General features: G+C 63.4%; 49 protein-coding genes, 1 tRNA gene and 1 pseudogene (2 of these 51 cut by a window edge). 22 read left to right on the top strand and 29 right to left on the bottom strand.

The annotated features are described in order from the left end of the window. Nucleotides 1-403: the start of a LysR family transcriptional regulator gene (locus KHO53_RS05190; RefSeq protein ID WP_010220900.1), read on the bottom strand. It extends 524 nt beyond the left edge of the window; the window shows 403 of its 927 coding nt (coding positions 1-403); it begins with the start codon at nt 401-403; its stop codon lies beyond the left edge, outside the window. A 182-nt stretch (nt 404-585) separates the two neighbouring features. On the opposite strand from KHO53_RS05190, the gene KHO53_RS05185 reads away from it, so the two are divergent. Then, complete coding sequence (locus tag KHO53_RS05185; RefSeq protein WP_213570062.1) at nt 586-1,491, top strand: TauD/TfdA dioxygenase family protein; 906 nt, start codon at nt 586-588, stop codon at nt 1,489-1,491. 110 nt (nt 1,492-1,601) lie between these two features. Here KHO53_RS05185 and KHO53_RS05180 read toward each other — a convergent pair whose 3' ends face one another. From KHO53_RS05180 to KHO53_RS05165, 4 genes are all read right to left on the bottom strand, one after another. Continuing rightward, entirely contained in the window at nt 1,602-2,807 is a 1,206-nt protein-coding gene (locus KHO53_RS05180) for an OprD family porin (protein WP_374045285.1), read from the bottom strand. A 319-nt stretch (nt 2,808-3,126) separates the two neighbouring features. After that, nucleotides 3,127-4,581: an AdeC/AdeK/OprM family multidrug efflux complex outer membrane factor gene (locus tag KHO53_RS05175; RefSeq protein ID WP_010220906.1), complete on the bottom strand. Its 1,455-nt coding sequence runs from the start codon at nt 4,579-4,581 to the stop codon at nt 3,127-3,129. Next, on the bottom strand, nt 4,578-7,730 hold the full coding sequence (locus tag KHO53_RS05170) for an efflux RND transporter permease subunit (protein WP_010220908.1): 3,153 nt from the start codon (nt 7,728-7,730) through the stop codon (nt 4,578-4,580). Before KHO53_RS05170 ends, KHO53_RS05175 begins: the two co-directional genes overlap by 4 nt. A 3-nt stretch (nt 7,731-7,733) precedes the next feature. After that, nucleotides 7,734-8,885, bottom strand: a complete 1,152-nt coding sequence (locus tag KHO53_RS05165) for an efflux RND transporter periplasmic adaptor subunit (protein ID WP_010220909.1) — start codon at nt 8,883-8,885, stop codon at nt 7,734-7,736. A gap of 259 nt (nt 8,886-9,144) precedes the next feature. Between KHO53_RS05165 and KHO53_RS05160 the strand changes: the two genes are divergently transcribed. Then, nucleotides 9,145-9,777 (top strand): TetR family transcriptional regulator, encoded by a 633-nt coding sequence (locus KHO53_RS05160; RefSeq protein WP_010220910.1) that lies wholly within the window; start codon nt 9,145-9,147, stop codon nt 9,775-9,777. 50 nt (nt 9,778-9,827) lie between these two features. Here KHO53_RS05160 and KHO53_RS05155 read toward each other — a convergent pair whose 3' ends face one another. Further along, a complete protein-coding gene (locus tag KHO53_RS05155) occupies nt 9,828-11,285 on the bottom strand; it encodes an MDR family MFS transporter (protein WP_036996724.1) in 1,458 nt (485 codons plus the stop codon). A 77-nt stretch (nt 11,286-11,362) separates the two neighbouring features. Next, nucleotides 11,363-12,556 (bottom strand): 4-hydroxybenzoate 3-monooxygenase, encoded by a 1,194-nt coding sequence (pobA, locus tag KHO53_RS05150; RefSeq protein ID WP_213570061.1) that lies wholly within the window; start codon nt 12,554-12,556, stop codon nt 11,363-11,365. A gap of 168 nt (nt 12,557-12,724) precedes the next feature. Between pobA and KHO53_RS05145 the strand changes: the two genes are divergently transcribed. Further along, nucleotides 12,725-13,603 (top strand): helix-turn-helix domain-containing protein, encoded by an 879-nt coding sequence (locus KHO53_RS05145; RefSeq protein WP_010220913.1) that lies wholly within the window; start codon nt 12,725-12,727, stop codon nt 13,601-13,603. Here the strand turns inward: KHO53_RS05145 and KHO53_RS05140 are convergent. Beyond that, nucleotides 13,596-13,769 (bottom strand): hypothetical protein, encoded by a 174-nt coding sequence (locus tag KHO53_RS05140; protein WP_010220914.1) that lies wholly within the window; start codon nt 13,767-13,769, stop codon nt 13,596-13,598. The two genes, KHO53_RS05145 and KHO53_RS05140, sit on opposite strands and share 8 nt — an antisense overlap. 72 nt (nt 13,770-13,841) lie before the next feature. Further along, nucleotides 13,842-14,750, bottom strand: a complete 909-nt coding sequence (locus KHO53_RS05135; RefSeq protein ID WP_010220915.1) for a LysR family transcriptional regulator — start codon at nt 14,748-14,750, stop codon at nt 13,842-13,844. A gap of 105 nt (nt 14,751-14,855) precedes the next feature. On the opposite strand from KHO53_RS05135, the gene KHO53_RS05130 reads away from it, so the two are divergent. Then, the gene (locus tag KHO53_RS05130; protein ID WP_010220916.1) at nt 14,856-15,737 is read left to right on the top strand and encodes an MBL fold metallo-hydrolase; all 882 of its coding nucleotides are present in this window, start codon (nt 14,856-14,858) and stop codon (nt 15,735-15,737) included. A gap of 30 nt (nt 15,738-15,767) precedes the next feature. Further along, complete coding sequence (locus KHO53_RS05125) at nt 15,768-16,382, top strand: NAD(P)-dependent oxidoreductase (RefSeq protein ID WP_100783456.1); 615 nt, start codon at nt 15,768-15,770, stop codon at nt 16,380-16,382. Here KHO53_RS05125 and KHO53_RS05120 read toward each other — a convergent pair. After that, nucleotides 16,376-17,257 carry a LysR substrate-binding domain-containing protein gene (locus KHO53_RS05120; RefSeq protein ID WP_010220918.1) on the bottom strand — a complete coding sequence of 294 codons (882 nt, stop codon included), beginning with the start codon at nt 17,255-17,257 and terminating at the stop codon, nt 16,376-16,378. The two genes, KHO53_RS05125 and KHO53_RS05120, sit on opposite strands and share 7 nt — an antisense overlap. Nucleotides 17,258-17,370: 113 nt before the next feature. On the opposite strand from KHO53_RS05120, the gene KHO53_RS05115 reads away from it, so the two are divergent. After that, nucleotides 17,371-19,008, top strand: coding sequence for a 5-guanidino-2-oxopentanoate decarboxylase (locus KHO53_RS05115; protein ID WP_213570060.1), 1,638 nt, complete (start codon nt 17,371-17,373; stop codon nt 19,006-19,008). Next, nucleotides 19,005-20,438, top strand: a complete 1,434-nt coding sequence (locus KHO53_RS05110; protein WP_213570059.1) for an aldehyde dehydrogenase family protein — start codon at nt 19,005-19,007, stop codon at nt 20,436-20,438. The genes KHO53_RS05115 and KHO53_RS05110 overlap by 4 nt, the downstream gene beginning before the upstream one ends. Nucleotides 20,439-20,486: 48 nt before the next feature. Here KHO53_RS05110 and KHO53_RS05105 read toward each other — a convergent pair whose 3' ends face one another. Next, nucleotides 20,487-21,416, bottom strand: a complete 930-nt coding sequence (locus tag KHO53_RS05105; protein WP_010220921.1) for an AraC family transcriptional regulator — start codon at nt 21,414-21,416, stop codon at nt 20,487-20,489. A 203-nt stretch (nt 21,417-21,619) separates the two neighbouring features. Between KHO53_RS05105 and KHO53_RS05100 the strand changes: the two genes are divergently transcribed. Both KHO53_RS05100 and KHO53_RS05095 read left to right on the top strand, forming a co-directional pair. Next, nucleotides 21,620-21,928: an antibiotic biosynthesis monooxygenase family protein gene (locus KHO53_RS05100; protein ID WP_100783455.1), complete on the top strand. Its 309-nt coding sequence runs from the start codon at nt 21,620-21,622 to the stop codon at nt 21,926-21,928. A 38-nt stretch (nt 21,929-21,966) separates the two neighbouring features. Next, nucleotides 21,967-22,197, top strand: coding sequence for a hypothetical protein (locus tag KHO53_RS05095; protein WP_010220923.1), 231 nt, complete (start codon nt 21,967-21,969; stop codon nt 22,195-22,197). 1 nt (nt 22,198) lies between these two features. Here the strand turns inward: KHO53_RS05095 and KHO53_RS05090 are convergent, their stop codons facing one another. From KHO53_RS05090 to bglX, 6 genes and pseudogenes are all read right to left on the bottom strand, one after another. Then, nucleotides 22,199-22,810, bottom strand: coding sequence for a flavin reductase family protein (locus KHO53_RS05090; protein ID WP_010220924.1), 612 nt, complete (start codon nt 22,808-22,810; stop codon nt 22,199-22,201). Between the two features lie 116 nt (nt 22,811-22,926). Continuing rightward, nucleotides 22,927-23,172 (bottom strand): annotated as a pseudogene (locus tag KHO53_RS05085) (hypothetical protein); the annotation flags it as partial. Between the two features lie 315 nt (nt 23,173-23,487). Beyond that, entirely contained in the window at nt 23,488-24,807 is a 1,320-nt protein-coding gene (locus tag KHO53_RS05080; RefSeq protein ID WP_010220926.1) for an MFS transporter, read from the bottom strand. Nucleotides 24,808-24,992: 185 nt separating this feature from the next. Further along, the gene (gene mifR, locus KHO53_RS05075; RefSeq protein ID WP_213570057.1) at nt 24,993-26,327 is read right to left on the bottom strand and encodes a two-component system response regulator MifR; all 1,335 of its coding nucleotides are present in this window, start codon (nt 26,325-26,327) and stop codon (nt 24,993-24,995) included. Then, a complete protein-coding gene (locus KHO53_RS05070; protein WP_010220928.1) occupies nt 26,321-28,078 on the bottom strand; it encodes a sensor histidine kinase in 1,758 nt (585 codons plus the stop codon). Before KHO53_RS05070 ends, mifR begins: the two co-directional genes overlap by 7 nt. 60 nt (nt 28,079-28,138) lie before the next feature. After that, nucleotides 28,139-30,430 carry a beta-glucosidase BglX gene (gene bglX / locus KHO53_RS05065; protein ID WP_036996711.1) on the bottom strand — a complete coding sequence of 764 codons (2,292 nt, stop codon included), beginning with the start codon at nt 30,428-30,430 and terminating at the stop codon, nt 28,139-28,141. A 182-nt stretch (nt 30,431-30,612) separates the two neighbouring features. Here bglX and KHO53_RS05060 point away from each other — a divergent pair, with 182 nt between their 5' ends. From KHO53_RS05060 to KHO53_RS05045, 4 genes are all read left to right on the top strand, one after another. After that, nucleotides 30,613-31,215 carry a LemA family protein gene (locus KHO53_RS05060; RefSeq protein WP_010220930.1) on the top strand — a complete coding sequence of 201 codons (603 nt, stop codon included), beginning with the start codon at nt 30,613-30,615 and terminating at the stop codon, nt 31,213-31,215. Then, a complete protein-coding gene (locus tag KHO53_RS05055; protein ID WP_213570056.1) occupies nt 31,215-31,940 on the top strand; it encodes a TPM domain-containing protein in 726 nt (241 codons plus the stop codon). Before KHO53_RS05060 ends, KHO53_RS05055 begins: the two co-directional genes overlap by 1 nt. Nucleotides 31,941-31,966: 26 nt before the next feature. Further along, nucleotides 31,967-32,584: a TPM domain-containing protein gene (locus KHO53_RS05050; RefSeq protein ID WP_010220932.1), complete on the top strand. Its 618-nt coding sequence runs from the start codon at nt 31,967-31,969 to the stop codon at nt 32,582-32,584. 106 nt (nt 32,585-32,690) lie between these two features. Next, the gene (locus KHO53_RS05045; RefSeq protein ID WP_010220933.1) at nt 32,691-33,908 is read left to right on the top strand and encodes a class I SAM-dependent methyltransferase; all 1,218 of its coding nucleotides are present in this window, start codon (nt 32,691-32,693) and stop codon (nt 33,906-33,908) included. A gap of 60 nt (nt 33,909-33,968) precedes the next feature. On the opposite strand, the gene KHO53_RS05040 is transcribed toward KHO53_RS05045, so the two are convergent. From KHO53_RS05040 to KHO53_RS05020, 5 genes are all read right to left on the bottom strand, one after another. Further along, nucleotides 33,969-34,862, bottom strand: coding sequence for a DMT family transporter (locus KHO53_RS05040; protein ID WP_213570055.1), 894 nt, complete (start codon nt 34,860-34,862; stop codon nt 33,969-33,971). Nucleotides 34,863-34,957: 95 nt separating this feature from the next. Further along, nucleotides 34,958-37,510 carry a TonB-dependent receptor gene (locus KHO53_RS05035; protein WP_502937688.1) on the bottom strand — a complete coding sequence of 851 codons (2,553 nt, stop codon included), beginning with the start codon at nt 37,508-37,510 and terminating at the stop codon, nt 34,958-34,960. A gap of 114 nt (nt 37,511-37,624) precedes the next feature. Beyond that, entirely contained in the window at nt 37,625-38,578 is a 954-nt protein-coding gene (locus tag KHO53_RS05030; protein WP_213570053.1) for a FecR family protein, read from the bottom strand. After that, nucleotides 38,575-39,114: an RNA polymerase sigma factor gene (locus KHO53_RS05025; RefSeq protein ID WP_159389099.1), complete on the bottom strand. Its 540-nt coding sequence runs from the start codon at nt 39,112-39,114 to the stop codon at nt 38,575-38,577. Before KHO53_RS05025 ends, KHO53_RS05030 begins: the two co-directional genes overlap by 4 nt. A gap of 86 nt (nt 39,115-39,200) precedes the next feature. Next, nucleotides 39,201-40,223, bottom strand: coding sequence for a DUF4917 family protein (locus tag KHO53_RS05020; protein WP_010220939.1), 1,023 nt, complete (start codon nt 40,221-40,223; stop codon nt 39,201-39,203). Nucleotides 40,224-40,302: 79 nt separating this feature from the next. On the opposite strand from KHO53_RS05020, the gene KHO53_RS05015 reads away from it, so the two are divergent. The 7 genes from KHO53_RS05015 to KHO53_RS04985 all read left to right on the top strand — a co-directional run bounded on the left by KHO53_RS05015 (nt 40,303) and on the right by KHO53_RS04985 (nt 48,935). Beyond that, nucleotides 40,303-41,385: a glycerophosphodiester phosphodiesterase gene (locus KHO53_RS05015; RefSeq protein WP_502937687.1), complete on the top strand. Its 1,083-nt coding sequence runs from the start codon at nt 40,303-40,305 to the stop codon at nt 41,383-41,385. 69 nt (nt 41,386-41,454) lie between these two features. Then, entirely contained in the window at nt 41,455-42,093 is a 639-nt protein-coding gene (locus KHO53_RS05010) for a LysE family translocator (RefSeq protein WP_010220941.1), read from the top strand. Nucleotides 42,094-42,170: 77 nt separating this feature from the next. Next, nucleotides 42,171-42,710, top strand: a complete 540-nt coding sequence (locus tag KHO53_RS05005) for an RNA polymerase sigma factor (protein ID WP_010220942.1) — start codon at nt 42,171-42,173, stop codon at nt 42,708-42,710. Continuing rightward, a complete protein-coding gene (locus KHO53_RS05000; RefSeq protein WP_036996700.1) occupies nt 42,703-43,671 on the top strand; it encodes a FecR family protein in 969 nt (322 codons plus the stop codon). Before KHO53_RS05005 ends, KHO53_RS05000 begins: the two co-directional genes overlap by 8 nt. A 69-nt stretch (nt 43,672-43,740) precedes the next feature. After that, entirely contained in the window at nt 43,741-46,155 is a 2,415-nt protein-coding gene (locus KHO53_RS04995) for a TonB-dependent receptor (RefSeq protein WP_100782810.1), read from the top strand. A gap of 7 nt (nt 46,156-46,162) precedes the next feature. Next, nucleotides 46,163-47,758 carry an enterochelin esterase gene (gene fes, locus KHO53_RS04990; RefSeq protein ID WP_249684268.1) on the top strand — a complete coding sequence of 532 codons (1,596 nt, stop codon included), beginning with the start codon at nt 46,163-46,165 and terminating at the stop codon, nt 47,756-47,758. Nucleotides 47,759-48,005: 247 nt separating this feature from the next. Beyond that, nucleotides 48,006-48,935, top strand: coding sequence for an IS110 family transposase (locus KHO53_RS04985; protein WP_213570051.1), 930 nt, complete (start codon nt 48,006-48,008; stop codon nt 48,933-48,935). Nucleotides 48,936-49,000: 65 nt separating this feature from the next. Here KHO53_RS04985 and KHO53_RS04980 read toward each other — a convergent pair whose 3' ends face one another. Next, nucleotides 49,001-50,698, bottom strand: a complete 1,698-nt coding sequence (locus KHO53_RS04980; protein WP_010220946.1) for a SulP family inorganic anion transporter — start codon at nt 50,696-50,698, stop codon at nt 49,001-49,003. A 149-nt stretch (nt 50,699-50,847) separates the two neighbouring features. On the opposite strand from KHO53_RS04980, the gene KHO53_RS04975 reads away from it, so the two are divergent. After that, a complete protein-coding gene (locus KHO53_RS04975) occupies nt 50,848-51,255 on the top strand; it encodes a DUF2388 domain-containing protein (protein WP_232531767.1) in 408 nt (135 codons plus the stop codon). Between the two features lie 58 nt (nt 51,256-51,313). Here KHO53_RS04975 and KHO53_RS04970 read toward each other — a convergent pair. The 5 genes from KHO53_RS04970 to KHO53_RS04950 form a co-directional block, all read right to left on the bottom strand. Continuing rightward, nucleotides 51,314-51,387: transfer RNA gene (locus KHO53_RS04970), tRNA-Gly, on the bottom strand. 157 nt (nt 51,388-51,544) lie between these two features. After that, nucleotides 51,545-52,429, bottom strand: coding sequence for an alpha/beta fold hydrolase (locus KHO53_RS04965; RefSeq protein WP_010220948.1), 885 nt, complete (start codon nt 52,427-52,429; stop codon nt 51,545-51,547). 321 nt (nt 52,430-52,750) lie between these two features. Next, the gene (locus KHO53_RS04960) at nt 52,751-53,443 is read right to left on the bottom strand and encodes a pseudouridine synthase (protein ID WP_010220949.1); all 693 of its coding nucleotides are present in this window, start codon (nt 53,441-53,443) and stop codon (nt 52,751-52,753) included. Between the two features lie 27 nt (nt 53,444-53,470). Beyond that, nucleotides 53,471-53,692, bottom strand: a complete 222-nt coding sequence (locus KHO53_RS04955; protein ID WP_213570050.1) for a cysteine-rich CWC family protein — start codon at nt 53,690-53,692, stop codon at nt 53,471-53,473. A gap of 2 nt (nt 53,693-53,694) precedes the next feature. Beyond that, the gene (locus KHO53_RS04950) at nt 53,695-55,191 is read right to left on the bottom strand and encodes a sensor domain-containing diguanylate cyclase (RefSeq protein WP_026001186.1); all 1,497 of its coding nucleotides are present in this window, start codon (nt 55,189-55,191) and stop codon (nt 53,695-53,697) included. A 213-nt stretch (nt 55,192-55,404) separates the two neighbouring features. Here KHO53_RS04950 and KHO53_RS04945 point away from each other — a divergent pair, with 213 nt between their 5' ends. Next, entirely contained in the window at nt 55,405-55,782 is a 378-nt protein-coding gene (locus KHO53_RS04945) for a hypothetical protein (protein ID WP_010220952.1), read from the top strand. 8 nt (nt 55,783-55,790) lie between these two features. Here the strand turns inward: KHO53_RS04945 and dspII are convergent, their stop codons facing one another. Beyond that, nucleotides 55,791-56,266 carry the 3' end of an enoyl-CoA hydratase/isomerase DspII gene (gene dspII, locus KHO53_RS04940; RefSeq protein WP_213570049.1) on the bottom strand. Its footprint extends 634 nt past the window's final position, so only the last 476 of its 1,110 coding nucleotides appear in the window; its start codon lies beyond the right edge, outside the window — the gene reads right to left on this strand; it ends in the stop codon at nt 55,791-55,793.

Genomic DNA, 56,266 nt, shown 5'->3' with positions numbered 1-56,266 from the left:
CGCGGCTGAGTTTTTCCCAGTTATCCACGTCGAAGCAGGTGCGCACCTTGGGGTGGGCGCCGAGAAAGCGTGCCACCGCCTGCGGCACCAGGTGCACCGCAGGCGCCGGGCCGCAGCCGAAGCGCAGCTCGCCGGCATCGAGCTTGGTCATCTGCTGCACTTCGCTGTTCAGCTGTGCTGCGCCTTGCACCAGGCGCAGGGCGTGCTGCAGCACCACCTGGCCTTCGGGCGTGGGGCGCAGGTCCTTGTTGGCGCGATCGATCAGCACGCAGCCGAACTCCTGTTCCAGGCCCTGGATGCTGCGGCTGAAAGCCGGCTGGGTGATGCCCATGGCATCGGCGGCGCGGACAAAACTGCGGTGTTCAGTGAGGGCGATGAAGTAACGCAGTTGGCGAAGATCCATATGCTTTCCCGGCATTCCAAAAATACGGCGAAGGTATTTGCCGCCGTGCAGGCTCAGGTTTTAAATGCAAGCTCTTATTCCGTCAATGAAGCATCTGTTTATTTGTTAGAGCTTATTTGCATATCAATAGAGCAGAGCTTTCATCGGCACTTCGCGCAACCTAGCCAGATGAGGGGCAAACCATGAGCAATGCCGCACGCGTCGTAGCACCTGTCACCCACGCGCTGGACATCCACCCGGTGGCCGGTCGCATCGGTGCCGAAATTCGCGGGGTCCAGTTGAGCGCCGACCTTGAGCCCGCCGTGATCGAAGCCATCCAGGCCGCCCTGGTGCAACACAAGGTGGTGTTCTTCCGCGCCCAGACCCACCTCGATGACCAGGGCCAGGAAGCCTTCGCCCACCTGCTCGGTGAGCCGATCGCCCACCCGACCGTGCCAGTGCGCGAAGGCACGCGTTACCTGCTCGAACTCGATGGCGGCGAAGGGCGCCGGGCCAATTCCTGGCACACCGACGTGACCTTCGTCGATGCCTACCCCAAGGCGTCGATCCTGCGCTCGGTGGTGGCGCCCGCATCGGGTGGCGACACGGTGTGGGCCAATACCGCCACGGCTTATCAGGACCTCTCTGCAGAACTGCGGGCCCTGGCTGACCAGCTCTGGGCGGTGCACAGCAACGAGTACGACTACGCCGCAGCCAAGCCCGATGTGAGCCTGGAACAACTGGAAAACTACCGGAAGATCTTCACATCGACGGTGTACGAAACCGAGCATCCGGTAGTGCGTGTGCACCCGGTCAGCGGTGAGAAGAACCTTTTGCTCGGGCATTTCGTCAAACGCATCAAGGGCTACTCGCAGAGCGACTCGGCGCACCTGTTCAACCTGCTGCAAAGCCATGTCACGCGCCTGGAGAACACCGTGCGCTGGCGCTGGCAGGCCGGTGACGTGGCGATCTGGGACAACCACGCGACCCAGCACTATGCGGTCGATGACTACGGCACCCAGGGCCGCGTGGTGCGCCGGGTGACCTTGCAGGGCGATGTACCGGTGGGGGTGGCCGGGCAGCGGAGCCGCACCACACGCGGGGCTTGAAGTAATCGTGGGGCAAGCCCGCTCCTACAGTCCAGGTGTTGTGCACAGCGGACATTGTGGGAGCCGGCGTTGCCGGCGATGGGCTGCGTAGCAGCCCCAAGGCAGAGGTTTCAGAGAATACTGATCGGGTAACTGATGATCAGCCGGTTCTCATCAAAGGTATTGGTGCTGTAGTCCCGGCGCATGGTCGAGTTACGCCATTTGACCGACAGGCTCTTCAACGTCCCGGACTGGATCACATAGGCCAGCTCCGATTCCCGCGCCCATTCCTTGCCATCGGTAATGGCGCCGGTGTGCACGTTGTCGCCGCTGATGTAGCGGTTCATCAAGGTCAGCCCGGGCACGCCGAGGCCGGCGAAGTTGTAGTCGTGCCGCAACTGCCAGGAGCGTTCCTGGGCGTTGTCGAAGCTTGAGTTGTAGCTGTCGTTGGCCAGGGTGCCGCCACTGGTGCCGTTGACCCGCATCCAGGCATCGTCGCCGCTGACTTTCTGCAGGCCGAGGTAGAAGGTGTTGGCGCCGTATTTGGCCGAGAGCAGCGCCGAGGCGGTGCGGTTGTCCAGCTTGCCGGCGCGTTCGGCGCCGTCTTCCTTGCCGATGAAGTAGCCGAGGTTGGCGCCCAGGGTCCAGTCGCCCACAGGCTGGCTGTGCACCAGGTTGATGTACTGTTGGTTGTAGATGTCTTTGAGCTCGGCATTCCACAAACCGATCATCGTGCGCTTGTCGTTGAAGCTGTATTCGCCACCGGCAAAGTTGAAGCGGTCGGAGGTGAAGGCCGCCCGGCCGTTCATCGACATGTCTTCCATGCTCGCGTCATTGCGTGGGCTGTTACCGCGAAACTGCCCGGCATACAGGGTCAAGCCGGCGATCTCCTGTGAGGTGATCTGCCCGCCGCGGAAGGTCTGCGGCAGCGAGCGGCCGTCGTCCGAGCGCAGGATCGGCAGCACCGGCATCCATTCGCCAACTTTCAGTTCGGTGTTGGCGATCTTCGCTTTCAGCGCTACGCCCAGGCGCCCGAAGTCATCGGCTGGGCGCCCGTCATCGTGTACCGGCAACAAATGCGTACCCTTCGTGCCCTTGCCGCCATCGAGCTTGACCGAGTACAGGCCCAACACATCGACACCGAAGCCGACCAGGCCTTGGGTAAAGCCGGAGCGGGCGTCGAGGATGAAACTCTGGGTCCATTCCTCGGCCTTGCCCTGGGGGTTGGCCGGGTCGACGAAGTTGCGGTTGATGTAGAAGTTGCGCAGGTTGAGGCTGGCCTTGGCGTCCTCGACAAAGCCGCCTTCGGCCGCCAGGGCGGGCAGGGTGCAAGTCATGGCCAGCAAGCCGGGAAGCAGGTGTCGTGCGGGTGTGGTCATCGTTTGATGTCTCTTGTTTTTATGTAAGCCGAAGCCATCCGCTGCGACGGTTGGAGGTCACAGGCCGGGCTACGATCTTTTGGGGGTACGCTTTGGAAAAGCTGCGAAGCGATGGTGCGGCGGCGGGCGGGGGTGAATCAATTCGTTGCAGGCGGAATTGGGCGATAATCGAACGGTAACTGGTTGGTTAATTCATCATCGTGGGGCAAGCCCGCTCCTACAGGCGATTGCATAAAAAAGCCCACCGCAAGGGTGGGCTCTTTCACAACGCAAACACTCAGCCTTTCGGCGTCTGGGCCGCAGCCTGCTGCTGCGCCTGACCGGTCTGCTCGTACCAGCCGCCACCGAGGGCCTTGTACAGGTTGACCTCGCTGACCAACTGCGACAGGCGATCACTGATCAACGACTGCTGGGTGTTGAACAGCTGACGCTGGGCGTCGAGGAAGGTCAGGTTGCTGTCGATACCGATGCGGTAGCGACGCTCGGCCAGACGGTAGTAGTCCTGGTTGGCGGCAACCAGGTCACGTTGGGCCTGCAACTGCTGATTGAAGGTCTGGCGCGCGGCGAGGCCATCGGAGACTTCCTGGAAGGCGGTCTGGATGGTTTTCTCGTACTTGGCGACGTTGATGTCCTTCTGGATCTTCGAGTAGTCGAGGCTGGCACGCAGGGCACCGGCGTTGAAGATCGGCAGGTTGATCTGCGGCTGGAACAGCCAGGTGCCCGAGCCACCCTTGAACAGGCCGCCCATGTCCGGGCTCAGGGTCCCGGCGTTGGCGGTCAGGCTGATGCTCGGGAAGAACGCCGCGCGGGCCGCGCCAATGTTGGCATTGGCAGCCTTGAGCAGGTGTTCGGCTTCCTGGATGTCCGGCCGGCGTTGCAGCAGGTCGGACGGCAGGCCCGCCGGCACTTCGGCCAACAGGTCGCTGTCAAGATTCTGCGCCGCCGGCAGGTTGGCCGGTACGCCGGTGCCGAGCAGCACGGTCAGGCTGTTGAGGTCCTGGGCAACCTGGCGCTGGAACTGCGCCAGCTTGACCCGCGCACCTTCAACCGACGTGCGTGCCTGGCTCAGGTCCAGGGCCGAAGCGACCCCCACTTCATTGCTACGCAAGGTCAGCTGGTAGCTTTCCTCGTAGGTCTTGAGGGTCTCTTCGGTGAGCTTGAGCAGCGCCTGGTCGGCCTGCCAGGTGAAGTAGGCGTTGGCCACACTGGCCACCAGGCTGATCTGCGTCGAGCGCCGCGCTTCTTCGCTGGACAGGTAGATCTCCAGCTGTTGCTCGGTCAGGCTGCGCACCCGGCCGAACAGGTCGAGCTCGTAGGCGCTGACCCCAAGGGTCGCCGAGTACTGGCTGCTGATACTCGATTCGCCGGTTTGCGACATGTTCGCCGGCATCCGCTGACGGCTGCCGCTGCCATTGGCCGAGACCGCTGGAAACAGATCGGCCCGCTGAATGCGGTACTGCGCCCGGTAGGCATCGATGTTCAGCGCCGCGACCTTGAGGTCGCGGTTGTTGACCAGCGCGGTCTGGATCAACTGCTGCAGCGCCGGGTCATGGAAGAACTGACGCCAGCCCTGTTCGGCGGCGGCCACCTCGGCCGACTCGGTCGGCGAGTAGGCAGGGCCTTGCGGCCATTGCGCGGCCACCGGCGATTCCGGGGTCTGGTAGTCAGGGATCAGCGAGCAGCCGCCAAGAATGAAAGCGGTTACTGCCAGGGACAACAGGGACTTACTCATTGCCCGGCCTCATAGCGTGGAGTTTCAGGGGTGGCGTCCTCTTCGGGCTTCTTGCTACCGAACAGCGACGACACGCTTACAAAGAACAATGGCACCCAGAAGATTGCCAGTACGGTGGCGGTCAGCATGCCGCCGATTACCCCGGTACCGATGGCGTGCTGGCTGCCCGAGCCTGCGCCACTGGAGATGGCCAACGGCACCACGCCGAGGATGAACGCCAGCGAGGTCATGATGATTGGCCGCAGACGCATCCGGCAGGCTTCGATGGCCGCATCCATCAGGCTGCGGCCCTGCTCGTGCAGTTCCTTGGCGAATTCGACGATCAGGATCGCGTTTTTCGCCGCCAGGCCGATGGTGGTCAACAGCCCCACCTGGAAGTACACGTCGTTGGACAACCCGCGCAGGCTGGTGGCCAGCAGCGCACCGATGATCCCCAGCGGCACCACGAGCATGACCGCGATCGGAATCGACCAGCTTTCATACAGCGCCGCCAGACACAGGAACACCATCAGCAGCGACAGGGCGTACAGCGCTGGCGCCTGGGAGCCGGACAGCCGCTCCTCGTACGACAGGCCCGTCCAGGAGTAACCGATACCCGCCGGCAGTTGCGCGGCCAGGCGCTCGACCTCGAGCATGGCTTCACCGGTACTGTAGCCAGGGGCTGGCGCACCGAGGATTTCCATGGCTTCTACGCCGTTGTAACGCGACAGCTTCGGTGCCCCGTAGATCCACTCGCCCTTGGCGAAGGATGAGAACGGCACCATCTCGCCAGCGGCGTTGCGCACGTACCACTTCTGCAGGTCTTCCGGGCTCATCCGCGCACCGGCTTCACCCTGGATGTAAACCTTCTTGACCCGGCCGCGGTCGATGAAGTCGTTGACGTAGCTGGCACCCAGGGCAATCGACAGGGTGCTGTTGATGTCGGCGATGGTCACGCCCAGGGCACTGGCGCGCTCGTCGTCGACGGTCAGCTGGTACTGCGGCTCATCGTTCAGGCCGTTCGGGCGTACTGCCGAAAGGATCTTGCTCTGTGCGGCCATGCCGAGGAACTGGTTGCGCGCTTGCATCAGTTTTTCATGGCCGACACCGGCACGGTCTTGCAGGAACACGTCAAAACCGGTGGCGTTACCCAGCTCCAGTACCGCCGGTGGGGCGAAGGCGAACACCATCGCATCGCGGAAGCTGAAGAAGTGCTGCTGGGCACGGTTCGCCAGGTTGAACACGTTGTTCTCGGCAGAGCGCTCGCCCCATGGCTTGAGCATGATGAAGGCCATGCCCGAGCTCTGGCCACGACCGGCGAAGTTGAAGCCGTTGACGGTGAACACCGAGGCAACGGTATCGGCTTCCTTGTCGAGCAGGTAGCTGCGCATTTCGTCGATCACCACCTGGGTGCGCTCGGCACTGGAACCGGCCGGGGTCTGCACCTGGGCGAACAGTACGCCCTGGTCTTCTTCAGGCAGGAACGCCGTCGGAATGCGGGTGAACAGCCAGATCATGCCGACCACGATCAGCAGGTAGGCCAGCAGGTACGGGGCCTTGTGCCGCAGCATGTTGCCGACGCCGCGCTCGTAGCTACGCACGCTGCGGTCGAAGTTGCGGTTGAACCAGCCGAAGAAGCCGCGCTTGGCAACGTGGTGCTCGCCCTTGGCAATCGGCTTGAGCATGGTCGCACACAGCGCCGGGGTGAAGATCAGGGCTACCAGTACCGACAGGGCCATGGCCGAGACGATGGTGATCGAGAACTGTTTGTAGATCACGCCGGTGGAGCCGCCGAAGAAGGCCATGGGCAGCAGTACCGCCGACAGCACCAGGGCGATACCGACCAGGGCGCCCTGGATCTGGCCCATGGACTTCTTGGTCGCTTCTTTGGGCGATAGCCCCTCTTCGGCCATCACCCGCTCGACGTTCTCCACCACGACGATGGCGTCGTCCACCAGCAAGCCGATGGCCAGCACCATGCCGAACATGGTCAGGGTGTTGATGCTGAAGCCCGCCGCGGCAAGGATGCCGAAGGTACCCAGCAATACCACCGGTACGGTCATGGTGGTGATGATGGTGGCGCGGAAGTTCTGCAGGAACAGGTACATCACCAGGAACACCAGCACGATCGCTTCGATCAGGGTGTGGATTACCCCGCTGATCGACTCGGTCACGACCGGAGTGGTGTCATACGGGAACACCGCCTTCATGCCTTCCGGGAAGAACGGCTCCAGGTCGGTGATGGTCTGGCGCAGGGCCTTGGCGGTATCCAGGGCGTTGGCGCCAGTGGCCAGTTTTACCGCAAGGCCGGAGGCCGGCTTGCCGTTGAACTGGGCGCTGATCGCGTAGTTCTCACCACCCAGGCCGACCTTGGCGACATCGCCCAGGCGCACCTGGGAGCCGTCACGGTTGACCTTGAGCAGAATCTTTTCGAACTGCTCGGCGGTTTGCAGGCGGGTCTTGCCGATGATCGTGGCGTTGAGCTGGGTGCCTGGCAGGGCAGGCAGGCCGCCGAGCTGGCCGGAGGACACCTGGACGTTCTGCGCGGCCACGGCGGTACGCACGTCGACCGGGGTCAGCTGATACTTGTTCAGCTTGGCCGGGTCGAGCCAGATACGCATGGCGTACTGGGCACCGAACACCTGGAAGTCACCGACACCGGCAGTCCGCGAGATCGGGTCCTGCATGTTGGAGACGATGTAGTTGGCCAGGTCATCCTTGGACATGCTGCCGTCTTCGGATACCAGGCCGATCACCAGCAGGAAGTTCTTCACCGCCTTGGTCACGCGGATACCCTGCTGTTGCACTTCTTGCGGCAGCAGCGGGGTGGCCAGGTTCAGCTTGTTCTGCACCTGGACCTGCGCAGTGTCTGGGTTGGTGCCCTGCTCGAAGGTCGCGGTAATGGTCATGCTGCCGTCGGAGTTACTTTCCGACGACACATAACGCAGGTTGTCGATACCGTTGAGCTGCTGCTCGATCACCTGCACCACGGTGTCCTGCACGGTCTGCGCCGAAGCGCCCGGGTAGGTCACGGCGATGGCGATGGCCGGTGGCGCGATGCTCGGGTACTGGTTGATCGGCAATTTGAGGATCGACAAGGCGCCGACCAGCATGATCACCAAGGCGATCACCCAGGCAAAGATCGGGCGATCGATAAAAAATCTCGACATGGTTTATTCCCCTTTGGCCCCTGCAATCGCTGCATTGGCCTGGGTTGGCTGGGCAGGCTTGACGTTGGTGGCTGCGCTGGCCTTGACCTCGATGCCCGGCTTGACGAACTGCAGGCCTTCGGTGATCAGGCGGTCGCCCGGGTTCAGGCCTTCCTCGATCAGCCAGTCGCTACCGACGGTACGGCTGGCCTTGAGCTGGCGCAGCTCGACCTTGTTGTCCTGATTGACGACCAGCGCGGTCGGCTGGCCCTTGAGGTCGCGGGTCACGCCCTGTTGCGGGGCGAGGATGGCCGCGCTGTTGACCCCGGCAGCCAGGCGCGCATGAACGAACATGCCCGGCAGCAGGTTGTGCTCAGGGTTGGGGAACACCGCACGCAGGGTCACGGAGCCGGTGGTCTGGTCGACCGAGACTTCGGAGAACTCCAGTCGGCCTTCCTTGCTGTAGGTGCTGCCGTCTTCCAGGGTCAGGGTGACCTTGGCGGCGTTGTCGCCGACCTTCTGCAGTTGGCCGCTTTCCAGCTCGCGGCGCAGCTTGAGCAGCTCGGCCGAGGACTGGGTGACGTCGACGTAGATCGGGTCGAGCTGCTGGATCACCGCCATGGCATCGGCCTGGCCGTTGTTCACCAGTGCGCCTTCAGTGACCGAAGAACGGCCAATGCGCCCGCTCAGCGGCGCCAGCACCTTGGTGTAGCGCAGGTCGATCTGGGCGCTGCGCAGCGAGGCTTCGGCCTGCAAACGTTTGGCTTGCGCGTCGTCGTATTCCTGGCGGCTGACAGCCTGTTCGCTGACCAGTTGCTTGTAGCGCTCGGACAGCGAGCGGGTCGATTGCAGGTTGGCCTGGGCGCTGGCCAGGGTCGCCTCGTACACCGACGGGTCGATCTGGTACAGCTGCTGACCTTCCTTGACCTCGGTGCCCTCTTTGAACAGGCGCTTGAGAATGATGCCGTTGACCTGTGGTCGAACCTCGGCAATGCGGTACGCGGTGGTACGGCCAGGGAGGTCGGACGTCAGGGTATAGGCCTGGGTTTGCAGGGTTACGACGCCGACCTGAGGAGCTTGCGCCGCGGGCGCCGCCTCTTCCTTTTTACAGCCGCTGAGCAGTGTTGCCAGGGCGACGGCGGAAACCAGAGCGGTAACAGCTGGCTTGAATTGCATGAAGATCCTCGGGTCGCAAGAGCTGAAGACGCTCAAGAATAATGGAAAGGGTGCGCTATAAAAAATGCTGTCGGGTGGATTAATAGCTTGCTAAGGAATATACTTACATTCATGGTTGTTTGTAAATACCTCGCAGGCGACACATTCAGCCGATGCGAGCCCCCAAATTAATACAGCCGGTAACAGCCTGCAGAGGCTGACCCGGCCCGACTCCCAGGCACCCAGCGTGCGTGCCTGGGCCTGATGAGGTTGTACTGCCATGGTCCGTCGAACCAAAGAAGAAGCCCAGGAAACCCGCGCCCAGATTCTCGAGGCGGCGGAAAAGGCCTTCTATAAGCGCGGGGTAGCGCGTACCACCCTGGCCGATATTGCCAAAGAGGCCGGGGTGACCCGCGGCGCCATCTACTGGCACTTCAACGACAAGGCCGAACTGGTGCAGGCCATGCTCGACAGCCTGCACGAGCCGCTGGACGCCCTGGCCCGGGCCAGTGAAAGCGAGGATGAAGTCGACCCGCTCGGCTGCATGCGCAAGCTGCTGGTACGGTTGATGCACCAGATGGTGCTCGATCCGAAGACCCGGCGAATCAATGAAATTCTGCATCACAAATGCGAGTTCACCGATGATAGGTGCGAGATCCGCCAGCAACGGCAGGCCTCGACGATCGATTGTCATGCCCATATCGCGTTGTCGCTGGGCAATGCAGTCAAGCGCGGGCAACTGCCAGCCGACGTGGACCCGGAACGCGCGGCACTGGCCATCTATGCCTATATAGACGGGCTGATTCGCCGCTGGCTACTGCTGCCCGGCAGCTTTGACCTGCTGAACCAGGCCGAGCTGTGGATCGATACCGGGCTGGATATGCTGCGCTTGAGCCCTGCCTTGCGCAAATGACACTTTGTGAAGCTTTGTGATCATTTGTTTCTACGCCAGTTATAAGCGTCTTACTGACGGCCGCGCAATTGTCTATCAGGCAAAGCCAGCGCCGCCGTCAGCCCCAGCAATGAAACCGTCGCACTGCCCAGCAACAGGTTGCGAAAGGTCAGCAACAACTCGGCCTGCATCGCCGCGGTCGGTTCACCGGCCTGCAGGCTGCCGAGCAGGGCATCGCCGGCCAGGCTCAAGCCGCCCTGGGCGAGCATCGCCAGCAGCAGGGTGGACATGATGGCCACACCCATGGCCCCGCCGAGCGAGCGGAACAGGTTGGTGGTGCTGGTGGCCACGCCGATATCCCGTGGTTCCACTGCACTCTGGGTCGCTACCAGCGAAGTGGGGAATTGCAGGCCCGAGGCAATCCCGGTCAAGACCATGAACATGCCACTGAACCAGGCCGCTTGCGGCGGGCTGAAGGCCATGCCGACGATGGCAAACGGCATCAGCAGCGCACCGCCGAGAATCTGTGGCTTATAGCGCCCGGTGAGGGAGGTCAGGCGGCCACCGCAATACGCACCGATCGGCAGGCCGATGGCCAGCGGCAGCAAATGCAAGGCAGCGCTGTCGGCACCGGCGCCGGTGATGCTCTGATAGCGCAGCGGCATCAGCATGGTCAGGGAAATGGCCTGGAAGCTGGTGAAGAAGATCGTGCACCAGCACAGGGTGGCGGTGCGATTGGCAAACAGTTTCAGCGGCAGCAGCGGCTCGGCGACGCGCTGTTCATGAAGCACGAACAGCAGCAAGCCGATCAGTGCACAACCGAGCAGGCTGGCAACTTGCGCAGAGTCCCAGGGTTGCCCCTGGCCGATCAGGGTGATGCCCAGCAGCAGGCTGCCCAGGCCAAGAATCAGCAGCGCGGCGCCGAGGTAATCGACCTGCGCCTTGTGCGTTGGTACCAGCAGGCTGCGCAGGGCGCGGCGGGTCACCCACCAGGCGGTCAGGCCCAGGGGCAGGTTGAGCCAGAACACCCAGCGCCATGACAGGTATTCGGTGAGCATTCCGCCGAGCACCGGCCCGGCGACACTGGCCAGGGCATACATGCTGCTGAAGTAGCCCTGATAGCGACCGCGTTCGCGCGGCGGCACGAAGTCGCCGATGATCGCCTGGCTGACCGAGACCATGCCACCGGCGCCGATACCCTGCAGTACCCGCGCCAGCACCAGTTGCTCCATGTTCTGTGCCAGTGCGCAGAAGATCGAAGCCAGGGTGAACAGCGCGGTACCGGTGAGGATCATCCGCCGCCGGCCATACAGGTCGCCGAGCTTGCCGTAGATCGGCACGGCCACGGTCATGGCCACCATGTAACCGGAAATCACCCAGGCCAGCAGGCCGACATCGTTGAACTGCGCCGAAATCGCCGGCATCGACACGGCGACGATGGTCTGGTCCAGCGCGCCAAGAAAGATCGCCAGCATCAGTGCGACGAGCACGCTGCGCAGCACCGGTTGCGGAGTGTTCAGTTGAGTCACGGGCCAGCTCTGAGGCAGGTGAAGCCCGCAGCCGGTAGCGGCGGGCGCAAGTGCTAACCAGTCTACTCGATAGCTTGCTAAGCGTCCTCCTCGATCGGCTCGTAAGGCAGGCCGACGTAGTTTTCCGCCAATACTGTACGACCGGCTTCGGAACTGACGTAGTACTCAAGCTCGGTTTGCTGGATACGCTGGCTGAAGGCATCGCTGTCGGGAAAGCGGTGCAGGAGCGAAGTCATCCACCAGGAAAACCGCTCGGCCTTCCAGATACGCCGCAGGCAGATTTGCGAGTAGCGCTCCAGCAGGTCGCGACGGCCTTCGGCGTAGACCTTGCGCAGGATGTTGTACAGGGTACTGACATCACTGGCCGCCAGGTTCAGGCCCTTGGCGCCGGTGGGCGGGACGATATGCGCGGCGTCGCCAAGCAGGAACAACGTGCCGTATTGCATGGGTTCGACCACGAAGCTGCGCAGCGGCGCGATGCTTTTCTCGATCGACGGACCGGTCACCAGGCGTTCGGCCAGATCAGCCGGCAAGCGCGACTTGAGCTCGCTCCAGAAGCGCTCATCGGACCAGTCCTCGACCTTCTCTTCAGCGCCCACCTGCACGTAGTAACGGGTGCGGGTCGGCGAGCGCATGCTGCACAGGGCGAAGCCGCGCTCGTGGCGGGCATACACCAGCTCATCACTGACCGGCGGAGTATCGGCCAGCACGCCGAGCCAGCCGAACGGGTAGACCCGTTCGAAAATCTTCAGTGCCTGGGCGGGAATCGATTGCCGGGCGATGCCGTGGTAGCCGTCGCAGCCGGCAATGTAGTCGCAGTCCAGGCGCTGGATTTCGCCGTTCTTTTCAAAGGTCAGGTAAGGGCGCTCGGATTTCAGGTCATGCAGGCGAACGTTGTCGGCCTGATAGACAGTGACGGCGCCGCAGGCTTGGCGCGCGGCCATCAAATCCCGGGTGACTTCGGTCTGACCATAAATCATTACGCCTTTGCCGCCGGTCAGCGCCTTGAGGTCGATGTGTTCGCGACGCCCGTCGAAGGCCAGTTCGAAACCGCTGTGGGGCAGGCCCTCGGCGTCCATGCGCGCGCCAACCCCGGCTTCGCGCAGCAACTCGACCATGCCCTGTTCCAGCACCCCGGCGCGGATGCGCCCGAGTACGTAGTCGGCGCTCTGGCGCTCGATGATGATGTTGGCGATCCCGGCCTTGTGCAGCAACTGGCCGAGCAGCAGACCGGAAGGGCCGGCACCGATAATTGCGACGTGAGTCTTCATTGTTGTTATCCCAGGCAAGCTTCAGGGCAAGGCCGAAAGCAGCTTATGATTGTTGTGCTTGCATTTTTCGCTTTGAAATGCGAGCGAAGAAGGGATAAAAACGGCATGAAGCAGGACTTTTCACCAATCAGTGCGATTATCGGGCATTGCCCTGGAGCGAGTTGATCAATGAGCAAGGCATCGATCCCGGTGTTCAAGCTGTACGGCGAGCAGTTGCAGTGGCCGACCCCGGACCTGCTGCACTGCGAGTCGATTCCGGCGCGCAGCCGATTGCATGATTGGGAAATCGAACCGCATCGGCATGCCGATCTGTGCCAGTTGCTGTTTCTCTATGAGGGGCAGGCCGAGATCGAAGTGGAAGGCCAGGTGCGGCGCCTGGAGCAGGCGGCGATCCAGGTGGTGCCGGCCCTGTGCGTGCATGGTTTTCGCTTTTCCAGCGACGTCGATGGTTACGTGGTCACCCTGGCGGCGCCCCTGGTGAGCCTGTTGCACACCCAACTGGCCGGAGCGCCAGCGGCCCTGGCCCAGGCCGGCACCTACCTGGCAGGCGCCGACCGCACCTACCTGTACAGCCTGTTCAGTGCCTTGCAGCAGGAGTACCAGCAGGACCAACCCGGGCGCGACTTGCAACTGCGCTCATTGATCAACCTGCTGGTGGTGTGGATCAGCCGTCAATGCTTGCAGCGCCATGGCCAGGGGCTGGCGGTGGCCCGCGGGCGTGAATATCTGCAACGCTTCAATAAACTGGTCGAGCAGCAGTTTCGTCTGCAGCCAAGCGTCGAGGCGCTGGCCCATGAGGTGGGGATTTCGGTGGCGCACCTGAACAGTATCTGTCGTGAGCTGGCCGGGCAGTCGGCCTTGCAGATCATCCATCAACGCTTGCTACTCGAGGCCAAGCGCGAACTGATTTACACCAGCCTGAGCATCAAGCAACTGGCCGACAGCCTGGGTTTTGTTGACCCTGCCTATTTTTCGCGGTTCTTCCGCCGCCTGACGGGCAAGGCCCCCAGTGACTTTCGTCACCAGGCCCCAGGCCAACCTACTTGAGTGCGCTCAGCGTCGCGGTGTGTGGCACGCAGTGAGCCAGGCTGCAACTGGCGGCGGAGTAGGGTTGGTTGCGGATCTGTTCGACCCGGTAGGCTGCGGCGGCATACAGCCCGACCACAGCGGCCATGGCACAGATAACGGCGCATTTTCTGGATTTGATGCCCATGCTGCTCACCTCCTGCAAACCACCTACAGGTGCTACTCAAAGCATAGGTCAGCTGGGCCAGGTATGCCCGGCCTAGAGCAGGTCCCGATCCCAGATCGGTTCGGCGGTAAAGCGCTCGGCGAGAAAGTCGAGCATGCTGCGCAGGGTCGCCGGCATGTGTTTGCGTGAGGTGTACACGGCGTTGAGGTTCAGCTCCCGTGGCTTGGCCTGGGGTAACAGGCGAATCAGCTCACCACTGCGTAGGGCGTCGGCGGCCTGATAAGTCGGCAGCATCGCCACACCGGCGCCGGCCAAGGCTGCCCGTTGCAGGGTCATGGCTTCGTTGGCGCTGATGTTGCCCTGCACCGGCACCGACACCACCTCGCCCTCGACGTCGAAATGCCAGAGGCTGCGGCCGAAGTAGGAGTGGGTCAGGCAGTTGTGCTGGCTGAGCTCCTGCACGTGCTGCGGCGCCGGGTGCTGGCGCAGGTAGGCAGGGGATGCGCAGATCACCGAGCGGCATACGGTCAGGCGCCGGGCAATCAGGTTGGGGTCCAGGTCGTTGCTGGTGCGGATGGCCAGGTCGATGCGCTCATCCACCAGGTTCACCGTGCGGTCGAGCATCTGCAGGTCGATTTTTACCCCGGGGTAGCGTTTGACGTAGTCGGCCACCGCGTCCATCAGCTGCGCCTGGCCGAACGAAGTGCTGACGCTGATGCGCAACTCGCCGCGCGGGGCATCGTTCGGGGTGCCGACGGCCGCTTGCAGGTCGCCGGCAAGCTCGAGCATCTGCCGGCAGCGTGGCAGGGTTTCCTGGCCGGCGGCGGTCAGGCTCAGGCGGCGCGTGGTGCGCTGCATCAGGCGTGCGCCAACCCAGTCCTCAAGCTCGGCCAGATAGCGCGAAACGACCGGGCGGGAAAGTTCCAGGTGGTCGGCGGCGGCCGATTGGCTACCCAGGTCGACCACGCTGACGAAGACTCGCATTGCTGTCAGACGATCCATGATTTGCACGCTTTCAGAAACAAACTAATCCTAAGCATCGCATTTTTTGTGACGGATCGTGCAACTAAGCTGTTGTTCATCGCCCACTTCACAGGAATCGCCTTGATGCCTCGTTCGTTCTCCCTGCGTCGCCTGCTGCTGGCTTTCGCCACCCTTGGGGCCATGGCCCAGGCTTCGGCCGCCGAACCGCTGAACCTGGATGTCTACAACCCGGGTACCAACGCCCTGTTCCCGGTCAGCTCAGTGATTGTCAGCGGCAAGCATGACGCCATCCTGGTCGATGCCCAGTTCGGCAAGGCGCAGGCTGAGCAGTTGCTGGCCAAACTGCAATCGAGCGGCAAGCAATTGACCACCATCTACATCAGCCACGGTGACCCGGACTACTACTTCGGCCTGCAGACCCTGACCGATGCTTATCCCAAGGCCAAGGTCGTGGCCTCGGCGGCAACCGTTGCCCATATCAAGCAGACCATGGACGGCAAGCTGGCCTATTGGGGCCCGCAGATGGGCGCCGATAAACCGGCGAAGCTGGTCGTGCCGCAGGTGTTGCAAGGCAATGAACTGAAGCTCGAAGGCCAGCGCCTGCAAGTGGTCGGCCTCGACGGCCCGCAGCCGGACCGCAGTTTTGTCTGGATTCCATCGATCAAGGCGGTGGTCGGTGGTGTGGTGGTCGCCGAGAACCTGCACGTGTGGATGGCCGACACGCAGTCGGCGCAATCGCACCAGGACTGGCTGGCGACCCTCACGCGGATCGAGCAGCTCAAGCCCGACACCGTGATCCCTGGCCATTACCTGGGCCAGAGCAGCCGTTCGCTCAAGGCGGTGCAGTTCACCGCAGACTATATCCGCGCCTTCGACGAAGAAACCGCCAAGGCGGGCAATGCCGCCGATCTGATCGCGGCAATGAAAAAACGTTACCCGGACCTGGGTGAAGAGAGCTCGCTGGAGCTCAGCGCCAAGGTCGCCAAGGGCGAGATGAAGTGGTAAGCGTCATTCAATCCTGACTGGAGATTTCCCATGAGCAAGATCGCAATCATCGGTGCTACCGGCCGTGCTGGTAGCCAGTTGCTGGAAGAAGCCCTGCGCCGCGGCCATCGCGTTACCGCCATTGCCCGCGACATCTCGAAACTGCAGGGGCGCGAAGGGGTGAACGCCGTAGCGCTGGACGTCAGCGACGCCGCCGCCCTGGAACAGGCCGTCGCGGGGCATGACGTGGTGCTCAGCGCCGCGCACTTTTCCAGCATCAAACCGCAGGCCATCATCGAGCCGGTGAAGCGTGCCGGGGTCAAGCGCCTGTTGGTGGTGGGCGGGGCGGGCAGCCTGCTGCTGCCGTCGGGGCACAAGGTCATCGACAGCCCGGATTTTCCCGAGGCCTACAAGGCTGAAGCTACCGCCGGTGGTCACTACCTCGACATCCTGCGCCAGGAAAAGGAACTGGACTGGACCTTCCTGTCACCTTCGGCCGAATTCGTCGAAGGTGCCCGCAGCGGCGCTTACAAATTGGGCAAGGATCACCTGTTGATCGGTGCCGATGGCAAGAGCTGGATCAGCTTTGCCGACTACGCCATTGCCATGCTCGATGAAGTGGAGAAGCCGGCGCACTCGCGCCAGCGTTTCACGGTCGGTTACTGAGGGGCCTGGGCCTGCTCGCACAACCACGCGAGCAGCTCCAGCAACGCCGCTGAAGCCGAGCCTTGTGGCCGCACAAGGTAATAGGCCTGGCCGGTGCTGACCTTGAGCGGGAACGGCGTCACCAGCCGCCCGCACTTGAGGTCATCAGCGATCAGCGACCAGTCGCCGATGGCCACACCGGTACCCTGGGAAGCCATCGACATGGCCATGTCCAGGGTTTCGAAATGCTGGCCCTTGCCTTGCCGGGGCAGGCTCGCCCCGGCGGCATCGAACCAGGCATGCCAGTCGCGTTGATCGCGAGTCGGGTGCAGGAGCATGTGCAGGTCCAGATCCGCAACCTGCTGCAAGGGCAGGGCGCCGTTCAGCAGTTGCGGCGCGCACACCGGCGTCAGTTGTTCATCGAACAGCTTCAGGGTCTGCAGGCCATGGTTGGGCCGGGCGCCATAGACCACCGCCGCGTCGAACACTTCCCGACGAAAATCCACCCCATGCTGCACCGTGGTGGTCAGCTCCACCGGCACATCCGGGCGCAGCGCCTGCCATTCCATCAGGCGCGGCAGCAGCCAGCGCATCACGCAGGTCGGTGCCTTGAGCTGCAAGGTGGTGCTACGCGCACCCACCTGCTGCACCCCTTCCTCGATCAAGGTGAACACCTGCTGCACCCGCGGCAGCCAGTCCTGGCCTTCGCGGGTCAGGCTCAGGCCACGGGCCTGGCGCAGAAACAGCGGATAACCGAGGTGGTCCTCCAGCCCGGCAATTTGCCGGCTCACCGCGCCTTGGGTGATGTGCAGCAGTTGCGCGGCGCGGGTGAAGTTGCAGCACTGGGCGGTGACTAGAAAGGTGTGCAGGGCAGGCAGTGGAGGCAGGCGTTTCATTGGCTTGAGCCATGATTTGAGGACATGGCTAGTATGAGCTTTTTTGCATTGTGCAGGTAGCTGTCGGGCGGTCCAATACAGCCTGTTTCCCGAACAATGACAGGCAGACGATCATGGCGACTTGCGGCGAAGTACTGGTCAAACTCCTTGAAGACTATGGCGTAGACCATGTCTTTGGCATTCCCGGCGTGCATACAGTGGAACTCTATCGCGGGCTGGCAAGCTCGCGCATCCGGCACATCACCCCGCGCCACGAGCAAGGCGCCGGCTTCATGGCTGACGGCTATGCGCGTACCCGTGGCAAGCCAGGCGTGTGCTTCATTATCACCGGCCCGGGCATGACCAACATCACCACCGCCATGGGCCAGGCCTATGCTGATTCGATTCCGATGCTGGTGATCTCCAGCGTGCAGTCGCGCGACCAGTTGGGCGGCGGGCGCGGCAAACTGCATGAGTTGCCGGCGCAGAGCAACCTGGTGGCCGGTGTAGCGGCGTTTTCCCACACCCTGATGAGCGCCGATGACCTGCCGTCGGTACTGGCCCGTGCCTTTGCCGTGTTCGACGGCGCGCGTCCGCGCCCGGTGCATATCGAAATTCCGCTGGACGTGCTGATCGAGGACGCCGATCACCTGCTGGCCTGCGCCCCGGTGCGTATCGCCCGCGCCGGGGCCGCCCCCGCGCCAGTGGCACAAATGGCCGCCATGCTGGCGGCTGCCCGCCGGCCGCTGATCCTCGCCGGTGGTGGTGCCATCGAGGCCAACGCCGCGTTGACCCGCCTGGCCGAGTACCTGCAGGCGCCGGTAGCGCTGACTATCAACGCCAAGGGCGTGCTGCCGGCCAGCCACCCGCTGCAGATCGGCTCGACCCAATCGCTGGTGGCCACCCGCGCCCTGGTCGCCGAAGCCGATGTGGTGCTGGCGATCGGTACCGAGCTTGCCGAGACCGACTACGACGTGACCTTCAAGGGCGGCTTCGAGATCCCGGGCGAGCTGCTGCGCATCGATATCGACCCCGACCAGACCGTGCGCAACTATCCGCCGAAAGTTGCCCTGGTTGCCGATTCGACCCTCGCCACCCAGGCCTTGCTGGTGGCCCTGGCCGAGCAACCGGCACCAGTGCGCGGCGCCGAGTGGGGCGCGGCCCGTGCCGCGCGCTTGCGTGGAGTGCTGGAGGCCGATCGCGACCTGCCGATGCGCAGCCAGACGCGCATGCTCACCACCCTTGTCGAAACCCTGCCGGGTGCCGTGCTGGTCGGTGATTCGACGCAACCGGTGTACACCGGCAACCTGACCCTGGACATGGACCAGCCGCGGCGCTGGTTCAACGCTTCGACCGGTTACGGCACCCTGGGGTACGCGCTGCCGGCGGCCATGGGCGCCTGGTTGGGCAGCGCTGAAGCGCCGGCCGATCGCGCGCCGGTGGTGTGCCTGATCGGCGACGGCGGTTTGCAATTCACCCTGCCGGAACTGGCCAGTGCCCGCGAGGCGCAGGTGCCGCTGATCGTGCTGCTGTGGAACAACCAGGGCTACGAAGAGATCAAGCGCTACATGGTCAACCGCGCCATCGAGCCGGTCGGCGTCGACATCTACACCCCTGATTTCATCGGCGTGGCCAAGGCCCTGGGCTGCAGCGCCGAGTCGGTCGGCGATGTCGCACAACTGCGCGAAGCATTGCGCCAGGCGTGCGATCGCCAAGGCCCGAGCCTGATCGAAATCGACCAGGCCACCTGGATGCGGGCGGTGCCCGCATGATCAAGCTGCCTGGTGTCTATATCGAAGGTGTCTGGCAGCATGGCCCCCAGGTGCTGACGGTGATCAACCCGAGCAATGAACAGGTGTTGGCCGAGGTAGCCGGTGGCGACGCGGCGGCGGTCGAGCGGGCGACGCTGGTGGCCCGCGCGGCATTTGTTCAATGGTCTACGTCCAGCGGGCCGACCCGTGCGGCCATCCTGCGGGCCATTGCCGAGGGCGTCGAAGCGCGCCGCGAGCGCCTGGTGCAGTTGCAAGCGAGCAACAATGGCAAGCCGCTGGCTGAAGCCCACATCGATGTCGATGATGTCGTCGCCACCTTCCGTTATTACGCGGAGCTGGCGGACAACCTCGGGCGCGATCGCTCGGTGGCGCTGCCCAGCGAGGATTTTGTCGCCCGGGTGCGCCGCGAGCCGTGCGGGGTGGTGGGGCTGATCGTGCCGTGGAACTTCCCCATGGTCACCACCGCCTGGAAGCTCGCGCCGGCCCTGGCGGCAGGCTGCTGCGTGGTGCTCAAGCCTTCGGAAATCACGCCATTGGCCGAGCTGGAACTGGCGGCGATCATCGCCGAAGCGGGGCTGCCGGACGGGGTGTTCAACCTGGTCTGTGGTACCGGGCAGGCAGTGGGCGCGCCGTTGGCGGCCGATCCGCGAATTGCCAAGATTTCCTTCACCGGCAGCAATGCGGTAGGGGTGCAGGTCATGCAGCGCGCGGCGCAGACGATCAAGGGCGTGAGCCTGGAACTGGGCGGCAAGTCGTCGTTGCTGGTGCTGGACGACGCCGACCTTGAGCTTGCGGTGGAGCTGGCCTGCCTGGGCGGTTTCTTCAATGCCGGGCAGATGTGTTCGGCCACCAGCCGGGTACTGGTCGCCCAAGCCCTGTACCCTGCATTTATCGATGCGCTGAAGGCCCGGGCCGAAGCGATCCGCGTGGGCGAGCCGTTCAGCGGCGAAAGCGAAATGGGCCCGTTGGTCAATCAGGCTCAGTACCAGCGGGTACAAGCGCATATTGCGGCGGGCCTGCAAGCGGGTGCGCAGCTGCTCTGTGGTGGCTCACGGCCGGCACAGCTGCCTTGTGGTTATTTCGTCAGCCCCACGGTGTTTACCGAGGTGCCGTTGGACAGTGCTCTGTGGCGTGAGGAGATCTTCGGTCCGGTGCTGTGCGTACGTGCGTTTGCCACTGAAGCCGAGGCGCTGGCGCTGGCCAATGACACTGAGTTCGGCCTGGTGGCCAGCGTGCTCAGCCGTGATTTGCAAGCCGCCGAGCGGGTTGCAAATGCTTTGCAGGCGGGGTTGGTGTGGATCAACGCACCGCAGGTGATCTTCCCGCAGACGGCCTGGGGTGGGTACAAACAGAGCAGCCTGGGTCGGGAGCTGGGGCCTTGGGGCTTGAGTGCGTTTCAGGAGATCAAGCACGTGGTCAGGGCGGTGTAAAAGCGGACCGCTGCGCGCTCCATCGCCGGCAACGCCGGCGATAGCTATCTAGAGCGCGCTGCGCAACCGAGCCAGGTCCCGCACCGGCGGCGCCCCATACAAGCGGCTGTACTCCCGGCTGAACTGCGACGGGCTTTCATAGCCCACCCGATAGCCCGCCACCGCTGCTTCAAGCCCGTCGTTGAGCATCAGCCGCCGCGCTTCCTGCAGGCGCAACTGCTTCTGGTACTGCAACGGGCTCATTGAGGTCACTGCCTTGAAGCGGTGATGCAGGGTCGAGGTACTGAGGTTGACCTCGCGCGCCAGGTCATCGATGCGCAGCGGCCGATGAAAGTGCTGGTTGAGCCATTCGATGGCCTGGCACACCCGGTGGGTCTGGCTGTTGGCCATGGCAATTTCGTACAGCCGGTAACCCTGCGGGCCGCGTAGCAACCGATAGAGAATCTCGCGCTGGATCAGCGGTGCGAGGATCGGGATGTCCTTCGGCGAGTCGAGCAGGCGAATCAGGCGCAGCAGGGCATCGAGCAACAGCGGGTCGGTACGCTCCACATACAGCCCACGGCCCGACGGCAAAGCCGGCACACCGAGGGGGCCGGCATCGGCCAGCAGGTTGTTGATCTGCGCCGGGTCGATGTTCAGGCGTACGCCCAGGCTGGGGTTTTCCGGGCTGGCCTCCAGCAATACGCCACTGATCGGCAGCGCCACCGACACCACCATGTAATGCAGCGGGTCGTAGACATAGCGCTCGTCACCCAGGCATACCTCCTTGCTGCCATGGGCCAGGATGCACAACGCAGGCTCCGCCAGGGCGGGCATCGAGCGCACGCTTTCTTCATAGCGCACCAGAAACAGGTCCTCGACCGCCGACTCGACGCCAGACTGACGGGGGGCGTGGTGCTGGATGAGGTCGGCCAGCTCCTGGCGCTGTTGCTCCAGGGCGGGGTCGAGGATCAGGCGGTCAGGGTCGATGGCGGGCATGGGGACGATTCCAGGGAGAACGACTGCAGGATAGGTTTGTGCAAGCCACGGCGCTAGTCGAAAGCTGCCGCCCGCTTGCCTGATCCTGCAGGGCGCGCAGGATCAGGCAAGCGCTCGACAGGAATCGCCTAACCGCCGCGCGGGCGTGTGGCCTAACCTGTGCAGCCTGGCAATTTCATCTGGCTGCACATGGAGAAACGCTCATGACCTCGACACAATCGGTCACCCACCTCGCATTTATCCGGGCCAGCAGCGGTCGTTCAGAAGAACTCGGTGCGCGCCTGCGTGATCTGCTGGAACCGTCGCGCCAGGCTCCCGGCTGCCTGAAATTCAGCCTGCAACGCTCCCAGGCCGACGCCGACCTGTGGCTGCTCAGCGGTTTCTGGCGCGATCAGCAATCGATGAGCGGCTACTTTGCGTCACCGACTCTTGAGCTGTTCGGCGAGCTGGTGCAGGCGCGGGTAGTCGACAGCCTCGACCTGCATACCTTCGGCTCGCCTTGCGCAGGTTAGAATGGCGGCTTCTGGCAATTGATGTGGACTCGAGGCACATGGCACGTAAAGAATTTTCCCGGTTCGAAGCAGTATCGGCAGCCGTACGCGGCGACGACGGCTACCACGCCGCCATCGCCGTCAAAGGCCTGGGGGCCTCCGGGGCGCCGCGTTTTCACAAGGTCCTGGTAGAGCAGACCTTCAACACCGCCCTGGCTGCTGATGAAGCGGCCTGCGCCGAACTTGAGCGCCTGCAGGGCGTCGATGACGACGCCGAGCTGGTCTGGTAACTCAGCCGTTGACCTGCGGGCGGGCCATCTTGAACAGGTTGCCCAGTTCGAAGTAATCCGCCGGGCCGCCGCCACGCAGGATCGGCTGGCCCGCAGCGGTGTCATAGATGCCGTCCTTGAGCAGATGCTCGGCGATATGCACGGCCACCACCTCACCCAGCACCAGCCAACTCGGCACCAGCGCTTGGTCGGCACGCTGCAGCTGGATGATCTGGGTCACCTTGCATTCGAACGACACCGGGCTCTCTTGCACCCGCGGCACGGCAATCACTTTTGACGCCACCGGGGTCAGACCGCTCAGGGTGAACTCATCGACCTGCGGCGCAACTGCCGCGCAGCTCTGGTTCATGGCCTCGGCCAGCGGCAGGGTGGCCAGGTTCCAGGCGAACTCGCCGGTCTGCTCGATGTTGTTCAGGCTGTCTTTGCGCCCGACGCTTGCGAAACCGATGATCGGTGGAATGTAGTTGAAGGCGTTGAAGAAGCTGTAGGGCGCCAGGTTCAGGCGACCTTCGGCGTCCTGGGAGGAAATCCAGCCAATCGGGCGTGGGCCGACGATGGCATTGAACGGATCGTGGGGCAGGCCGTGGCCTTTTGCCGGTTCGTAGTAATACATCTGCGCTGGCCCGAAGGCCTTCCCTGTGAGTAGGCCGCTAGTGTGCCAAGGCTTTGCCTTGCTGAAAATGACTAAGCCCGGCCGAAGCCGGGCTGACTGCGTCACATCAGCGCTTAACTGATGCGGTGGGCCTGGGTGCGATCGAAGCCGTCTTCAGCGAATTTGGCGCCACCGGTGCGATCGAAGCCGTCTTCGGCGAATTTGGCGCCGCCGGTGCGATCGAAGCCGTCTTCTGCATAGGTAGCCGACTGGCTTTTCACGGCGCTGAAGTTGTGGCTGTTGGTACGGTCGAAGCCGTCTTCGGCGAATGCGTTGGCAGCCAGTACCGAGAAGGCCAGGGTCAGGATCAGTTTGTTTTTCATGGTCGTTGCTCCGAGGTGCTGAGGGGTTGTTTGTTTCTATGGGTGTAATGCTACGCCGATAAAATTGATTAAAAAGCGCAAAAAATAACGTATAAGAATCTAAAAAATAGATGTATGTGGCGACAGTTCGCCCTCATCACCGGCAAGGCCATGCACGGACCTGTGGGAGCTGGCCTTGCCAGCGATGCAGGCGATGCGGTCTACGCTATGAGTGAAGACTGAGGGTGTGGGATTAATTGCGGGTTAAAGCGCCATAAACAAAAAAAGGGGGCAATCCGCTGGCGGATGCCCCCTTTTTTCTGCCGATGACTGGGATCAGTCAGTGGTGATCCGCGAATGCGTGCGGGTGTCCTTCATGAACACATACACCAGCAACGAGCAGGCGATACAGGCAGTCACGTACCAGTAGAAGCCGCTCTCCATGCCGATGCTCTTGAACCACAGCGCCACGTACTCAGCGGTACCGCCGAAGATCGACACGGTCAGGGCGTACGGCAGGCCAACGCCCAAGGCGCGGATTTCGGTAGGGAACAACTCGGCTTTGACCACGGCGTTGATCGAGGTGTAGCCGCTGACGATGATCAGCGCCGCCATGATCAGGAAGAACGCGCCCCACCAGGTCTGGATGGTGTGCAGGGTGGTCAGGATCGGTACGGTGCACAGGGTGCCCAATACGCCGAAGGCGATCAGGATCGGGCGCCGGCCGATCTTGTCGGAGAGGCTGCCGATGATCGGTTGCAGGCACATGAACAGGAACAGGGTGGCCGCCGAAATGGTGGTCGAGTCGGTGATGCTCATGCCCACCGTGTTCACCAGGTACTTCTGCATGTAGGTGGTGTAGGTGTAGAAGGCCAGGGTGCCGCCCATGGTCAGGCCGACCACGGTGGCCAGCTCTTTCGGATGGCGCATCAGGGTGCGCATCAGGCTTTCCTTGGACTTTTCCTTCTTGGTGAAGGAGGCGGTTTCTTCCATGCCGCGGCGCAGGTACAGGGCGACCACTGCGCACAGGGCGCCGATCACGAAAGGTACGCGCCAGCCCCAGGCATACAGTTGTTCGGTGGTCAGGGTCTGCTGCAGGATGATCAGCACCGCCAGGGCGATGAGCTGGCCGGAAATCAGCGTCACGTACTGGAAGCTGGAGAAGAAGCCACGGCGCTCCTTGGTGGCCATCTCGCTGAGGTAGGTGGCCGAGGTGCCATATTCGCCACCCACCGACAGGCCTTGCATCAGGCGGGCGATGACCAGCAGCACCGGTGCGGCGACGCCGATGGTTTCATACCCTGGGGTCAGGGCGATGACCAGCGAGCCTGCGCACATCAGCAATACCGAGGCCATCAGCGCAGCCTTGCGGCCTTTGCGGTCGGCGTAGATACCCATCAGCCAGCCGCCGATCGGGCGCATCAAAAAGCCCACGGCGAAGATCGCGGCGGTGTTGAGCAGTTGTGCGGTGGTGTCGCCGGCGGGGAAGAAGGCTTTGGCGAAATACAGGGAAAACGCGGCGTAAACGTACCAGTCGTACCATTCGACCATGTTGCCGATCGAACCGCTGAAAATCGACTTGAGTCGGCTTCGGGTGGTTTTTACCGCGGCGGGCGCAATGGCCGCCCCGGTTGGCAGGGTGGTGGAGTTATCCATCGAAGGGACCTTCATAGTTGTTTTTGTGGAGCGCGCCGAAACGCAGCCTGCCAGGGCTATAGCAGGAGCTGTGCCAGATGCTGGAGGCCCGGTCTAGAAGGGTTGTACGGATATGATGAGCGGAAATCCGCCTATTCAAATGAGTGGATCGGCGAAAATCCGCTTATGGCGATCCGTTGGGTCGATCAGGTAGGCCCGAGAAAATCTTCGCGCAGCAGGCCGTGGCGCTGCATCTTCTCGTTGAGGGTGCGCCGCGGCAGTTGCAGCTCTTCCATCACGGCCTTGATCTCGCCCTTGTGCCGGCTCAGGGCGGCGCGCAGGCACTGGGCTTCGAAGGCTTCCTGCTGGGCGGCCAGCGATTGCCCGGCTTCGATTTCTGCTGCTGCCGGCTCGCCCAGCCCCAGGGCATGACGTTCGGCGGCGTTGGCCAGTTCACGAACGTTGCCCGGCCAGTCGTGACCGAGCAGCTTGCCCAGCTGCGCGCCACTGGGTACCGGCGCGCTGCGGCCGACGCGCTCGGCGACCAGGCGGGCAAAGTGGCTGAACAGCAGCGGGATGTCTTCGCGGCGGTCGCGCAACGGCGCCAGGCGCAATTCGGCAACGTTCAAGCGATACGCCAGGTCTTCGCGAAAGCGCCCGGCCCGGGCTGCTTCGAGCAGGTCGGGTTTGGTCGCGGCGATGATCCGCAGGTCGACGCTGATGCTCTGGTTGGCGCCCAGGCGTTCGAGTTTTTGCTCCTGTAACACGCGCAGCAGCTTGGCCTGCTGGGCCAGTGGCATGCTTTCGATCTCGTCGAGGAACACCGTGCCGCCATTGGCGTATTCGAGCTTGCCGATGCGCTTGCCCTGGGCACCGGTGAAGGCGCCGCTTTCATGGCCGAACAGCTCGGCCTCGAACAACTGCTCGGGGATCGCCGCGCAGTTGAGGGCAACGAAGGGCTTGCCGGCGCGCGGGCCGAAGTCATGCAGGCAGCGTGCGACCTGCTCCTTGCCGCTGCCGGTTTCGCCACGAATCAGCACGTTGACCGGCAGGCTGGCCAGGTCCAGTACCTGCTTGCGCAAGTGCTGCATGCCCTGGGACACGCCCAGCAGGTTCGCCTCCAGGCGCGCCTTGAGGTCGGCCTGTTCATGCAGGCGGCGGTTCTCCAGCACCAGCTGGCGTTTTTCCAGGGCCCGGCGCAGGCTGCCGAGCAGCGCTTCGGGGCTGAAGGGTTTTTCCAGAAAGTCGTAGGCACCATTGCGCATGGCCTCGACTGCCATCGGCACATCGCCGTGACCGGTGAGCAGGATCACCGGCAGGTCGGCATCACTGGCCTGCAGTCGCTCGAGCAACTGCAGGCCGTCCATGCCGGGCATGCGCACGTCACTGAGGATCACCCCGGGGAAGTGCATCGGCAGTTGCTGCAGGCAGTCTTCGGCACGGTTGAACAGCTGCACGCTGAAGCCGGACAGGCTCAGCCATTGCTCCACGGCTGTGCGGATGCTGGCTTCATCGTCGACGACCATCACTGAGTTCAACATGCGGGTTCCGGGTCCATAGGCAAGGTCAGGCTGAAACGGGCGCCGCCGGGCTGGTTTTCGACCTGCAGGCGGCCGCCGGCTTCGTGAATGATGCCATAGGAAATCGCCAGGCCCAGGCCCAAGCCTTCGCCCACCGGCTTGGTGGTGAAGAACGGGTCGAAGACACTGGCCAGGTGTTCGGCAGGGATACCGCCGCCGCTGTCGAGCACGCTCAGGCGCCAGTGCTCCTGTTCGGCATCGATGCGCACCTCAAGGCGTTTGTAGCTCTTTTCGGCCATGGCATCCAGGGCGTTGCGCAGCAGGTTGATCAGCACTTGCTCAAGGCGTATTGCATCGCCGCGTACCCAGGCCGGGCGGGCCAGGTACAGGGCGACGCTGACGTCCTCGGCGCGAATGCGCGCCTCGAGCAGTTGCAGCGCCTGGTCGACCACGGTGGCCAGGTCCAGGCGTTCGCGCAGGCCGCTGGGGCTGTTGCGGGCGAAGGTTTTCAGGTGCCCGGTGAGGGCCGCCATGCGCGTGAGCATCTGCTCCAGTGGCTCCAGGGCCTGGCGCGCTTCGTCCAGGCGTTGGTTGTCGAGCAGCAGGCGCAGGGTTGCCAGCTGCATGCGCTGGGTGGTCAGCGGCTGGTTGATCTCGTGGGCCAGCGCCGCGGACATTTGCCCCAGCGCGGCCAGCTTGGCCGATTGCACCAGGCCTTCCTGGGCGGTGCGCAGGTCGCGGGTGCGGGCTTCGACCAGGCGTTCGAGCTCTTCACGGCTGCGCTGGCGCAAGCGTGCCAGGCGCAAGCGCTGGCTGATGAACAACAAGGCGAAGACCAGGCTCAACCACACTGCGGCGGCAGCCAGCGCGGCGTTGCGACCGTCTTCGCTGACCTGCGGCTTGCGCAGCAGGTGCAGGGTCCAGCCCTCGGCCTCCAGTGGCAGGCTTTCCCACAAGTAGTCGGTGTTGCCCTCCGGGCCCTGCACACGCATCAGGTGGCTGTTGGTGTCGAAGCTGCTGAGGATATGGTGCTGTAGCGGCACCAGCGGTTGCTTGTCGTACTGGCGGGTGGCGGCAAGCTCGGCGCGGTCGGCGCTGGTCAGCGGTTGCAGCTCGCGGTAGCGCCAGCCGTCCTGGTTGGCGATGAAGATGATCCCGCGGGCGTCGCTGACCAACAGGATATCGCTGCCCTGGCGCCACTCGCGCTCAAGCTCGGGGAACTCCAGCTTGACCACCATGGCACCGAGGAAGCGGCTGTTTTCATCCTGCACCGCGCTGGACAAGAAATACCCCGGCACGCCGCTGGTGACGCCGACCGCATAGAAGCGGCCGCTGCCCTGGCTGCGGGTTTGTTTGAAATACGGCCGGAAACCATAGTTGGAGCCAACATAGGTGCTGGGCAGGCGCCAGTTGCTGGCGGCCACGGCCAGGCCGGTGCGGTCGAGCAGCTCGAGGGTCGAGGAATTGGCCGCACCGTTGATGCGCTCCAGCTTGCGGTTCAGGGCATCCTGCACCGGGCCTGCAACCGGGCCGCGCAAGGCGCTGATCAGTTCCGGGTCGAGGGCCAGCACCGCCGGCAGGGCGCGGTAACGTTCGATCAGGGTGTGCAGCGAGTTGGCATACAGCCCCAACTGCTCACTGGCCCGACGGGCATCCTCGACCATCGACTGACGCTTGGCGTGGTGCATGGCCCAGCCTGCGGTCAACAGCGTGCCGGCGAGGATGAAGAACAGAATCAGGCCCAGACGCAGGGCGCGAAAGGAAGAAGGCATGGTGCAAGTCCCGGCAGTGGGGAAGGCCTCCTGGCCTTCCCTTGGAGCATGGCAACGTTGTTACAGCAGCTCGAAGCTCTGTTGTTGCACGGCCTGCGAGTCGAGGCCGACCTGGACCCGGAACTCACCCGGCTCGGCTGCCCATTGCAGTTGGCCGTTGTAGAACTTCAGGTCGTCGGCCTTGATGGTGAAGTGCAGGGTGCGTTCCTCGCCGGCCTTGAGCATGACTTTGTGGAAGTTCTTCAGCTCCTTGATCGGGCGGCTCATGGACGCTGTCACATCCTGCAGGTACAGCTGCACCACGGTCTCGCCGTCACGCTTGCCGGTGTTCTTGACCACGATGCTGGCGTCCAGGTCCTGGCCCTGTTTCACGGTTTTGCTCGACAGGCTCAGGTTCGAGAGGCTGAAGTCGCTGTAGCTCAGGCCGTAGCCGAAGGGGTACAGCGGGCCGTTCGGCTCTTCAAAGTACTGCGAGGTGTAGTTGCCTGGCTTGCCCGGGGTGAAGGGGCGGCCGATGCTCAGGTGGTTGTAGTACATCGGGATCTGCCCGACCGAACGCGGGAAGGTGATGGCCAGCTTGCCCGACGGGTTGTAGTCGCCGAACAGCACATCGGCGATGGCGTTGCCGCCTTCGGTGCCGCTGAACCAGGTCTCCAGGATGGCATCGGCCTGTTCGCGCTCCCAGGCCAGCGACAGCGGCCGGCCGTTCATCAGCACCAGCACCAGCGGTTTGCCGGTGGCTTTCAGGGCCTTGATCAGCTCGCGCTGGGCTGCGGGGATTTCCAGGGTGGTGCGGCTGGACGATTCGTGGGACATGCCACGCGACTCGCCGACCACCGCGACCACCACGTCGGACTGCTTGGCGGCCTTGACCGCTTCGTCGATCAGCACCGCGGCAGGGCGTGGGTCGTCGACGATTTCCGGGGCATCGAAGTTGAGGAAGTTCAGGTAATCGAGGATGGCCTTGTCGTGGGTGACGTTGGAGCCCTTGGCGTAGATGACCTTGGCCTTGTCACCGAGGACCTGGCGCATGCCTTCGCGCACGGTGATCGACTGATGCGGGCGGCCGGCGGCGGCCCAGCTGCCCATCATGTCGATCGGGGCATCGGCCAGCGGGCCGACCAGGGCGATGGTGCCGGCTTTTTTCAGTGGCAGGGTCTGCTTGCGGTTTTCCAGCAGGACCAGGCTGCGGCGTGCCACGTCACGGGCTTCGGCACGGTGCAGGCGGCTGTCGGCATAGGTATCGGCCGGGTCGTCGCTGGCCTTGCCGATACGCCGGTACGGGTCTTCGAACAGGCCCATGTCGTATTTGGCACCGAGCACTTCGCGCACGGCGTTGTCGATATCGGCCTGGTCGACTTCACCGGCCTTGAGCAGGCTGGCCAGTTCTTCGCCGTACAGCGAGTCGTTCATGCTCAGGTCGATGCCGGCCTTGATTGCAAGCTTGGCGGCTTCGCGGCCATCGCGGGCAACGCCGTGGCGCACCAGCTCGGTGATTGCCCCGTGGTCGCTGACGGTCACGCCCTTGAAGCCCCAGTCCTTGCGCAGCAGGTCGTTCATCAACCAGGTGTTGGAGGTGGCCGGCACGCCGTTGATCGAGTTCAGCGCAACCATCACTCCGCCGGCACCGGCATCGATGGCGGCGCGGTAGGGCGGCAGGTAGTCGTTGAACATCTTGGTCGGGCTCATGTCGACCGTGTTGTAGTCGCGGCCGCCTTCCACCGCGCCGTACAGGGCGAAGTGCTTGACCGCGGCCATCAGGCTGGTCGGTGCGGCCGGGCTCTGGCCCTGGAAGGACTCGACCATCACTTTGGAAATGCGCGAGACCAGGTAGGTGTCTTCGCCAAAGCCTTCGCTGGTGCGGCCCCAGCGTGGGTCACGGGCGATGTCGACCATCGGCGCGAAGGTCATGTCGATGCCGTCTGAGGCCGCTTCAAGGGCGGACACCCGGCCGACCTTGGCGATCGCGTCCATGTCCCAGCTGGCGGCCAGGCCCAGGCTGATCGGGAAGATCGTGCGGTGGCCGTGGATCACGTCGTAGGCGAAGAACATCGGGATCTTCAGCCGGCTCTTGGCGGCGGCGTCCTGCATCGGCCGGTTTTCCGCACGGGTGATCGAGTTGAAGGTACCGCCGATACGTCCGGCGGCAATTTCCTTGCGGATCATTTCGCGGGGCATTTCCGGGCCGATGCTGATCAGGCGCAACTGACCGATCTTTTCATCCAGGGTCATCTGCTTGATCAGGTTGGCGATGAACGCCTGCTTGTCCTGCAGCGGGGCGGCAGAGGTATCGGCATAGGCCGACTGACTGGCCAGGCTGACAACCAGACCCAGCAAACACAGCTTGTTCATGAATTCTGTTCTCAAGGCTTACGGCAGTGTTCACGGTGATACTGCCCAGCCGAAGTTGGGGAAGCGGCTATTGTTGTAGTTTGCTGGGGCATCTTTTAGCCGATTGGGCGATTCCGATCCAGCGGCGACGACGGATTATGCCTCAAGTCCGGTGCATCACGGCGATCAAGGAGCGTAGCAACATGCAGGTAATTCATTACAAGGGCGTACGCCTGTGGTTGCTGCTGATGCTTGGCAGCCTGCTGGCCGGTTGCGGGATCAACAACATCCCCAACTATGACGAGCAGGTAAAAGCCGCCTGGGCCCAGGTGCAGAACCAGTATCAGCGCCGCGCCGACCTGATTCCCAATCTGGTCGAAACGGTCAAAGGCTACGCCAAGCAGGAGCAGGAAACCCTGACCGCGGTCATAGAAGCCCGGGCCAAGGCGACCTCGATCCAGGTCGATGCCAGCACCCTGGACGATCCCGAGAAGTTGCGCCAGTTCCAGCAGGCCCAGTCGCAGCTGACCGGGGCGCTGAGCCGCTTGATGGTGGTGTCCGAGCGCTACCCGGACCTCAAGTCCAACCAGAACTTCCTCGCCCTGCAGTCGCAGCTTGAAGGTACCGAGAACCGTATCGCCGTGGCGCGCAAGGACTTCATCGCCGCCGTGCAGCGCTACAACACCGAGATCCGTACCTTCCCTGGGCGCATCTGGCACAGCGTGATGTACAGCGACATGCCGATCCGGGAGAACTTCGAGGCCACCAGCGCCGATGCCGACAAAGCGCCTGAAGTGAAATTCTGATGCGGCTGTTCACGCTCGGGCTGTTGTTGGCGCTGTTGTTGACTACGCCGCTGCGCGCCGAGTTGAGCTTTCCGGCGCTGAGCGGGCGGGTGGTGGACAACGCCGGTCTGCTCGACGGTGCCAGCCGCAGCCAGCTCGACAGCATGCTCAAGGCCCATGAACAGGGCACTGGCGAGCAGGTCGTGGTGGTGACCCTGGCGGATTTGCAGGGGCAGAGCATCGAAGACTACGGCTATCAGCTCGGCCGCCACTGGGGCATCGGCCAGAAGGGCAAGGACAACGGCGCACTGTTGATCGTCGCCCCTCAGGAACGCAAGCTGCGCATCGAAGTCGGCTACGGCCTGGAAGAGCGCCTGACGGATGCGCAGTCCTCGGTGATCATCAATCGCATCATCACCCCGGCGTTTCGCCGTGGCGAATACAGCCAGGGCATTGTCCAGGGTACGGCGGCGATCCTTCAGGTGCTCGGCGGCAACCCGTTGGCCGAACCGTCACGGGCGTTGGGCAATGATGCCGAAGACGGGGCGCCGGCCTGGGCCATCGGCTTGTTCATCCTGTTGATCGTTGTCGTGTTCGCCCTGCAGTCGCTTGGCCTCGGTAGTAGCGGGCGCGGCGGCATGGGCGGCGGCTACGGCGGTGGCTTTGGCGGCGGCGGGGGAGGCGGTGGGGGCTTCAGCGGTGGCGGGGGCGGCTTTGGCGGTGGTGGGTCGTCGGGTGGCTGGTAAATGATCAACAACGAGAACCGCAGCACATGACTTTGCTTACTGAACATCAACAGCACCAGGTCGCTGAAGCCATTGCCCGGGTCGAGCGTCACACCGACGCCGAACTGGTCACGGTGTTGGCCAGCCGTGCCGACGACTACGCTTATATCCCGTTGCTGTGGGCAAGCCTGCTGGCCCTGGTGGTGCCAGGCATCATTCATTACCTGAGCGGCTGGATGAGCGTGCACAGTTTGCTGATCGTGCAGTGGCTGACGTTTATTGCCCTGTGCCTGCTGTTCCGCATCCCGGCCCTGACCACCCGCCTGATCCCCCGTTCGGTGCGCCACTGGCGTGCGGCGAACCTGGCCCGGCGGCAGTTTCTCGAGCAGAACCTGCACCATACCGTGGGCGGTACCGGCATGCTGATCTTTGTCAGCGAGGCCGAGCGCTATGTCGAAATCCTCGTCGATGAGGGCATATCCCGGCACCTGGACAACCAGGTCTGGGAGGCCATCGTCAGGCGCTTTACCCAGCAGGTGCGCCAGGGCCAGACGTTGCAGGGCTTTGTCAGCTGTATCGAGGCCTGCGGCGAGCTGCTCAGTACCCACGTGCCGCTGACCCACGAGCGCAACGAGCTGCCCAATCGCCTGGTGGTGCTCGGTTAGCCGCGGCGGCGGTCGACAAAAGCTGTGCAGGGAAAGCGCATCCACGTAAAATTCCCGGCACTGCGCATACCTGCGCCCCCTCCGCAACCCGAGGCACCCTTTCCCGATGTCCGATTCCTCCACCGCCCAGGCCGCGCCGGATGCGCGTGCGCAGTTTCTGAGCCTGCTCGCCACCAGCCTGGAACAGAACGCCCTGATCAAGCTGGTGCTGGCGCGCCCTGTCGGCAACGAAGAAACCCTGCAGCGCATCATCGCCAAGCCGCTGACGGTCAAGGGCCAGGCTTGCGTGTCGTTCGTCTACCGCTACAAGACCCGCGACATCACCCGCAACCTGGGCAACGACGAAGCGCTGGCGCTGGTCGACGAGTTGCTCCCGGCCTCGTTTCGCAACGCCCACCTGCTTAGCCTCAGCGACGAAGCGCAGCTGGAATTCAGCAAGAAGGGCAAGCCGATGCTCCACCGCAGCGCCGTGCAGCAGGCGCGCCAGGTGCCGGCCGGTGAGCATGACCGGGAGAAGAAGCGCTACCTGGAACTGAGCCGGCCGTTCTTGCAGGACCTGGGCGTGACCGACAAGCAACAGGCGTTGATCCCGGCGATGTCGCGCAAGTGGAAGCAGATCAACAAGTTCATCGAAGTGTTCTCCCACGCCCTGAATTCGGCGCCGCTGGCCGCCGACCAAGCGCTGCGGGTGGCCGACTTCGGCTCGGGCAAGGGCTACCTGACCTTCGCCATCCACGACTACCTGCGCCATACCCTGCAGCGTGAAGCGCAGGTGACCGGCGTCGAGCTGCGCGCGGACATGGTCGAGCTGTGCAATGCCGCGGCCTCGCGCCTGGAGCATCCGGGCCTGGTATTCGAATGCGGTGATGTACGCAGCGTGGTGCCCAGCGCCATCGAGGTGATGATCGCCCTGCATGCCTGCGACATCGCCACCGATTACGCGATCCACACCGGCATCCGCTGCGGTGCGGCGATCATCATGTGCTCGCCGTGTTGCCACAAGCAGATTCGCCCGCAACTGCACAGCCCGGGCCTGCTCAAGCCGATGCTGCAGTACGGATTGCACCTGGGCCAGCAGGCCGAAATGCTCACCGACAGCTTGCGCGCGTTGTACCTGGAAGCCTGTGGCTACGAGACCAAGGTGTTCGAGTTCATTTCGTTGGAGCACACCAACAAGAACAAGATGATCCTGGCGGTCAAGCGCCAGGCGCCGGTTGAGGCGTCAGCGCTGCTGGAGAAGATCCAGCAGCTCAAGGCGTTCTATGGGGTCAAGGAGCATTGCCTGGAAACCTTGCTGCGGGCCGATGGCTTGATCCCTGCCTGATAGCATCGCGGGTCGGTGCACGCAGATCCACTGTGGGAGCCGGCCTTGCCGGCGATAGCGTCAGCCCAGCCCCCGCACAGGCGCAGGATGCACCCGCGTCTTGCGCCCCAGCACCACTGTCGCAATCACCCCGGCGGCAAACACCCAGGTAATCGGCTCGACCTGTTCGCCAAAGAACAGCGCCGACAAGGCGATGGTGAAGAAGATCTGCAGCAACTGGATCTGGCTCACCCGGGCAATGCCGCCCAAGGCCAGCCCGGCGTACCAGGCAAAGAAGCCGATGAACTGCGAGAACAGCGACACGTAGCCGAAGGCCCACCAGGCTTTTGCACTCACCGGCCCCTGATGCTGCAAGGCCAGGTAGAGCACCGGCCCGAGCAACAGCGGTGCCGACAGCACCAGCGCCCAGCAGATCACCTGCCAGCCGCCCAGTTCCCGCGCCAGGCGGCCGCCTTCGGCATAACCCAGGCCGCCCACGGCAATCGCTGCGAGCATCAGCAGGTCACCGGCCTGGATCTGCCCGGCGCCCATGATCATCGCGTAGGCCAGCACCAGCGCACTGCCCAATGCCGCGCAGGCCCAGAAAGCCTTCGACGGTCGCTCATGGGACAGCCAGGCGGCGTACACCGCCACGCATAAGGGCTGCAGGCCGTTAACCAGCGCGCCGTGGGACGCCGGCACGCTTTGCATCGCCCAGGCCGAGAACACCGGAAACCCCAGGATCACCCCCAGCGCCACCAGGCTCAGGCCCTTGATCTGTGCCCAGGTCGGCCATTTTTCCCGACGCCAGAGCAGCAGCGCCGCTGCCGGAATCGCCGCCAGCAACGCACGGCCCAGGCCATTGAGCAAGGGGTGCAGTTCCTGCACGACGATGCGGGTCATGGGCAGGGTCAGGCTGAAAATAATCACACCGAGAAGGCCAAGGACCATCCCGGTGTTTTCGCGGCTGGACATACAGGACGCCTGTGGCAGAGAAGTCCACTCATTGAGCCACAGGCGCGGCGGATGATCTTGTTACAGTTGCTAACAAGTTCATCCGTACAGTTGCGTCAGAAGAAACGGGTGATGCTGACCTTGGCATTCCGGCCCTGGCTGTAGGCATATTCGCCGCTGAGCTCGGAGCGGTAGTCCTTGTTGAACAGGTTATCCACCGTCAGGTTGACCTCGGTGCCTTTGAGGTAAGGCTGCTGCGGCTTCCAGTTGGCGAACAGGCCGTGCAGCTGGTAGTCGTCGTTGGCGTAGTGGTCGTAGTAGCGGTCACCCAGGGCACTGGCCGGGCCTTCGCGGTACTTGTCGCTCGGCAGGCGGTCGGTCTTGCGCACGAACTGCGCCTGCCAGCCGACCTTGGCGTCCCAGCTGGGGATCTTCACCCCCAGGGTGGTGATCCACTTCGGTGCCGGAATGTCCTTGGCCCAGACATCCGGCCCCCAGGGGTTGGTGTAGGCGCCTTCATGGCGGCCGGTCATCCACGAGTAGGACACCGAGCCGAACAGGTAGGTCGAGTCGTAGAAGCTTTCGACCTCGAAGCCCTTGATGGTCACGCCCTTGAGGTTACGGTAATTGGACATCAAGCCTTTACCGCAGGCATCGGAGATGTTTTCGCCCTTGGCCAGTTGTGCTTCACAGCCGATACCGGTGGCCTTGAAGATCTCGTCCTTGATTTCATTGCGAAACAGCGTGGTGCGGATCTGCATGCTGTCGTCGGCAGTGAAAACGTTGGCAAAGTCGGTAACGTTACCGGCTCGCAGGGCGGTGATGCGTTCCGGGTCGAGGTTGCGGCTGCTGGCGGTGCGACTGCCCAGGCCCTGGACTTCGTACTGTTCATCCAGTACCGGTGCGCGCCAGGTCTTGCTGTAATCGGCAAAGAAGGCGGTGTTGGCGGTGGCTTTCCAGAACAGCGACAGGCGCGGTGACCAGCCGGTGTAGGTTTTCTCGCTGTAGTCGTGGCCGTTTGCGACAACGTTGTAATACGGCGCCTGGTTTGGCTTACCTTTGTTGGCGACATGGTCGTAGCGCAGCGACGGGGTGATGGTCACATCACCAAGGGTGATGGCGTCCTGGATGAAGTAACCCTGGCTGTCGACGGTGCCGCTGGGCATGAAGTACGGCTGGTAATGGCCGTTGTTGTATTTGGGGATCTCGTAGCTTTTGCCGGGCATCCACATCTGCGTGTCACGGTCGTGGTGACGGATCTGCAAGCCACTGGTGAAGGCGTGTTCCAGCGGGCCGGTGGTGAACAGGCTGGTGTTGCGTACATCGAGCATCTGGTCCTGGTACTCGGTGTCCATCTTGCGCCCGCCGGTGGACGGCTGGAAGAACGCGGTGGCGTCACGCTCGTCGGTCTGCAGGGTGTCGGACTCCGAATACTTAACCTGCAGGTCGATCAGCGGGTTGTTCACTGGCTGGTACTTGTAGGTGGTCGACCAGGTGGTGTCGGTGGTCGTGCGGTTGGCCAGGAAGCGCTTGAGGGCATTCTTGTAGCCGAACCGGTTGATGTCCGACTGGGTCGGCGGGGTCGGATAGGCGGTGGAGGAGAACGGCGCCCAGCGCTCACTCTCCGAGCGCGACCAGGAGAACCCCAGGCTGTGTTCGTCGTTGAAGTGCAGGTTGGCCTTGAGCAGCGCGCCGTCCAGGTCCAGGGCACTGTTGGGCAGGCGCTGGGGGTTGATCGGGTAGCGGCCTTCGGGGTCGGGCAGGGTGCCGGCCAGCTTCATGTCGTCGCCGTCGCGCTTGGTCAGGTACACCAGGGCGTCCATGCGGCCATCGTCGGTGCGGCCGAATAACGCCGAGCTGTAGACCTGCTGATGGTCGTTGCTGGCGTAACCATACTTGAGCATGGCGCCGCTGTTGCGCCCGTCCTGGAGCAGGTCGGGGGCGTCCTTGGTGGTCATGTTGACGCTGCCGCCGAAGCCGCCGTTGCCGGTGTAGATCGAGTGCGGGCCCTTTTCCACCTCGATGTTCTTGATCAGCTCCGGCTCGATGAAGACGGTGCCTTGCTGGTAGCGCTCGAAGCCGCTCTTGGTCGCGCCATCGACGGTCATCGGCACGTCTTCGGCATCACCCAGGCCCCAGATATTGATGGTCTGGCCGCCGGGTTTGGCCGAGCCGCCCATGTTCACCCCGGGCAGGGTCGAGAGCACGCTGGGGATGTTGCTCGGCTGGTAGCGGTCGATGTCTTCCTGGGTCAGGGTCGAGCGGCCGACGGTGCTCGGGTCGACCTGCTGGCCGTCGCCTACCACGCTTACCGCGCCGAGCTGGATGCTGTTGTCGGCGGTGGCGTCGTCTTCGCGCAGGCGCACCACATAGGTGTTGCCGACCTTGACCAGGGCAAAGCGGCTGTTGTGCAGCAACTGGCTGATCGCCTCGAGCGGTTCGTAAGCACCTTGCAGGGCCGGGGCCTGGACGCTGTTGAGCAAGGATTCGTCAAACAGCAGCTGCAGTTTGGCCTGCTGCGCCAGTTGGCTCAGCGACGCTGCCAGCGGCTGCGCCGGCAGGTTCAGTTGCAATGGTGCGGCCTGGGCCTGCAGGCTCAGGGCCAGGCACGCGGCCAGCAGTGAAGGACGAACAGACAACGGCTTGAACGGAGCAAACGCACGCAAGATGAAACCCCCCAATATGGCAACAAAGGCCAGAAAAGGCCTGCAGTGATTACGCAGACGGGAGGAAGACGCAGGGCTGCGGAAAACCCTCACATGCGAATGAAAAATATTCTCAAATTACTCTTTGCGTTCGATCCGCAGGCGGCCGTCGGCCAGGTTTACCGCCTTGATCGGCAGCAGCGCCGGCAGGGCGTTGAGCACGGCATCCGGGTCATTGACATCGAGGTTGCCCGAGACCTTGTAGCGGCCCAGCGCCGGGTCGGCGAGCAGCACCGGCGCCGAGCGGTACAGCGACAGCTCATCGATCAGGCTGGCCAGCTCGCGGTTGCGAAAGCTCACATGGCCGCTGCGCCAGTCGGCCACCTCCTGAGTACTGAGGTTCTGGACGTTGAGGCTGCCGCGGGCCAGGTCGTAGATGGCCCGTTGGCCGGCGCTCAACAGCACTGGCGGGCGATTCTCGCCGGGGGTTTCCAGGGCCACCTGGCCGTGGGCGACGCTGAGCACCAGCTCCAGCTGGCCGCGGCGCAGATCGAACCCGGTGCCGACCACCCGTACCCGCGCATTGCCGGCATCGATGAACAGCGGGCGCTCCTTGTCGGCGGCCACGTCGATGTACAACTGGCCCTGGTCGAGGCGAATCAGCCGGCGCTCGTTGTCGAAGCTCAGGCTCAGCCGGGTGCGGGCGTTGACCTCCAGCTGGCTGCCATCCGGCAGGGCCAGGTGCTGCGGGCGTTCGCTTTGCACGGCCAGTTGTTGCTGATGATGGCGGCTCGGCAGGCCGAGGTTGGCCGCCAGCACGGCGCACACCAGCCCGGCGGCCACGGCCAGCGCCGGACGCCAGCGCAGCGGTTTGCGGCTGGGCAGGGCGACCGGTTTGTTCAGGCTCTTGAGCGCGGCCAGGTCATCCCAGAGTTGTTCGAACTGGGCATAGGCGCGGGCATGCTCGGGGTGCTGCAACCACTGGGCGAAGGCCTTGCGTGATTCGCGCGAGCGGTCGTTGCGGTTACGGGTAAACCAGCTGGCCGCCTGGGCATCGATGCTGCGCTTATCGATTTCAGGAGTGGGGGTCATTCTGGCTGCTCCATGCCGTTGTCACTGTCCAGACGTTGCTTGCAATGCAGCAGGGCCGCGGCGATGTGCTTTTCCACCATGCTCACGGAAATGCCCATGCGCGCGCTGATCTGCGCCTGCGTCAAACCTTCGAAGCGGTGCAGCATAAGGGCTTCGCGGCGGCGCGGCGAGAGTTCGGCGAGGACAAGTTTCAATTGTTCCAGGCGTTGTTGCTGCTGGGCATGCTTGAGCGGGTCGCTGCTGGTGTCGGCCGGTGTCTGTTCGCTGGCCTGGGCTTGTTCGTCGAGCACACTGTGACGCACCTTCTGCCGGCGCCAGTGATCGCTGAGCAGGTTGCGTGCCATCTGGAACAGGAACGCCCGTGGTTGCTCGACCTGCGCGCGGTCGCGATAGCCCAGCCACTGGGTGAACACGTCCTGGGTCATGTCTGCGGCATCGTTGGCATTGTCCATGCGCTTGCGCAAAAAATGCAGGATATCGGCATAGAACCCGCGACAGGTTTCGTGGGTAAAAGGGTCGGGTTTGGGGCGCGGCATGCAAGCTTTCCAGGACGGACCGGAGAGAAAGGTTGCAAATGGTATCGATAATAATTGCTATTTACCATGCCTGTTTTTGTCGCCCATCAACGCCGCTTGCGGATTGGAACCGGTACCGGGACGTCCAGCCCGGGCGCGCCCAGCGGGTGGCTGCTGGCGTCGAAAAAGTACAGTGGCAGCTCGGGCATGTCGGCAAAACGCTGCAGGTAGTGCTGCTTCTGGCTGATGATCGAGGCGTCGCTCAACGGCCGGATGGCGATGGCCAGGTGCGTCGGGCGCGCCTGCTTGAGCGCCTCCAGCAGATGGCGGTCAGTGCTGTCCAGGTGCTGGCCGAAGATGCACAGCCCGCCCCGGTGCCCCGCCAGCTCACCGAGGGCCCAACTGAGGTAGTCGGAACTGCGGATGGCCTTGAGCTTGTCGTCGCTGCTGCTCTCGTTGACGAACAGCGGCACATCGCCCGGGGTGTTGACGGCAAAGCCATCGAGCAACTGGCTGTCGGTGGCACTGCGCTGGCGGGTGCTGCCATCCTGCTGCTTGAGCAAGTGCAGGCCGCCGTGCAGGTACAGCAGGCGTGTGCCGGGGCTGCGGGTGCGGCGGATATCGAAGTCGCCGTCTTCATCGAACAACTGCTGAAAGCCTTCCGGTGCCTGGCTGGCGGCCCAATGACAGATCAGGTCGTAGTTGCTTGAGTAGACGCTCTGGTAATTGCCCAGCTCGCGGTTGATCAGCAGTAACGTCTGGCTCGGCAGCATGCGCCAAGGGATGTGCACGCTGCGAATGGCATGGATCAGCGCTTCCTTGATCGCGTAGTAGCGGTTCAGCGGCGCCGACGCGCTGATCGCCAGCGCGGCGTTGATCCGTACCGTAGTGTTCAGGGCACTGAGCACCGGTTCGAACAGCTCGCTGCCCAGCGACTTGAACAGCGCCTGGTCAGTCAGGCTCAGGGGTTTGTGCCGCACCCGCTGGGCTTCTTCGAATAGCGAAAAATATGTGAAGGGTCGCCACAGCGCACGGCTGGCGCCGTTGCCCAGCAGCAGGCCGCTGCACGGCTGACTGGCGTTCAGGTCTGGCCAGGGGTGGAGGCTGGCGTCGAGGTCGGCGTGGGGCATCGGGCATCTCTGTGGCAGGGCAGGCAATCGCCGGCGACTTTAGCATGCAACCGGTCTGTCATCAGCGTTGGCGACTATGCTGGATTCGCTGTGCACCAAAGGAAGGCTGAAAATGTTGAACGCAATTGGACGTGTGTGTTGCCTGGCGTTGTTGCCGCTGGCGGGGCTTGCCGAAGCCGGGCAGGGCGCTATTCCCTACCCGGCGGTGATCGCCCATCGCGGCGCGTCTTATGATGCGCCGGAGTCCACGGCACCGGCCTACCGGCTGGCGCGCGAGTTGGGCGCCGACTACCTGGAGCTGGACCTGCAGCGCTCCAGCGATGGTGTACTGGTTGCCGTGCACGATGACAACCTGCTGCGTACCAGTGATGTTGCCGAGCGCTTTCCCGAGCGCAAGAACAGCCCGGTCAGCGCCTTCACCCTGGCCGAACTCAAGTCGCTGGATGTCGGCAGCTGGTTCAACAAGGCTTACCCCGAACGTGCCCGGGCAAGCTTCAAGGGCCTGAAGATCCAGACCCTCGATGAGGTCATGGCCATCGCCGCGGCTAACCCGCAACACCAGCCGGGCTTGTACATCGAGACCAAGGTGCCAGGCCTGTTTCCCGGCATCGAAGCTGACCTGAAGAACAGCCTGCAGGCCAAGGGCTGGCTCGCGCGGCCGGGCAAGGTGGTGTTGCAGAGCTTCGACCGTAGCAGCCTGGCGCTGCTGCACCAGCACATGCCCCAGGTGCCCAAGGTGCTGTTGCTGTGGGTCGGCAAGGGCAGCATGGAACCGGCCTCGCAGCAGACCTTTGCCGAGTCCGGCGAGCGCGACAAGGCGGCGTTCTATGCGCGCCAACAACCCAAAGACAAGGCCGAATTCGAGCGCTGGCTGGATTACGCCAAGGCCGATGGGGCCATCGGCACCGGACCTTCAGCAGCGCTGACCGAGGGCGGTGCCCAGAGTTACGCCGACCTGGTGCAGCCGTGGATGAACCAGCTGACGCACGACAAGGGCCTGTTGGTGCACGTGTACACCGTCGATGAGCCGGTGGATTTTCGCAAGGTTCTGGACGCGGGCGTGGACGGCATCTTCAGCAATCGCAGCGGCCAACTGCTGCGTTACCTGGCCCGGCCCAGTGCCCGCAGCGAGGCGCAGATTCTGCGCGCCGAGGGTTATTGACAGGCTGGCTGGCGCTGCGCGGCTGCCGTAGACTTCGCGCCTTGCACGGACTTTCAGGACACTGCCTCGATGACCTTTTCACTGCTGCTGGCGGTAATCGCTTCCGGTTTTATCTACGGCATTACTCCGGGGCCCGGCGTGCTGGCGGTGCTCGGCATTGGCGCGGCGCGCGGCCGCCGCGCCGGGGCGGGGTTTCTCTGCGGTCATTTGCTGGGGGATGTGCTGTGGTGCAGCACGGCATTGGTGGCCATCGTCGGCGCACGGCAGATCGGCAACTCGGTGTTCGACATTCTCGGCGTGCTCAGTGGCCTGTACCTGTTCTGGCTGGGCATGCGTGCCCTGCGTAGCCGCCCGGGCAATGGCGAGGGCGAGCAGGGGCCGGTACGCAAACCGTTCTGGCACGGTGTGGTGTTCGGCCTGACCAATCCCAAGGCCTATCCGGTGGCCGTGGCCACGTTCACCGCCTTGCTTTCCAGTCGCGCCGAAACGCTGGACTGGTCAATGCTGCCGGCGCTGATCGCCTTGAGTTTTGTCGGTGGCCTGCTGGCTTATGCGATTCTCGTCGGTGTGGTCGGTGCCCGCCATGTGCGTACCCTGTACACCCGTTACGAGCTGTGGATCACCCGGGCGTGCGGGGTGATGTTCATCGGCTTTGCCGTCAATGCCCTGGCCCACGCCTTGCCTGGCCTGTTGCCGCGCAACAGCTGAGGGCTGGCAGAAGGCTATACCGATATGTGAGAATGATATGAATTCCTATTCATGTCCTTCTCGCACGCCGGACCTTCATGACTTCGCTCTCCACGCCCTGGACCGCAGCTGCCCCGGCCTTGCAGGCGGTCGTCCACGATCTGCTGGCCAACTATAGCGACCTGCGCCGCTACCTGAGTGGGCGCTTGCGCAATCCGGATGATGCCGCCGACATTGCCCAGTCAAGCTTTGCCCAGGCCTACGCCCATGCCTTGAACGCCCCGGTGCTCAACGCCCGGGCCCTGCTGTTCCAGGCGGCGCGTAACCTGTGCATCGATCAGTACCGGCGACGCAGCAACGAGCTGGCGGCGCTGGAAGACTGGCTGACCCGGGCCGATGCGCTGAGCCCGAGCGTTGAAGAAATCATCATCGCCCGCGAGCAGCTGCAGCAGTTGATCGAGCGTATCGAACGCATGCCGCGCCTGCGCCGTGAAGTGTTCGTCCGCGTGCGCCTGCACGGCCAGCCCCATCGCCAGGTGTGTGCCGAGCTGGAACTGTCGGCCAAGGCAGTGGAGCTGCACATCGCCCGGGCGGTGTTCGATTTGTCCGAACTGAGCCTGGCGGCGCGGCATGCCTGAGTCTTCGCCGGTATCAACGCGCAAGGTGCAGCAGGCCCTGACCTACCTGGCCGCACTCAATAGTGACGACCCCGAACGGGTACAGCAGGCGCGTGGGCAACTGGAGCGCTGGCGCGGTAAAAGCAACGAGCACGAAAGGGCCTGGCAAGAGGCCGAACAACGCTGGCAACTGGTGCATCGGCTGACCCCGCAACTGCGCCCGGCAGTGGCGCCGGAGCCGCTCAACCTCAGCCGTCGGCGCCTGCTGCGTCAGGGCGGCGGCCTGCTGCTGGCGGTGGTGGGGGCCAGTTGGCTGGGCTGGTTGTGGCGGCGTACGCCGCAGTTCGATCGCCTGCTGCAAACCGTGCATGCCGAACCGCCACGCGGCGAAACCCTGCCCGATGGTAGCCAGTTGCTGCTGGCCGCCGAAACCAGCCTGCGCGTCGAGTACAGCAACGGTCTGCGCCAGGTGCGCCTGCTGCATGGCCACGTCTATTTCGACGTGGCGCGCGAGCGCTTGCGAGCGTTTGTGATCAGCACCCGGCTGGGCGAAGTGCAGGTGCTGGGCACGGCGTTCAGTGTCAGCGATCGCGGTGCTGAGATTCAGGTCGCGGTGGCGCGCGGGCGGGTCGAGGTGCGTGGCTTGCGTGACGGCTCGCAGGTGTTGCAGGCCGGTGAGCGGATCAGCCTCGATGCGCAAGGCCGATTGCTCCGGCTCAGGTCCGATCCGCATGCCGCGCCGGATATCCAGCATTGGCAGCGCGGTTGGTGGTCGTTCACCGAGACGCCGCTGGCCGAGGTGATTGCCGAGGTCAACGCATATGCGCTGCAACCGGTAGTGCTGGAGCCCGCCGCGGCACGCCTGCAACTGACCGGCAGCTTCCCTAGCGACCAGCCGGAACTGCTGCTGCAGACGCTGCCGAAAGTCCTTCCGGTGAGCCTGGTTCAGCAGGGGCAGCAGCGCACCCTGCGATTGCGCTGAAAAAGTTTTGAGGGGTAACGGCGAAGTGGCCCGTCTTCATCGCTGAACCCACCTCTGCAAGGACAGATCATGTCGCTTCCCCATGCCCGCCCGGCACCCCCTGCGGCTTTCCCCGGTACCCTGCGTCGGCTGGTGCTGGCCTGTGCCCTGGGCAGCGCCAGCCTGTTGCCACTGACTGGCGTTCACGCCGCCGCCCTGGCTGCTGACGCGCCGGCCCTGAGCTTGAACCTGCCGGGGCAGTCCCTGGAAGCCGCGGTGCATGCCCTGGCCCGTGAAGCCGGGGTTGCTATCGCCGCCGACAGCCAATTGCTGGCGGGTCGCAGCGCACCGGCATTGCAGGGCCAGTTCACCTTGCAGCAGGCCTTGCAGCGCGTGCTGGCCAACACTGGCCTGGTCGCCAGTGAAGAGAACGGTGTGATCATCCTGCGCAGCCTGAACAGCGACGGCGCCCTGACCCTCGGTGAGCTGAACATCAATGCCAGCAGCAATCCCGATGGCCTGCCCGAGGCCTACAGTGGCGGCCAGGTCGCCCGCGGCGCACGCTTGGGCATGCTGGGTAATCGCGATGTGATGGAGACACCGTTCAACGTCACTTCCTACACCGCCCAGCACATGGAAAACCAGCAAAGCGGCACGGTTGGCGCGGTGCTGCGCAACGATCCGTCGATCCGCTTCAGCACCGGCGAAGGCCACGCCTACGAGAACTTCATGATCCGTGGCTACTCCCTTGACTCCACCGAGCTTGCGCTAAACGGGTTGTATGGCCTGGCCCCGGATGGCCATGTGCCGACCGAGTTCCTTGAGCGGGTGGAAGTGCTCAAAGGCCCCGGTGCCTTGCTCAATGGCATGGCACCCAACGGCGGTGTCGGCGGGGTGATCAACCTGGTGCCCAAGCGCGCCGGCGAAGCGCCGCTGACCCGCCTGACCAGCAGCTACGTGTCCGACGGTTATGTCGCTGAACACATCGATCTGAGCCGTCGCCTGGGCGACGAGCAACGCTTGGGCATTCGCTTCAACGGTGTATATGGCAGCGGCGAAACCGGCGTCGACCAGCAATCCAAGGACCGCACCCTGGCATCGTTGGGCATGGACTATCGCGGCGACGGCTGGAAGCTTGAACTGGATGCCTATGAGAGCCACGAAAAACTTGAGGACGGCAGCCCGATGATGGCCGGCTTCAGCAAACTGGGCCATGTCACCAAGGCGCCGAAACCGGACACCAACATCCTCGACGGCATTTCCGCCAAGCAAATCAGCAAGGCCGTGGTGCTGCGCGGTGAATACGACCTCAACGACGACTGGACCGCCTACGCCAGCGTCGGCAGCGCCCGCACCCGCTACAAGGGTTTTCTCAACGGCACCCGGGTGATCGTCACCGGTGCCAACGGCGATGCCAGCGGCGAGACCTATAACCAGGCGGGCTACACCCATAGCCTGTCCACCGAAGCCGGGGTGCGTGGCAACTTCGTCACCGGCCCGGTCAACCACCAGGTGGTATTGAGCACCACCTTGCTGCATCAGGACATCGGCCGCGCCGCCACGGTGACCGGCAAGAAGTACGTGACCAACATCTACCACCCGGGCAAGCCGATCATTGCCGGTGACATCGGTTCCAGCGACAAGACCGGCGATAACACCCTGTCCAGCTTCGCCGTCGCCGACACCCTGGGCTTTATCGACGACAAAGTACTGCTGACCCTCGGGGTACGCTCGCAACGAGTGCGGCAGAAGATGAGCAAGCCGGCCTATGACGAGCGCGCCCTGACCCCGGCCCTGGGCCTGGTGCTCAAGCCCTGGGATGCGCCGGTGTCGCTGTACGCCAACTACATCGAGGGCTTGACCCAGGGCGGCATGGTCACCGACCTTGCCGCCGCCAACTACGGCGAGCAGTTCGCCCCGTACAAGGCCAAGCAGATGGAGGCCGGGGTCAAGTGGGACCTGGGCGATTTCACCCACACCCTCAGCGTGTTCCAGATCGAGAAGCCGAGCATGCTCCTGGACCGTGCCAGCAACCGTTACACCGACGATGGTGAGCAGCGTAACCGCGGCGTGGAATGGAACCTGTTCGGCGCGCTGACCCCGAGCGTGCGCCTGCTTGGTGGCGTCACCTACACCCGTGCCGAACTGACTCGCACCGCCGGCGGTACCTTCGATGGCAACACCGCCCGGGGTGTGCCGGCCTGGTCGGCCAACCTCGGCGCCGAATGGGACACCCCCTGGGTCCCGGGCCTGACCCTGACCGCACTGGGCATCCACAGCAGCTCGCAGTACCTCGACAGTGCCAACGACCTGAAGATCCCGCAGTGGACCCGCTACGACCTTGGCGGTCGCTACAGCACGCGCATCCTCAGCAAGGATGTAGTGCTGCGTGCAAGCCTTGAGAACGTCGAGAACCGCGCCTACTGGGCCGGGGTGTTCAACGACGGCTATGCCACGGTCAGCGAGCCACGCACGCTGAAACTTTCCGCCAGCATCGACTTCTGAGGTGAACATGCAGACTTTCAGTCAGTGGAGCTGCGCCGTGGCGCTGGTCCTGTGTGTGAGTGGCAACGCGATGGCGAACGCCGACAGGCCCCTGCAACCGGGGCAAACCGTCAGCGCCAGCGTTGCCCAGGGGCAACAACCGGTCTGGAGCTTGCAGCTCAAGGCCGGCGACCTGGTCCAGGGCCGGCTGCAGGGCGATGTCAGCCTGCGCCTGCTCGATGCCCGGGGCCAACCGCTGCGGCTGTTGATCGATGGTCAGGACCAGCCGCGCGAGTTCATCTTCATCGCCGAGCGCGATGGCGCCTACGGCCTGCGTGCCGAGGTGCTGGCCAACCGGCCGCAGGCAACCTACGCGTTGAGTCTGAAACAGGTGATTGCGGCCAGCGAGCAGCAGCGCCGCGCCGTACCGTTGCCGAGCCCGACCCTGCGTGCGCTGCAACAACAGTTGGCCCAGGGGGCGAGCACCGATGCGTTCTGGAAAACGCGTCAGCAACGGGGCACGCCCATGGTCGAAGCCGTGGCGGACAAGCCGGGCATGAGCCTGGTGACCTTCCTCTGGCGCGGTGCCGAGCACAATGTGCGGGTGTTCGGCGCGCCCTCGGGCAATCACGATGAGCTGCAACGTCTCGGCGACAGTGACGTGTGGTTTCGCAGCTATCTGCTGCCTTCGTCTGCACGCTTGAGCTATCAACTGGCCCCGGACGTACCGGCGTCGGATGATCGGCGGATGATCCTCGCCAGCACCCGGCGTGACCCGCTGAACCCGAACAGCTTTGCTGATGGCAGTGGCGACCCGTACCTGTCGCGCTCGCGCCTGGAACTGCCGGCTGCGCCCGCGCAACCCTGGGTGGTCGAGCGCAAGGGTATTGCGCGTGGCAGCCTGGAGCGCAAGGTGCTGAGCAGCACCTTGCTGGGCAACCAACGCGATGTCTACCTGTACCGCCCGGCACAGTGGCAGGCGGGGGCTGAGGGGCAGGGCCTGCTGGTGCTGTTCGATGCGCACGCCTATACGCGCCAGGTGCCGACCCCGACCATTCTCGACAACCTGATCGCCGATGGCTTGATCCCGCCAACCGCGGCCTTGATCATCGCCAACCCCAGCGACCTCAGCCGCCAGCAGGAGTTGCCGCCGAACCCGCAGTTTGCTCGTTTCATGGCTGAAGAACTGATGCCCTGGGCACGCCAGCAAGGCCTGGCGGCAGCGGCGCAGCGCACCGTGGTCGCGGGCTCCAGCTACGGAGGCCTGGCCTCGGCCTACATGGGCCTCAAGCACCCGGAACTGTTCGGCAATGTGCTGAGCCTGTCCGGTTCCTATTGGTGGGGGCAAGAAGGTGAAGAGCCAGGCTGGCTTACCCGCGAGTACGTCAAGGCGCCCAAGCAACCACTGCGCTTCTACTTGCAGTCGGGCTTGTTCGAAGGGCCGAAAATCCTCGACACCAACCGCCATTTGCGTGATGTATTGCTGGCCAAGGGATACCCGGTGGAGCAGGTCGAGTACCCGGCCGGGCATGATTACTTGCAATGGCGGGGCAGCTTGCCGTGTGGCTTGATCAGCTTGATCGGCGAGGCTGCGCAACTGCCGAAAACCTGTCAGCCAGGCTGACAACGGGGCTGCTTTGCAGCCCATCGCCGGTAAGGCCGGCTTGTGTCTTTAGGTAGGAATAGAATCAGAAGTGAGAGCGGTGAATGGCAAGCTGTACGCCGGTAGTGCTTAAAGCACGTGTGGGAGCAAAGCTGCCATTCACCTCTCCACCCTGGCCCGAGCCCGAACAGTTGATTGAGCGCCTCTCGAATCACAAGCGTGGGCCAAGCCAGAGCGCTCTCACAACTGAGTGTAAGAGGGTTCAGCCATGTTGTCTTCTGTTGGAATCGACACTGCCAAAGCCACTTTGGAAATCTGCATCAAACCTCAGAAAATCCGCTTCGAAGTAGTCAATGAACGCCCAGGCTTTGATGTGCTGATCGGGCGACTGAAGGACTTCAAGATCAGCAGAGTGTTGATTGAAGCGACCGGCGGCTACGAGAAAGAGGTGCTGATTGCATTGCGCTCAGCGGGTTTCGAAACCATCTGCATCAACCCAGCCCGTGCCCGAAAATTCGCCGATGCCATGGGTAAAAAAGCCAAAACCGACAAGATCGACGCCGAAGTCCTTGCGGACTTCGCTGCACACCTCAGCGCCCCTCAAGGCCAACCGGTCAGCCCTGAACGCGAAGAGCTGCGAGAGCTGGTGAAGCAGCGCGCCCAATTTGTGCAGAGCCGTGATGACTACAAGCGGCGTCGCCTGCAATGCCGCTCGGCAATGGTGATGGCCCACTTTGATGAGCACATAGAACAGCTGAAAGTGCTGATCAAACGCCTCGACGAAGAAATTGACCAGGCGATGGTGCAACTTGACGATACCAGGGCGCGTCAGTTGTTGGCGGTGAGCGGAATCGGTCGAGTAACCGCCGCAAATCTGCTCGCCTCACTGCCTGAACTGGGGCAGTTGGACCGCCGTCAAATCGCCGCGCTGGTGGGCGTAGCGCCTTACAACAACGATAGCGGTAGCCATCGAGGGCACCGCCAGATATGGGGGGGGCGGGCGCATGTAAGGCGAGTTCTGTACATGTCGAGCTGGATCATCATCCGCCACAACACGGAATTTAAAGCACGCTACGAAGCACTTCGGGAGCGTGGCAAGTGCGCCAAAGTGGCCCTCGTAGCCTGCATGCGGGTGCTGATCGTCAGGCTGAATGCAATGCTGCGGGACAATACCCCTTGGCGAGTGCAAACAGCCTGATCAAGACAGTTGCTCCCACAATGGCTCTGCATGCACCGAACTTGTGGGAGCTGGCCTTGCCAGTGCTAGAGCGTTTGTTCCTTGCGACTGCGATTGCGCCACAACCGATACGCCCTGATCCCCGAACGCACCGAACCAAACAGCAAGCCGTTTTCCATCTCCCGTGCGATCCCCGAACGCACCAGCATGCGCAAAAAGCGTCCGCGCGCCCGGGCGATGCCGAAGTAGATACCGCGGGCCTTCAAGGTGTCGCGCACCTCGCGCAAGGCCGCAATGCCGCTGACATCGATCGAGCTGACCGCCTCGGCATCGAACAGCACCGCGCGCGGTTGCTCCTCACGATGCACCGCCTCGAGCAAACGCATCTTGAAGTAGTCGGCATTGAAAAACAGGATCGCGTCGTCAAAGCGGTACACCACCAGCCCTTGTACCGTGCGCGCCTCCTTGTAGCGGCGGATGTCGACCTGGCCTTCGATGCCCGGCACCCAGCCGAGCACCGCATCGGTGGGCTGGTAGATGCTGTAGAGCAGGCGCAGGATCGCCAGGGTCACGGCGATGATGATGCCCGGCAGCACGCCGACCCCGAGCACGCCGACGGTGGTCAGCACGCACAGCCAGAACTCGAAGCGGCTGAGCGTGTAGATCTTTTTCAGCGACTGCACATCGATCAGCCCCCAGCCGGCCATCAGCAGTACCGCGCCCAACGCCGCTTGCGGAATCCACGCCATGGGCGTGGTGAAGGCCAGCAATATCAGGGCGATGACCAGGGCGGCGATGATCCCTACCAACTGGCTTTTGCCGCCGACCATGTCGTTGACCGCGGTGCGCGAGTCGGCGCCGCTGATGGCAAAGCCCTGGGAAACCCCGGCGGCAATGTTGGTGACCCCCAGGGCCAGGAACTCATGGTTGGCGTTGATCGCATAACCATGACGGGCAGCAAAGCTGCGGGCGGTAAGCATGGCGCTGCAAAAGCTGACCGTGGCGATACCCAGGGCATCACGCAGCAGGCTTTTCATTTCTTCCAGATTGGTGTGCGGCCAGGCCAGTTCCGGCATGCCGGCCGGCACCGGGCCGAGAACCGCCACGCCAAAACGGTCCAGACCAAACAGCCCGACCACCAGGGTTGCCACCGCCACTGTCACCAGCGCCGCTGGCAGGCGTGGGTAGCGGCGCGGCAGCCAGATCAGCAAGCCCAGCCCGGCGACGCCGATCACCAGGGTCAGCCAGTGGATTTCCCCCAGGCGCTGCAGCAGGTTGATCAGGCTGAGAATGAAGCCGTTGCCCTCGATCTGGAACCCCACCACCTTGCCCAGTTGCCCGGCCAGCAGGCTCAGGCCGATACCGTTGAGGTAACCGATGAGGATCGGCCGCGAGAAAAAACTGGCAATGAACCCGGCCCGCGCCAGCCCGGCACCGATCAGCATCAAACCGACCAGGATGGTGACAATCACCGACAATTGCGCCAGCCGCGCCGGGTCGCCCAAGGCCAACGGCGCGATCGCCCCGGCGACCATGGCGCAGGTGGCGGCATCCGGGCCGACCATCAACTGCCGCGAGCTGCCGATCAGGGCATAGACCATCATCGGCAGGATGCATGCATACAAGCCGTACTGCGGCGGCAGTCCGACGATCTGCGCATAGGCAATGGCGATAGGGATCTGGATCGCGGCCACCGACAAGCCGGCCTGCAGGTCATGGCGAAACCATTCACGGCGGTACTGCAACAGATTGGCCAGGCCAGGCAGCCAGCGGGAGAGAAACATGCACGGATCCTTTCGAGTGTTTCGCGGTGGGCTATTAAAGCGCAGCGCGTAGAGCCTGGGCAGGGCGTCAAATCAAAAACACCGCTGTTAAGTCTGGTGCAAGCCGTGGAAAATGCCGCCCGAATATTTGGATCAGTGAATGGAAGCCGATGGAACGCATACTCAATAGCTGGAAAAAACCTGCAGGCCTGCTGTGCCTGGCCTGGTGCTGCACCGCCCAGGGCATGGGCGACATCTTTGGCGATGGCACTGGCAATGTCGATGGCATGCTGACCCTGGGGGCCACGGTGTACGTGCCCTTCATGCTCACCGGGGCAACCACCTTCGGGCCAACCATGGCCTCCGAGGGGACTTCCGACAGCGATGGCAAGCGGGTGCTTGCGCAAGCCCGCGACGATGCTGCGGCGTTCATTGCCAGCGACGGGGCTTACCGGGGTGTCTATCTGCAATCGGCACTGCACTGGTTGCGCAGCAAGGGGCATGCAACAGGGGCAACGGACAGCGAGCTGGCCCAGCAAATACTGGTGTTGGCGGTGGTTGAGGCGAAGGGCAATTAGCAAAATAGCCACCAGGGCGGTGGCCAAGGTCTCAGCTGCGCTGGAACCTGGAAGAAGCTGGAGCGGGTGAAGGGAATCGAACCCTCGTTATCAGCTTGGGAAGCTGGAGTAATGCCATTATACGACACCCGCTTTCAGGGCTGACTTTGTACCAGAACTTCGCCGCGATTTGAAGCTCTTTGTTGCTGCAGAGCCATCGGCCGGTGGCCGCTAGCGCAAGGTCGTGCATCTTCTTTCTGGCCTTTGGGGCCGTTGATGCAGGAGGCTGCGCTACCGGTCACCGTGTCGCTCAGATAGCCAGTGCATGGTGCTCCTGGGTGTAGCTGTAACGGGGACGCGATTCTTTCAGCGCAGGCTTGAGGAAACCCAGCAGCACTTCACGGGTGTCGCGGCAGGCGGCCTTGTGTTCCATGTCGAGGAAATGGCCGGTGGCGCGGATCTCGCGAAAGTGGCTGTTGCGCACATGCTGACCGAACTGGCGGGCATCCTCGGTGGTGGTGTATTCGTCCCACTCGCCATTCATGAACAGTACCGGAATGTCGATCACCCGCGCCGCCCGCAGAGCGTTGCCCAGGTCGTGGTCGAGTACCTGGTTGATGTGAAAGTGCATCTGCGCGTATTCGTGGTTGTCCAGGCTGCTGACGTGCCGGTAGTTGAAGCGCTTGAACAGCGACGGCAGGTGCTTGCCGATGGTGTCGTTGACCAGGTTGCCGACCTGATAACGGTCGCAGGCGCTCAGGTACTGGCAGCCGCGTTCGAGGTAGTCGCGCATCGGTTCGTTGATTACCGGCGAGAACGAACTGACCACCGCCTTTTCGATGCGCCGTGGTTTGTGCGCCAGGGCCAGCAGGGTGCAGGCGCCGCCCCAGGAGAAGGACATGACGTGATCGGCGCCAAAGTGGTCGATCAGCTCCAGAAGGATCTGCCCTTCGGTTTCCTTGGTCAGCAAATGCTCATTGCGGTTGTGGGGCTTGGACTTGCCGGCGTAGGGCTGGTCATACAACACCACGTTGAATTGCGGGTGCAGGTTGCGCACCGTCTGGGCAAAGGAGGCCGTCGTGGCCAGCGAACCATTGATCAGGATGATCGTCTTCTCAGCGGCGTCTGCTCGATAGAACTCCGTGTAAACCCGATACTGACCTTGTATATCAAGCACAGCGATTTCTGGCCTCATGTCGTCGACTCCTGGCGCAAAAAAGGGTGTTCGCACATGCAAGGATGCGCGTTCTTTATGACAGGTAGGCATACGCCTTGAAGAAGCTGAGGGCCCTGGTCGATCCCTGTGGCACGCGGGTCGACCGGTATTGTTCTAGGAGGGCAATCTGCCGGACGCCAATGCTTCGAGGCATGGGTCGCCGGCAAAAAGGTGTCTTGGACTACAACTGTGACTGGTGAGTCACAAGCAGACCGACGATTGGATTCAAGCAGGCACTCAGCCAACCCGCAAGTGCCTTTGGGGTAATTGGCGAAAATTTTCCGCCAGGCGGTCGCAGGCTCAGATTGCCTGGATTTCTTCGGGATAGAGCGCCCGGTACTGGCCGGGCTGCAGGTTCGGGTCCAGTTGCAACGGGCCCATGCGTTCGCGGTGCAGGCGCAGCACCTTGTTGTCGAAGTGGCCGAACATGCGCTTGACCTGGTGGTAGCGCCCCTCGACGATGCTCAGGCGTGCGCTGCGCGGGCCCAGCAAGGTCAGTTCGGCGGGCAGGGTGGTGAGGTCTTCGAAGGCGAAGTAGAAACCCTGGCGGAACTTGTCGATGTAGTGTTCGCCAATCTCCTGCTCGGTCTCGACGTAGTAGACCTTGGGCAGTTTGGTCTGTGGCTGGGTCAGGCGCCGCGACCACAGGCCGTCGTTGGTCAGCAGCATCAGCCCGGTGGTGTTGAAGTCCAGGCGCCCGGCGATATGCAGGTCCTGGGTGTCGGGCTGGTCGATCAACTCGATCACGGTGGGGTGCTGCGGGTCCTGGGTGGCACTGACGCAGCCCTGGGGCTTGTGCAGCATCAGGTAGCGCAGCGGGCGCCCGGCCTGCAGCAGTTGCTCGTCGACCTCGATACGGCTGAACTCGCGCACGTCCAAGCGCGGATCGCTGACGCACTGGCCATCCACGCGCACGCGCCGTTCCACCAGCAGCAGGCGAACGTGCTGGCGGCTGAAGCAGGGCAGGTTGCTGAGGAATCGATCGAGACGCATACAAAGCCAGGCGCAGGGCGCGACAGTTTAACCTTCGGGCGCGGCCTTGGCTGCCTGCAATTGCGCCTCGACCTTGGCGCAGCGTGGGCACAGGCAGGCCTGGTTGCGCAGCTCGCAGGGCAGGGCTTGGAGCATCTTGGGGTCGATGCTCACGCCATAGCACCAGCAGGCCTGGGCGGCCGTGCGCGGGTCGGCCAGGCTGCAATCGTTGCTGGCGCCACAGGCGGGGCAGCGGCGGGTGTCATTCATGGTCAAGGCTGTTCATGGTCGGATCGGGGCATCTCGCTGCAGACGCGGTTGCGTCCACTCTGTTTGGCCCGGTAAAGGGCATGATCGGCACGGGCGATCAGGCTGTGCAGGGTATCGTCGGCCTGCAGGTTGCTCAAGCCGATACTGGCGGTCAGATGGATCGGCTGCCCGGCATAAGTAAAGGCCAGTGCTTCGGTCTTGCTGCGAATCTTCTCGGCTACGGCCAGGGCGCTGTGGCTGTCGGTGTCCTTGAGCAGCACGATAAATTCCTCACCACCCCAGCGGCAGATGATATCAGCATGGCGCAGGCAGTCTTCCAGCACCTGGGCGAACTGGCACAGTACTTCGTCGCCGGCCAGATGGCCATGGGTGTCATTGAGCGCCTTGAAGTGGTCGAGGTCGATCAGCAGGGCGATCAGCGGCTTGGGTTCGCGCTGGGCTTCCTGCAGCGCTTGCGCGGCCAGCAGGTCGAAGCCGCGGCGGTTGGGCAGGCCGGTGAGGCTGTCGAGGGTGGCCAAGGTTTCGATGTTGTCCTGATGGCGCTTGACCATGGCATTGAGCAGCGACAGCACCACCAGGGTGATCATCGCGCAGATCGCCAGGTTCAGGTACAGCGACTGGCGTATGGCGTCCATGGCGCCGTCTTCGCGCTTGTCAACGAACAGGAACCAGTTCAGCTCCGGTACCAGGCGCACATTGAGGAAATGGCTGTGGCCGTCGCTGCTGCGGTACTCATGACTGCCGCTGACCGGGGTGGGCATCTGCTTGAGCAGGTTGTGCAAACCGTCCAGCTCGGTCAGCGACTGGCCAGACCGGGCGCCATGGGGGCCGCCGCTGGAGCCGGTCAGCACCACGCGGCCATGGCGGTCGACGAAGAACACCCGGCGCTGGTAGCGCTGTTGGTAATCATCGATCAGGCGAATCACCGCTTCGACCGTCAGGCCGATACCGGCAACGCCAATGAACTTGCCGTCGTAGTCGAACACCCGATAGTTGATGAACACCGTGAGGCGATCCTGGTTGGCCATGTCGAGGTCGACGTTGATCTCGTAGGGCGTGTTCAGGGTCAGCACCCGTTGGTACCAGGCATCGCGGGGCGCCTGCGGGTCGATCTTCTTCAGCACGCCCTTGGCCTGGTAGTAGACGCCGGTAGTGTTTGAGACGAAGAACGCCGTGTAGGCGTGGTGCTGACGCATGACCTCGTTCAGGTAGCGGTTCACCTGAGCAGGGTCCCGTTCGCCGGCCAGCGCCCAGTCACGCAGAAAGGTGTCGTGGGCCATCATCGAGGAGACCAGGATCGGCCGCACCAGGTCCTTTTGGATTTCCGAATACACCGTATCGGAGGTCAGCGGCAGTTCGGTGTTGACGATGTTGTCGCGGATCGAGCTACGCGAGGCGAAGTAACTCAGCAGGGACGTCGCCAAAAAGCCGCAGGCGAGCAAGAGCAGTAATGTCAGGATCAGCGAGCGCTGCGAAAACAGGGCGGAACGAGGCGGCATGACATTCCCGGTCTGTGGGCCAATGGCCTTCATTCTAGTGGTCTGGCAGAAAAATAACTTTACGATTTTTAAGGGTATCGGCCTTGTATCAATTTATTGCAGCAATGGCACCGGACCTGTTTTTGGCAGTCTTATTTCATGTCGATGCACGCTTGCCGATCGACGCCGACCAGCGCCGCTGGGATGGGCAGTTTCGCGGTCCAGGAGGCCGCCATGAATCGCCGACTTTTGCTGATTGTAGTGCTGGGTTTGCTGACTACCGCTTGTGTCCCTTATGGAGGTCACGGTTATTACCGCACTGAAATCTATACCGCCGATAGCTACGGCTATCCGGGTTACTACCGGCCGTCCTATCCCTACAATCGTGGTTATTACGTAGCTCCGCAGCCGCGCTACTACGTGGCACCACCCCCGCGTTACTACGCGCCACCACCGCATTACTACCGTCCTGCACCCCACGGCTATTACCGGGAAACTCCGCATAACTACTACAAGCCGTATCCGGGCCGCGGCCATGACCGCTACCGCCAGGGTTCGTCACGCCACGAGCGCAACCGTGACGGCTGGCCGGATCGCAACTGGCGCCGCTGAGGCGCCGTTCAGGCCAGGTCCGCCAAGGGGTGACGTCCTTCCCACGCCTTGCTGAAATGCGCGTCGACCACCGCCGTTGGCACTTGGGCGATATCCGCCCAGTGCCAGCGCGGTTTCTGGTCCTTGTCGATCAGCCGTGCGCGCACCCCTTCGCTGAACTCCGGATGCTGGCAGCAGTTGAGGCTCATGGTGTATTCCATCTGGAACACCTGGGCCAGTGACAGATGGCGGGCGCGCTGGATCTGCTCCCACACCAGGTGTGCAGTCAACGGGCAGCCTTCGAGCATGGTCTGCGCGGCCTTGGCCAACAGCGGGTCGGCGTGGTTGCGCAACTGGGCGATGGCGCGCCAGGCGCACACTGGGTCGGCGACATCGAGCAGGGCGTCGATCTGCTGGCGCCTGGGCAGCCACTGGGGTTCGGGCCGTTCAGCCTGGGCGCCATGCTGCTGCGCCTTGAACAGGCTGTTGAGCTGCAGGGCGGTCT

It is taken from the genome of Pseudomonas sp. RC2C2 (assembly GCF_018390435.1).
GTDB lineage: Bacteria > Pseudomonadota > Gammaproteobacteria > Pseudomonadales > Pseudomonadaceae > Aquipseudomonas > Aquipseudomonas donghuensis.
Note: the sequence above shows the minus strand (reverse complement) of the source record. Positions and strands in the feature narration are given on the sequence as shown.

Bases quoted from the DNA above. Each gene is read 5' to 3' on its own strand.
- KHO53_RS05185 (WP_213570062.1), top strand. From the start codon at position 586: ATGAGCAATGCCGCACGCGTCGTAGCACCTGTCACCCACGCGCTGGAC.
- KHO53_RS05180 (WP_374045285.1), bottom strand. From the start codon at position 2,807: ATGACTTGCACCCTGCCCGCCCTGGCGGCCGAAGGCGGCTTTGTCGAG.
- KHO53_RS05175 (WP_010220906.1), bottom strand. From the start codon at position 4,581: ATGAGTAAGTCCCTGTTGTCCCTGGCAGTAACCGCTTTCATTCTTGGC.
- KHO53_RS05170 (WP_010220908.1), bottom strand. From the start codon at position 7,730: ATGTCGAGATTTTTTATCGATCGCCCGATCTTTGCCTGGGTGATCGCC.
- KHO53_RS05165 (WP_010220909.1), bottom strand. From the start codon at position 8,885: ATGCAATTCAAGCCAGCTGTTACCGCTCTGGTTTCCGCCGTCGCCCTG.
- KHO53_RS05160 (WP_010220910.1), top strand. From the start codon at position 9,145: ATGGTCCGTCGAACCAAAGAAGAAGCCCAGGAAACCCGCGCCCAGATT.
- pobA (WP_213570061.1), bottom strand. From the start codon at position 12,556: ATGAAGACTCACGTCGCAATTATCGGTGCCGGCCCTTCCGGTCTGCTG.
- KHO53_RS05145 (WP_010220913.1), top strand. From the start codon at position 12,725: ATGAGCAAGGCATCGATCCCGGTGTTCAAGCTGTACGGCGAGCAGTTG.
- KHO53_RS05140 (WP_010220914.1), bottom strand. From the start codon at position 13,769: ATGGGCATCAAATCCAGAAAATGCGCCGTTATCTGTGCCATGGCCGCT.
- KHO53_RS05135 (WP_010220915.1), bottom strand. From the start codon at position 14,750: ATGGATCGTCTGACAGCAATGCGAGTCTTCGTCAGCGTGGTCGACCTG.
- KHO53_RS05130 (WP_010220916.1), top strand. From the start codon at position 14,856: ATGCCTCGTTCGTTCTCCCTGCGTCGCCTGCTGCTGGCTTTCGCCACC.
- KHO53_RS05125 (WP_100783456.1), top strand. From the start codon at position 15,768: ATGAGCAAGATCGCAATCATCGGTGCTACCGGCCGTGCTGGTAGCCAG.
- KHO53_RS05120 (WP_010220918.1), bottom strand. From the start codon at position 17,257: ATGAAACGCCTGCCTCCACTGCCTGCCCTGCACACCTTTCTAGTCACC.
- KHO53_RS05115 (WP_213570060.1), top strand. From the start codon at position 17,371: ATGGCGACTTGCGGCGAAGTACTGGTCAAACTCCTTGAAGACTATGGC.
- KHO53_RS05110 (WP_213570059.1), top strand. From the start codon at position 19,005: ATGATCAAGCTGCCTGGTGTCTATATCGAAGGTGTCTGGCAGCATGGC.
- KHO53_RS05105 (WP_010220921.1), bottom strand. From the start codon at position 21,416: ATGCCCGCCATCGACCCTGACCGCCTGATCCTCGACCCCGCCCTGGAG.
- KHO53_RS05100 (WP_100783455.1), top strand. From the start codon at position 21,620: ATGACCTCGACACAATCGGTCACCCACCTCGCATTTATCCGGGCCAGC.
- KHO53_RS05095 (WP_010220923.1), top strand. From the start codon at position 21,967: ATGGCACGTAAAGAATTTTCCCGGTTCGAAGCAGTATCGGCAGCCGTA.
- KHO53_RS05090 (WP_010220924.1), bottom strand. From the start codon at position 22,810: ATGTATTACTACGAACCGGCAAAAGGCCACGGCCTGCCCCACGATCCG.
- KHO53_RS05080 (WP_010220926.1), bottom strand. From the start codon at position 24,807: ATGGATAACTCCACCACCCTGCCAACCGGGGCGGCCATTGCGCCCGCC.
- mifR (WP_213570057.1), bottom strand. From the start codon at position 26,327: ATGTTGAACTCAGTGATGGTCGTCGACGATGAAGCCAGCATCCGCACA.
- KHO53_RS05070 (WP_010220928.1), bottom strand. From the start codon at position 28,078: ATGCCTTCTTCCTTTCGCGCCCTGCGTCTGGGCCTGATTCTGTTCTTC.
- bglX (WP_036996711.1), bottom strand. From the start codon at position 30,430: ATGAACAAGCTGTGTTTGCTGGGTCTGGTTGTCAGCCTGGCCAGTCAG.
- KHO53_RS05060 (WP_010220930.1), top strand. From the start codon at position 30,613: ATGCAGGTAATTCATTACAAGGGCGTACGCCTGTGGTTGCTGCTGATG.
- KHO53_RS05055 (WP_213570056.1), top strand. From the start codon at position 31,215: ATGCGGCTGTTCACGCTCGGGCTGTTGTTGGCGCTGTTGTTGACTACG.
- KHO53_RS05050 (WP_010220932.1), top strand. From the start codon at position 31,967: ATGACTTTGCTTACTGAACATCAACAGCACCAGGTCGCTGAAGCCATT.
- KHO53_RS05045 (WP_010220933.1), top strand. From the start codon at position 32,691: ATGTCCGATTCCTCCACCGCCCAGGCCGCGCCGGATGCGCGTGCGCAG.
- KHO53_RS05040 (WP_213570055.1), bottom strand. From the start codon at position 34,862: ATGTCCAGCCGCGAAAACACCGGGATGGTCCTTGGCCTTCTCGGTGTG.
- KHO53_RS05030 (WP_213570053.1), bottom strand. From the start codon at position 38,578: ATGACCCCCACTCCTGAAATCGATAAGCGCAGCATCGATGCCCAGGCG.
- KHO53_RS05025 (WP_159389099.1), bottom strand. From the start codon at position 39,114: ATGCCGCGCCCCAAACCCGACCCTTTTACCCACGAAACCTGTCGCGGG.
- KHO53_RS05020 (WP_010220939.1), bottom strand. From the start codon at position 40,223: ATGCCCCACGCCGACCTCGACGCCAGCCTCCACCCCTGGCCAGACCTG.
- KHO53_RS05010 (WP_010220941.1), top strand. From the start codon at position 41,455: ATGACCTTTTCACTGCTGCTGGCGGTAATCGCTTCCGGTTTTATCTAC.
- KHO53_RS05005 (WP_010220942.1), top strand. From the start codon at position 42,171: ATGACTTCGCTCTCCACGCCCTGGACCGCAGCTGCCCCGGCCTTGCAG.
- KHO53_RS05000 (WP_036996700.1), top strand. From the start codon at position 42,703: ATGCCTGAGTCTTCGCCGGTATCAACGCGCAAGGTGCAGCAGGCCCTG.
- KHO53_RS04995 (WP_100782810.1), top strand. From the start codon at position 43,741: ATGTCGCTTCCCCATGCCCGCCCGGCACCCCCTGCGGCTTTCCCCGGT.
- fes (WP_249684268.1), top strand. From the start codon at position 46,163: ATGCAGACTTTCAGTCAGTGGAGCTGCGCCGTGGCGCTGGTCCTGTGT.
- KHO53_RS04985 (WP_213570051.1), top strand. From the start codon at position 48,006: ATGTTGTCTTCTGTTGGAATCGACACTGCCAAAGCCACTTTGGAAATC.
- KHO53_RS04980 (WP_010220946.1), bottom strand. From the start codon at position 50,698: ATGTTTCTCTCCCGCTGGCTGCCTGGCCTGGCCAATCTGTTGCAGTAC.
- KHO53_RS04975 (WP_232531767.1), top strand. From the start codon at position 50,848: ATGGAACGCATACTCAATAGCTGGAAAAAACCTGCAGGCCTGCTGTGC.
- KHO53_RS04965 (WP_010220948.1), bottom strand. From the start codon at position 52,429: ATGAGGCCAGAAATCGCTGTGCTTGATATACAAGGTCAGTATCGGGTT.
- KHO53_RS04960 (WP_010220949.1), bottom strand. From the start codon at position 53,443: ATGCGTCTCGATCGATTCCTCAGCAACCTGCCCTGCTTCAGCCGCCAG.
- KHO53_RS04955 (WP_213570050.1), bottom strand. From the start codon at position 53,692: ATGAATGACACCCGCCGCTGCCCCGCCTGTGGCGCCAGCAACGATTGC.
- KHO53_RS04950 (WP_026001186.1), bottom strand. From the start codon at position 55,191: ATGCCGCCTCGTTCCGCCCTGTTTTCGCAGCGCTCGCTGATCCTGACA.
- KHO53_RS04945 (WP_010220952.1), top strand. From the start codon at position 55,405: ATGAATCGCCGACTTTTGCTGATTGTAGTGCTGGGTTTGCTGACTACC.